The sequence below is a fragment of the Rhizobium hidalgonense genome (assembly GCF_002914525.1).
GTDB classification, from domain to species: Bacteria; Pseudomonadota; Alphaproteobacteria; order Rhizobiales; family Rhizobiaceae; genus Rhizobium; species Rhizobium hidalgonense.
The window spans coordinates 169157-226827 of sequence record NZ_LODW01000116.1; the positions used below are offsets into that span (position 1 = coordinate 169157).

Here is a 57671-nt window from a genome sequence, read left to right on the forward strand (position 1 = left end):
GTGCACCAGGCGGCAAGGAAGGCATCCCGCGGCTGCGGAAAGATCGCCGAATCATAACGCTGCAGGCCTTCGAGACGCGAATCCATCACCGGCTGCGCGGCAAGCGCCGAGACCGGCGAACTGGTGGCGACGCCGCCATAGCGAATGGTGGAATAGGCGGGTTCGAAGCCGGCCTTGCGGTAGTTGTCCTGTTGTGCGGCCACGCCGTCGAGACCGATCGTGCGCACCCCCGCGCTGGCAATGCCCGTCTCCCAGATCGCCTTGCCGTATCCCTTGCCCCGGAAATCGGGATGGACGATGTAGAGGCCGAGGAAGGCGAAACTCTCGCCGTATTTGACGACCGAGATCGAACCGACCGGGACTTCACCGATGGCGCCGACGAAAAATCCCGACGGATCAGCCTCGATGAATGCGAGCGAATCGTCGAGGCCCGGGTTCCAGCCCTCCTGACGCGCCCATTCGAGCACGAGCTCGAGTTCGCCGGGCCGCATTGAACGAACGGCAAATTCCGAATTCATGCGACTTTCCCAGATTGAATGTCCCGCAAGTCCATCCCGGCAACGGCAAAGCAATTGTCAGGTCCCCAGTTCCCCGATTGCACCTGCGAATGATGGAGAGCCGCGCTCATGATCTTGATCACGCGTATAATCATTTTTCGATGCAATGCAGAAAGCTTCGTTTCCGCATTAGCATGAAACAATGCCGATGCAAGCTCAAGAAAATTACTTGCGCGCCATTTATCTTCCCTCGGCCGCGAAAGTGCGGCGGCGGGCTCCCGCTGACGGCTCACCGGGCCTTTCCGCTCATCGCGGCCTTCTGCCTTTCGGCCCCGCCCACGGGTGAGAAAAGACGAGCCGTCTCGGCCGCCGGTGCAGGATAACCAAATGCGTAACCCTGCAGGCCATCACAGCCGAGTTCCGCCAGCACGACGGCATGCGCCTCGGTCTCGATGCCCTCGGCGATCACCTCGACATCGAGCGCCTTGGCGATTTCCACGATCGAACCGACCACGCGCCGCTGCTCGGCGGAACTGACGACTTCGGCGATGAGCTGCCGGTCGATCTTCAGCCGCTTCGGCCTGAGCTTGACGAGACCGATGAGCGAGGCATGGCCGGATCCGAAATCATCGATCTCGATGTCGATGCCCATCTGTTTGATATCGCCGATATGATCGAGCAGTTTTTCGTCGCTGTCGTCGAGGAAAATCGTCTCGACCAGTTCGAAGACGATCACGCCGGGCGGAATGTCGAGTTTCCTCAGCTTGCCGAGCAACGTCGGATCGGCAAGGCGCGACGCCGAGATATTGACGGCGATGCGCGGAACCGCAAGACCGCGCAACAGCCAGAACAGCCGGTCTTGAAGAACACGTTTGAGGATCGCCGCATCGATCTCCGCTGCAAGCCCGTGCTCGTCGGCGATCTTCAAGAATATCCCCGGGGGGAGCACGCCCTTCTCCGGATGCTTCCAGCGCGCCAGGGCCTCGAAGCCGATAACTTCCCGCGTCCGGGCGTCGAGCTGCACCTGATAATAGGGAACGATCTCGCCGCGCTCCAGCCCGAGCTTCAGCTCTTCGGCGAGGCGACGCTGGGCGCGCAGATCCTCCTGCAGTTGCCGCGTGAAGAATTCGACGCGGTTGCGCCCGAGCTTTTTGGCCTGATAGAGCGCCAGATCGGATTCGGCAAGCAGGTTGCGCGCCCGCCGGTCGCCGCTCCAGGAAACGCCGATCGAGGCGCCGGATTGTAGCATCTCCTGACCGAAGCGGATCTTCTTCCGCAGCCGGCGCTGAAGGTCGTCGGTAATCAGTTGCAATTCGGCGAGATCGCTGAAATTGACCAGCACGATGACGAACTCGTCGCCGCCTACGCGCGCGACCATGCCATTTGCGGGAATGGCGGCGGTAATGCGAAGGGCCGACGCCCTGAGAACCGCGTCGCCTGCGGCATGGCCGTGACTGTCGTTGATCGGCTTGAACTGGTCGAGATCGAGATGCAGGACGCCAAGCGTCGTGATACTCCTGTCGGCCGGCAGTTCCGCGAGCCGCTTGTCCAGCAAACGCCGGTTCGGCAGGCCGGTGAGATAGTCGTGATCGGCGACATGTTCGATGCGCGCATTGCTTTCCTCGAGCGCCAGCGCCCGCGCCTCAGCGACCATCTTCTGCCCTGCGAGTTCAGCGTTGAGCAAGACATCGGCAGTGACATCCCATTCGGCGCCGATGAAGGAAGGCAGCCCCTCCGCATCCACGTAGAAATGTGCGCGCGAACGCAGATGGCGGATTTCGCCGCTCGGCAGCACGATCCGAAATTGCGAATTATAGGCGCCCCGGGTCGCAATCGCCTCATCGAAGTCGCGTTCGGCCCGCTCGCGATCGTCGGGATGGATGGCGTTCGACCAAAGCAATGCCGGCACCCGGCGGCAGGTCTCGCCGGTCTCGTAAAGACGATGCATCTGCGCGTCCCACAAGATCCCGTCCTGCTCGATGCTGTGCTCCCAGACACCGATCTGGGATGCGTCGAGAGCGAGTTCGAGCCGGCGCAGAAGATCCTGAAACTCTCGTTCGGAGCGTGTGGCTTTGTTCTCTGGCAACGCGGTCTCGGCCTTAGAAGCTTTTCATAACGGCAATATGGTCTCAAGCCGGCATTAATGAAGCCTTCTCCCAATGACCGAATTAGTGACTAGGTGAACCGTTCGTTACGACTTCCTCTTTTGGATCAAGGGGCTCGCAGTTTCCAGCACGTCAGGATTAGTGGTTGTGCCGCGGCGGGTTTTTCGCGATCCGGCGGAATTCCGTCGCCCCCTCCAGGACCGCGCCGTCCGACAGTTGCGCCACCGAGCGGCGGTAGATCTGCTGCCACGGTGTCGCGTCCGCCGGCACCGGCGGAATACCCTCGCCCTTGCGCCGTTCGATCTCGGTCTTGTCAACCAGCATGTCGCAGCGCCCGTGATTGAAGTCGATACGGATGACATCGCCGGTGCGAAGCCAGGCAAGGCCGCCGCCGGCAGCGCTTTCTGGCGAAGCGTTGAGGATCGACGGGCTGTCCGCCGTGCCCGATTGACGGCCATCGCCGATCGTCGGCAGGCTGCTGATGCCGCGCTTCAGCAGATGATCGGGCGGCTGCATGTTGACGACCTCCGCTGAGCCCGGCCAACCGAGCGGCCCGGCGCCGCGAATGACCAGGATGGTATTCTCGTCGATGCCGAGTTCGGGATCGTTGATGCGCTTGTGATAATCCTCCGATCCGTCGAAAACCACCGCCCTGCCCTCGAAGACACCTTCTCGCCCAGGCTCCTGAAGGTAGCGCCGGCGGAAATCCTCCGATACAACGCTCATCTTCATGATTGCGAAATCAAAAAGATTGCCCTTGAGAACAAGGAAGCCGGCCCGCTCCTTCAGCGGCATCTGGAATGGCCGGATAACCTCGCGGTCGCGGGCTTCCTTGCCCTGCAGGTTCTCGGCCATCGTCCTGCCCGTCACCGTGGGACAGTCGCCATCGAGCTTTCCGGCCTGCAGCAGTTCCCACATGATCGCCGGCGTGCCGCCGGCGCGATGAAAGCGCTCGCCGAGATAGGCGCCTGCCGGTTGGACATTGGCTAGCAGCGGAATGTCGAAGCCGTGCACCTGCCAGTCATCGGGATGAAGTTCGACGCCGGCGTGCTTGGCCATCGCAGCCAGATGCGGCTGTGCGTTGGTGGAACCGCCGATCGCTGAATTGGTGCGGATGGCATTGAGGAATGCCTCGCGGGTCAGGATATCCGAAGGCTTCAGATCTTCGAAGACGATCTCGACGGCGCGCCGCCCGGTGCGATAGGCCATCTGGCCACGTTCGCGGTAAGCGGCCGGAATGGCGCCGCAGCCCGTTAGAGACAGGCCGAGCGCTTCCGCGAGCGCATTCATCGTCGAAGCCGTGCCCATCGTATTGCAGTGGCCGACTGATGGAGCCGAGTCGAGCGCTGCCTGCAGGAATTCTTCCCGGTCGATCTCGCCAGCCGCATATTTTCGCCGCATCCGCCAGATCACGGTGCCGGAGCCTGCCAGTTCCCCCTCGTGCCAGCCGTCGAGCATCGGGCCGCCGGAGAGCACGATCGCCGGAATATCGACCGTCGACGCCGCCATGATCGCCGAAGGCGTGGTCTTATCGCAGCCGGTCGTCAGCACGACACCGTCGAGCGGATAGCCGTAGAGGATTTCAACGAGGCCGAGATAAGCGAGATTGCGGTCGAGTGCCGCCGTCGGACGTTTGCAGTTCTCGAAGATCGGATGTGTCGGAAATTCGATTGGAATGCCGCCGGCGTCGCGAATGCCGTCGCGCACGCGCTTGGCAAGCTCGACATGCACCCTGTTGCATGGCGTGAGATCGCTGCCGCTCTGGGCTATCCCGATGATCGGCTTGCCGGAGCGCAGTTCCTCCGGGGTGATGCCGTAATTCATGAAACGCTCGAGATAGAGCGCGGCCATGTCGATATGGTCGGGATTGTCGAACCAATCCTGCGAACGCAGGCGCCGCTTCGGTGAATGGCTGTCGGTCACCTCTTACCTCCGGGCAAAGCATTCTTCTCCTCGAGATGCAGGAGCAGGCCACTATGATCCTTTTCGCCATGGCCGTTTGCGACGAATTCGCTGAATTCGGCGTGCACCGCCGCAGTCAGCGGCAGCGTCAGCGATAGGGCGTTGGCGGTCTCCATGGCCGCGTTCAAATCCTTCAGCTGGTTGCTGGACGAACCGCCTGGCGTAAACTGCCGCTCGACCATGCGTTTACCGTGCAGATCGAGGATACGGCTCTCGGCAAAACCGCCGCGAATGGCGTCGCGGAAGGCTGCCGGCGAGCCGCCGCCGGCCGTAATCAGCATCATCGCTTCGGCGACGGCGCCGATCGTCACCGCAACGATCTGTTGGTTGGCAAGCTTGGCCAACTGGCCCGCCCCGCTTGGGCCGACGCGGGTCACGCGCCCCATTGGCGCAAAGACATCGGCAAGCTTCTCGATCACCTCCTGGTCACCGCCCGCCATGATCGCCAGCGTACCGGCATCAGCCCCGACGACACCCCCGGAAACCGGCGCATCGACATGAGCAATGCCGCGCTCGGCGAGCCTGGCAGAATGGTCGCGGGCAAAATGCGGGGCGATCGAACTCATGTCGATAACGGTGGCGTCCGCCGACATCGCGTCGGCCACCCCGCGGTCGAACAGTACGGTTCCGACCGCGTCGGCATTGGTCAGCATGGTGATGACGACGTCGGCGCCCGCAACGGCATCCATGGGTGTTTCCGCAAGGACCGCGCCATCCCCCGCCAGCGCCTCGGCCTTGCTGGGATCGCGATTCCAGACGATGACGGCAAAGCCCGCGCCCAGCAGCCGGCGAGCCATCGGCGCCCCCATCAAGCCGGTGCCGAGAAAGGCGATCCGCCTGCCGTGCTGACCTCTGCTCGAACCTGTCATTCAGTCCTCCCAACTGTTGTCCGTCTTTGATAGTCCCCTCGTCCACCGATGCAAATCGTTTTAATCGGCAGAACGCATTTTGTCGGGTACCGAAGCATGCGCGAAACGATACGGGCGAGAACCGAAGTTCCCGCCCGATTTACTCGACAAAGGAAGGTTGAAATCCGTTTATTCCGCTGCGAGCCGGATGACTTCCGCCTCTTCTTCCTTGTGTTCGTCCGGCTTGTGCTGGACGAGCGGACGGTTGCCCGTCAGCCGCCGCAGCAGCACGTAGAACACAGGCGTCATGAAGATGCCGAAGAAGGTCACCCCGATCATACCCGAGAAGACTGCGACACCCATGGCCGCGCGCATCTCTGCGCCAGCGCCGGTGGAGAGCACGAGCGGCACCACACCCATGATGAAGGCGAGCGAGGTCATCAGGATCGGGCGAAGACGAAGGCGGCTGGCCTCGACCGCGGCCTCCCGCGGCGTCCTGCCCTCGAACTCCAGTTCGCGGGCAAATTCCACGATCAGGATCGCGTTCTTCGCCGATAGACCGACGAGCACCACAAGACCGATCTGGGTGAAGATATTATTGTCTCCACCGGTGAGCCAGACACCCGTCAGCGCGGCCAGCACACCCATCGGCACGATCATGATGATTGCAAGCGGCAGCGTCAGGCTTTCATACTGGGCGGCCAGCACCAGGAAGACGAGCAGCAAGGCCAGAGGGAAGACCACGATGCTCGAATTGCCGGCAAGGATCTGCTGATAGGTCAGATCCGTCCATTCGAAGTCGATGCCTGCGGGCAGGGTCTCATGAAGGATCTTCGTGATAGCCGCCTGCGCCTGGCCAGACGAGAAACCCGGTGCCGGACCGCCGTTGATATCGGCAGCGAGGAAGCCGTTATAGCGGTTCGCGCGCTCCGGGCCGGTGCTCGGCTCCACCTTAAGGAGAGCCGAAAGCGGAATCATCTCGCCCGATGCCGAACGGACCTTCAACTGGCCGATATCTTCTGGCTGGGCGCGGAATTTCGCGTCGGCCTGCACCCGGACGCTGTAGGTGCGGCCGAAGGCGTTGAAGTCGTTGACATAGAGCGAACCGAGATAGATCTGCAGCGTCTGGAAGACGTCGGTGACGGAAACCCCAAGCTGCTCGGCCTTGGCGCGGTCGAGATCGGCATAGAGCTGCGGCACGTTGATCTGGAAGCTGGAGAACAGCCCGGCCAGTTCCGGCGTCTGGTAGGCCTTGGCAAGCACCGCCTTGGTGGCCTCATCGAGCGCCTGGTTGCCAAGGCCGGCGCGATCCTCGATCTGCAGCTTGAAGCCGCCCGTCGTGCCAAGACCGTTGACCGGCGGCGGCGGGAACATGGCGATGAAGGCATCCTGGATGGCACCGAATTTCTGGTTCAGCGCCATCGCGATTGCTCCGCCTGCGAGATCCGGCGTCTTGCGCTCCTCGAAGTCCTTCAGCGTCACGAAGACGATGCCGGCATTGGACGAGTTGGTGAAGCCGTTGATCGACAGGCCCGGGAAGGCGATCGCATTGGCAACGCCCGGCTGGGCGAGTGCGATGTCGGTCATCCGCTTGATCACATCTTCCGTGCGGTCGAGGCTGGCAGCATCCGGCAACTGGGCGAAGCCGATCAGATACTGCTTGTCCTGAGACGGCACGAAGCCACCGGGAACCGTCGTGAACAGGCAGTAGGTCGCACCGACCAGCGCCAGATAGATCACCATGACGATGCTCTTGCGCGACAGCAAGCCGCCCACGCCCTTGCCGTAGGCATTCGAGCCCGCGCCGAAGACACGGTTGAAGCCACGGAAGAACCAGCCGAAGATGGCGTCCATGAACCGCGTCAGCCAGTCCTTCGGCTCATGATGGCCTTTCAGCAGAAGGGCTGCCAGCGCCGGTGACAGCGTCAGCGAGTTGAAGGCCGAAATGACGGTCGAGATCGCGATCGTCAGCGCGAACTGGCGATAGAACTGGCCGGACAGGCCGGAGATGAAGGCGAGTGGCACGAAGACCGCGACGAGAACCAGTGCGATCGCGACGATCGGTCCGGAGACCTCCCTCATCGCCTTGTAGGTCGCAGCCCGCGGCGACAGCCCCTGTTCGATATTGCGCTCGACGTTTTCAACCACCACAATCGCATCGTCGACGACGATACCGATCGCCAGCACCAGCCCGAATAGACTGAGCGCGTTGATCGAGAAGCCGAAGACATACATGACCGCGAAGGTGCCGATGATCGATACGGGAACTGCGATCAGCGGGATGATAGAGGCGCGCCATGTCTGCAGGAACAGGATGACGACAAGAACAACAAGCGCGATGGCTTCGAGCAGCGTGTCGATGACCTTCTCGATCGAGGCGCGCACGAATTTCGTCGTATCGTAGACGATCTCGTATTTGACGCCCTCAGGCATGCCTAGCTGCAGCTGATCCATCGTGGCGCGCACATTGTCGGCGATTTCGATGGCGTTCGAGCCAGGCGCCTGAAGCACGGCAACGGCAACCGCCGGCTTGCCGTCAAGCAGCGAACGCAGCGTGTAGTCCGCGGCGCCGAGCTCGATGCGGGCGACATCGCGAAGGCGGGTGATCTCGCCACTGGCGCCCGTTTTGACGATGATGCTGCCGAACTCCTCGGGCGTGCGCAGGCGGCCCTGGGCATTCACGTTGAGCTGCAGATCCACACCCGGCTGGCTAGGCGACGCGCCGATAATGCCGGCGGCGGCCTGGACGTTCTGGGAGCTGATGGCGCTGCTGATGTCGCTGGCGGCGAGATTATGCTCGGCCGCCTTCTGCGGGTCGATCCAGACGCGCATCGAATAATCGCCGGCGCCGAAGACCTGCACCTGACCGACGCCTGCGATGCGGGCGAGCCGGTCCTTGATATTCAGGGTCGCGTAGTTGCGAAGATAGGTGATGTCGTGATTATCGCCGTCGGAGACGAGGTTGACGACCATGATGAAGTTGGGCGAACTCTTGACCGTCGTAATGCCGAGCGAACGGACTTCCGCCGGCAGGCGCGGCTCGGCTTGGCTGACTCGGTTCTGCACGAGCTGCTGCGCCTTGTCGGGGTCAGTGCCGAGCTGGAAGGTGACGGTCACGTTGAGGACGCCATCGGATGTCGCCTGGCTGGACATGTAGAGCATGCCCTCGACGCCGTTGATCTGCTCTTCGAGCGGCGTCGCCACCGTTTCGGCGATGACCGACGGGTTGGCGCCGGGATAGGTGGCGCGCACGACGATCGACGGCGGCACGACCTCCGGATATTCGGAAATCGGCAGCGCCCGCAGGCCGATCAGGCCGGCTACCACGATGAGGACCGAAAGAACGCCGGCAAAGACCGGGCGGTCGACAAAGAATCTGGAGATGTTCATATCAAAGCCCTCTCCGGGGTGAACATGGATGCAACGTCCCTCTCCGGCGGTTTGGAAGCCGCCGGCGGGTCATATCATTTCGGCTATTGGCCCTCCCCCGCGGGGGAGAGCGAAGTCTTATTGAGCGGTCGCGACCTTCTCTTCCATCTGCGGTATGACGACCGCGCCTGGACGAATGCGCTGCAGACCGTTGACAACGATCTTTTCGCCCGCATTCAGGCCGCTTTCGACCACCCGCTGACCGTCGGCCAGTGTGCCGAGCTGGACCTGCCGGTAGGAGACCTTGTTCTCGCCGTCAACGACGAAGACGAATTTCTTGTCCTGGTCGGTGCCGACGGCGCGGTCGCTGATGACGATCTTGTTCTCGGCCTTCGGCTGGCCCATGCGCACCCGCACGAACTGGCCGGGGATGAGACGCCCGCCCGGATTGTCGAACACGGCGCGTACGGCGATCGTGCCGCTTGATGCATCGACCTCATTGTCGATCAGTTGCAGCTTGCCCTTGATCGGCGTGCCGCTGTCGGCCAGCGTGCCGACCTCGACCGGGATCTCTTCGACGGCAGGCAGGGCGCTGTCCGTCTCAGGAAGCTGGGCAAGAGCGCGCGTCACCATCTCTTCGCTGGCATTGAAGCTCGCATAGATCGGATCGACCGAAACGAGCGTCGTCAGTTCAGGCGAGGCGGAGCCGGCGGCAACAAGGTTACCGGCGGTCACCTCGATCTTGCCGATGCGGCCGGACACCGGCGCCCGCACCTGCGTATAATCGAGGTCGAGCTGCGCCGACTGCAGTGCGGCCTGCGCCGAACGCAGCCCCGCCTGCGCCTCGGCCAACGTGCTCTGGCGCTGATCGAGATCGCTCTGGGAGATGGTGCGGCTGTCGGAAAGCCTGCGGCCGCGATCGAGCTCGGTCTGCGCCAGGCTGACCTTGGCATCGGCCGAAGCGACTTGGCCCTGCGCCTGCGCCACGCTCGCCTGATAGGGAGCCGGGTCGATGGTGAAGAGCAGGTCGCCCTGCTTGACCAGCGCCCCTTCGCGGAAGGCCACCGACAGGATAGCGCCGGCAACGCGCGACCGAACTTGCACACGGTCGACGGCTTCGAGACGGCCGGAAAAACTCTCCCAGGCTGTTACGTCACGCGCCGTGACGACGGCAACCGTCACCGGCACAGCGGGAGGCTGCGCGGGGGCGGAAGCGGCCGTAGCGGTCGTGCTCATCGGCAATTCGAAAAACAATGCGGCGCCGGAAACGGACGCAACAAGGCCTAAGCCGGCGCCCACCAGGGCCCAGCGCTTACTTCTGGACGTCATCAGTGCTCTCCTTGCGGCCCCCTGGGCCGCCGAAATATTAGATCTTCTTCAATGCAATTGCGGTTGGACGCTTAAATCTCGAAGGAAGCTTCCGAAATGGCGGCTGACGTTTTCCTGCCAGTCGGGCGCTCCGTCGGATTTCCCACCATAAATCGAGGGCCAGCCTGTCCCGGCGGGAAAGACATGCTGGCGCACACCGACGCCGGCCTTTGTCAGGCGAGCACCGTAACCAATTGTTTCGTCGTGCAGCGGATCGTCTTCCGCTGTGAATATCAGCGCCGGCGCGACGCCGGAAATACGCGAACAGAGGCAAGGCGCCGCGTAGGGGTGACAACCGCCGCCGCTCAAGTAATGGCTCCAGCCTTCCGTCCAGCGCCGACGCATGCCGATGGCATCCGCCTTGCGGATCGACGACGTGCCCATGAACGGATCGAGCAGCGGCGAAATCAGCACCTGACCGTCGAGCGCATCCGGCATCTGATCGCGTGCCTTCAGCGCCACGCCGGCGGCAACATTGCCGCCTGCTTCTTCGCCGGCGACGAAGAGCAACGACTTGCGGTCGCCAAGACCGGCCCGCTTGTTGGCGAGATAGGTGAAAACCGAAAAGGAGACTTCCAGCGCCTGCGGAAATAGATTGCCGGAAAGGCTGCTGTAATCGGCGGCGACGACGATGGCGCCAGCCTTGGCCAAGCTCATCGCCACCGGCCGGTCGACGTTCGTCTCGCTATCGAGAAAAGCGCCGCCATGCAGGTAAAGCACGATGGGCGGACCCTTGCCGTAATCGGCGCCCTGGTAGATGCGTGCGGAAACGGGGCCGATGGCCACCTTATCCAGCATCATATCTTTCCATGCCACCGTCATGCTTCCGGTCTCTTTCGCGTCTCACAAACAGACAACGCCTGCCGCTTGCATTTTGCACAAAAAACATATTGTTATTCCAACCAGGGAATAAGAAGCGATATCGCGATTACACTGTTCCAGATCTCGAACAATGGTGCAACGCAAACTGCGGACTTCAACCGATGGATCAGCTCTCGGCAATGCGCGTCTTCATCCGGGTGGTGGAGACGGGCAATTTCACCCGCGCCGCCGACATGCTCGCCATGCCCAAGGCGACGGTAACCAATCTCATCCAGGGCCTGGAGGCGCATCTGCGCACCAAGCTGTTGAATCGGACGACGCGCCGGGTCATGGTGACCACGGATGGCGCGCTTTATTACGAACGCGCCGCCCAGATCATTTCTGAACTGGAGGAACTCGACGGCAGCCTCTCCAATTCGCAGAGCCTGCCGAGCGGGCGACTGCGTGTCGAAATGGCCGGTGCTTTCGCCGATTGGATCGTCGTTCCCGCACTCTGCGATTTTTACCAGCGTTATCCCGATATCCGCATCGACCTCGGCGTCGGCGACCGCACGGTCGATTATCTTGCGGAAAATGTCGACTGCGCGCTGCGGGGCGGCACGCCGGCCGACCAGTCGCTGATCGCGCGCCGTGTCTCCGAGGTCGAGATGCTTACCTGTGCCTCACCGAGCTATATCCAGAAATTCGGCATGCCCGAGCGGCCGGAGGATCTGGAGGCCGATCATTACTCCGTCAACTATTTCCGCGCCCAGAACAACCGAACGCTGCCTTTCGAATTTCGCCGGAACAACGAGGTGATCGAGACCAGTCCGCGTTACATCGCTTCGGTCAACGATAGCCGTACCTATCTGACGGCTGCGCTCACAGGTCTTGGTATCGCGCAGGTGCCGATCTTCATGGCGCGTGAGCCGATGGCAAAGGGTGAACTCGTCCGCGTGCTCCCGGACTGGCGCCGCGATCCGCTGCCGCTCTACGTCGTCTACCCCCCGAACCGCCACCTCAGCAACAAGGTCCGCGTCTTTGTCGACTGGCTGGTGAAGCTTCTGGTGGAGGCCAGACTGAACGACTTCTGAGCGCAAAAAATACGGCCCGGAGGCAGGAAACCTTCAACGGACCGTAATATGTGCAACTTTGAACATCAAGCCTGTCGCACCGCAGGAAGGGCGCGGCAGGCTCTGGAGGTTCGGAAAAGAGCGGCAGGGAATTCCACTCTCTCGCGATAGAACAGATATACGGACTCTCCGCAGGATTGTAAGCGGAAATGCCGCAAGCCCGTTCACATAATTGCGATCGCGCCGCCTGCGTCAGACCACGCCGCCATTGGCGCGCAGCGCCTGACCATTGATCCAGCCGCCGTCGGGGCCGGCGAGAAAGGCCACCGCGGCGGCGATGTCCTCGGGCTTTCCGAGGCGCTCCAGCGGGTTCATCTTCGCCATGCGAGCGACGAGTTCCTCCGACTTGCCATTGAGGAAAAGATCGGTGGCGACGGGACCGGGCGCGATGGCGTTGACGGTGATATTGCGGCCGCGCATCTCCTTGGCCATGATCGCCGTCAACGTTTCGACTGCGGCCTTGGTAGCGGCATAGACACCATAGGTTTCGAGCTTCAACCCGACGACCGAGGTCGAGAAATTGATGATCCGGCCGCCGTCGCGCAGGCGCTTGGCGGCCTCGCGCAACGTATTGAAGGTGCCCTTGAGGTTGACGGCAATCTGGCGGTCGAAATTGGCATCATCGGCGTCGGCGAGAGAGGAGAGCATCATGATGCCGGCATTGTTGACGAGAACGTCGACCCCGCCGAAAACGGCTTCCGCGGCATCGAACATGCGGCGAACAGCTTGTGGATCGCTGACATCAGCTTTCTCAGTCAGCGCCTTGCCGCCGGCCTGCTCGATCTCCCTGGCGAGTTCCTCGGCGGGCGCCGCATTGCCGGAATAATTGATGACGACGGCAAAACCATCCCTGGCGAGACGTTGGGCGACGGCCGCGCCGATGCCGCGGGAAGCGCCGGTGACCAACGCGACCTTGCCGTTTTGTCTGGAAGCCATTGTCTTTCTCCTTTCATCGCGTTTCGATGAGAGGAAGATAAGCCCTTTCCTTCCACGAATAATCCGCCATCTTACGCCATCACTATCCGGGGACGACGAACAAACAGATGGACAGATTCGATGCCATGCGGGTGTTTTGCCGCATCATGGAACGCCGCAGCTTCACGCTTGCCGCCGAAGACACCGGCCTGCCGCGATCAACCGTCACCGATGCGGTGAAGCAGCTGGAGGCTCGCCTCGGCGTGCGCCTGCTCCAGCGCACCACACGCCATGTCAGCCCGACGCTCGACGGCGAAGCCTATTACCAGCGCTGCCTGTCCATCCTCGCCGATATCGAAGATGCCGAGGGCGCCTTTGCCGGCGCCAAGCCGAGGGGGATGCTGCGGGTCGACGTGCATGGCACCCTTGCCCGCCATTTCGTGCTGCCGAGCCTGCCATCCTTCCTGGAGACTTATCCCGACATCGAATTCTACATGAGCGAGGGCGACCGACTGGTCGACCTGGTGCGCGAAGGCATCGATTGCGTGCTGCGCGTCGGCACGCCCGGGGATAGCGACATGATCATCAGGCGCGTTGCCATGCTGGATGAGATTACCCTCGCCTCGCCTGATTATATCGCCAGCCACGGCCTACCGCAGCATCCGGACCGGCTTGCCGGCCACCGCATGGTCGGTTTCCGCTCCAACGGCACCGGCAGCCCGCTGCCGCTCGAATTCATCGTCGACGGCGTGGTTCGCGAGATCACCATTCCCGCCACCGTCACTGTCAACGCCGCCGAAACTTATATTTCGGCGGCGAGAATAGGCCTCGGCCTGATCCAGATCCCGCGGTATCACGCCGAAAAAGATCTTGCCGAGGCAACGCTGATCCATGTGCTTGAGGATTTTCCGCTGACCCCGACGCCGGTTTCCCTGCTCTATCCGCGCAACCGCCAGCTTTCGCCGCGCGTGCGGGTCTTCATCGACTGGCTGGTGAAGGTCTTCGCTCGACAAAAGTCGGAAAACGCGCTTTGCTAATATGAGCGCTTGGGGGAACGGCCATGGCACTCAACGATATCACCGTCTACCAGACTGAAGACGGCTTCGTCGTCGAGTTCGGCGGCGAAGGCGTGGACAGCATTGCCGTGACGCTGCGAAGCACGCCGGAATTGACGCCGGAAAACGCCGTTTCGCGGGCCAAAGCCCTGCTTGCGGCGGCGATCGAACCCGCCCATGGCGACGGCGCGCGCGGCAAGGACCCCGCTCTTCTCGAAGAGGAACTGGAGGAAGGCCTGGAAGACTCCTTCCCAGCGAGCGACCCGGTCTCGGTCACATCGTCCTCGATCCCGATGCGCGATCCGAATGCCGGCCGTTAATGCCATGGCGCCAAAGCATGAAGCGGTTTCGGGATGACGGCGGGTGCACCGGATGTTATCTGCATCGGCCATGATCGATGGTGGAACGATATCGGGCGCGATCGGCACCGGCGCGCTGACCGGCGAAAGCCTCAAGGCGTTCTTCGAGCGCGACGCTATCGCCGTTGCCCGGGATCTGCTCGGCTGCCATCTCACAGTCGATGGCTCCGGCGGCCGCATCACCGAGACGGAAGCCTATTTCCCCGATGACGAGGCCTCCCACAGTTTTCGCGGTCCGTCCAAGCGAAACGGCGCCATGTTCGGCCGGCCCGGCAATGTCTATATCTACCGCATCTACGGCATGTACTGGTGCCTGAATTTCGTCTGCCATCCGGGCTCGGCCGTGCTGATCCGCGCGCTCGAGCCGGAAACGGGAATCCCTTTGATGATGGAGCGGCGCGGCAGCGATATACTGACCGCGCTCTGCAGCGGCCCCGGCAAACTCTGCCAGGCGCTCGGCATCGATATCAACCTCAACGACCGGCCGCTCGACCGCCCGCCTTACGCGCTCACGCCCTCCGCGCCTGTGCCCGTCGTCTCGGGAAAACGCATCGGCATCACGAAAAATGCCGAAGCACCTTGGCGCTTCGGCATTCAGGGGTCGCGTTTTCTTAGCAAGCCTTTTCGCTGATTATTCCACGACCGCGCTGTGGTCGACAGCAGGTGCCGCCTTCGGCTTGCGCAGCAGCAGCACCAGCGGAATGACCGCGAGCGACATCAGCATCAGCAGCTTGAAATCGTCCATATAAGCGATGATCGTCGATTGCAGCGTGATGATCTCGTTGAGCGAAGCGCGTCCGGCCGCCGTCAGCGGGCTGAGCCCCTGCGCCGCGACAGCGTTGAAGGCATGGTTGAACGGCGTCACATAGGATGCGATCGATTCATGATTGCTCTGCGTATTCTCGACGATCAGCGCTGAGACGATCGAAATGCCGACCGCTGAACCGATGTTTCGCGACAGATTGTAGAGGCCGGTGCCGTCGCCGCGCATATGAGCGGGCAGCGTGGCGAAAGCGATTGTCGTCAGCGGCACGAAGAGGAAACCGAGGCCGGCGCCCTGGATGAAGCCGACCGAGATGATCGTCCATTGCGAGACATCGGGCGTCCAGCCGGTCATGTCGTACATCGCCCAGGCGGTCAGGCCGAGACCGAGCACCAGCAGCAAGCGCGTATCGACCTTGCCGATCAGCCGTCCGACGATGAACATGCAGAGCATGGTGCCAAGTCCGCGCGGCCCCATGACGATGCCGGCTGTGATGACCGGATAACCCATCAGCGTCTGCAGATAGGGCGTCATCAACGCCAGCGACGCGAGATAGGTGACGCCGACCACGAAGATAAAAATCATGCTGACCGAGAAGTTCTGGTCGAGGAACAGCTTCGGATTGACGAAGGATTTCTCTGCCGTCAGCGTGTGCACCAGAAGCAGATAGAATGCGGCGGCGCAGATGATCGCTTCGAGCATGATCTCACCCGAGGAGAACCAATCGAGTTGCTCACCGCGGTCGAGGAAGAGTTGCAGTGCGGCGATGAACAAGCTCATCATTCCGAAGCCGAACCAGTCAAGTTTGGCGAGCGCATCCCGCTTCGTTTCCGAAACGAAGATGACGATACCGGCAAAAGCCAGCGCGCCGATCGGCACGTTGATGTAGAACACCCAGCGCCAGCTGATATTGTCGGTCAGCCAGCCGCCGATGACCGGCCCGAGGACCGGCCCGACCATCACCGAGACGCCGAAAAGCGCCATGGCCGAACCGCGCTCCTCCACCGTATAGATATCGAGAAGAATACCCTGGGAAAGCGGCACCAGCGATGCGCCGAACAAGCCCTGCAGCAGGCGGAAGGCGACGATCTGGTTCAGCGATTGCGCCAGGCCGCAGAGCACCGAAGCAACCACGAAACCGGCGATGGCGACGAGCAGCACACGCTTGCGGCCGAACTTGGCGGCGAGGAAACCCGAGGGCGGCGTCATGATCGCCGCCGCGACGATATAGGATGTCAGGACCCAGTTGATCTGGTCGGCCGACGCCGACACGCTGCCTTGGATATAAGGCAGCGCCACGTTGGCGATCGTCGTATCCAGCGCCTGCATGATGACAGCAAGGATGACGCAGGCCGTGATCGCGCCGCGATTGGCGACCGAGGTCGCCGGAGATGTAGCAACGTTACTCATGGTCCTTGCCCTGAGGCCGGCCCAGAAGCTTGTTGACGAAGTCGGGCAGGCCGCGGGCATGGCCGGTATCGACATCGACGACCGTGCTCATGCCGACGCGAAGCGGCGGCTTGCCTTCGGCATCCTCGATGCTGACGCGCATCGGAATGCGCTGCACGACCTTCACCCAATTGCCCGTGGTGTTCTGCGCCGGCAGCAGCGAGAAGCTGGAGCCGGAGGCCGGGCTGATGCTCTCGACCTTGCCCTTCCACATCACGCCGGGATAGGTGTCGACGTAGATCTCGGCCGTCTGGCCGGGCTTGACATAGGTCAGCTCGGTTTCCTTCGGGCTGGCGGCGATCCAGAGGTGATCGGTGGCGACAAGCGAGAAGGCCTGCTGCGACGCCTGCAGGTAGGAGCCGACCTGCAGCGCATTGACATTGGTGACGATGCCGTCGAACGGCGCCTTGACGATGCTATGGTCGAGTTCACGCTGGGCGTTGTCGACCTGCGATTTGGCCTGCAGATAGAGCGGGTTTTCCTCGATCGGCTGGTCGGCCGAACCGCCGAGCTGGGCAAGCGTCGTTGCCGCTTCCGCCTTGGCGACTGTCACCTTCTGTTGCGCCGCCTCGAGATTGTGCTTGGCCTCGTCATAGGCCGATTGCGTCGCACTGCCATTATTGACGAGGTTCTGCTGCCGGTCGAACTGATCCTGGTAATAAGGCAGATCGGCTTGCGCCTGCGTGATCTCGGCGAGTGATTGCTGGTAGCTCGCCTTGAGGTTCATGATCTGATTGCGCTGCGCGCCGAGTTGCGCCTTGGCGCCATCGAGCGCGATCTTGAAGGAATCGGCTCTCAGGCTGAAGAGCACCTGTCCCGCCTTGACCGCCTCGTTCTCATGCACGTCGATCTTCTCGACGATGCCCGAGACATCGGTGGTAAGCCCGACCATATCGGCCTGGAGATAGGCGTTGTCGGTCGACATCACCTGGCCGCCATTGACGTAATAGTAGCCGCCGACGACGAGCGACACCGGCAAGAGGGCGAACAGGATCGGCCGCGTGAGACTGCGCCGGCGGCGGACCTTGTTGCCGCCAGGCGCAGCCACGGCGGCAGCCGGCGCTGAATTGGATGAAGGCGCTTCGGCTACCGTTTCCTGCAGTTTGGCTTGGTTTTCTTCGACAGATGTCTTGGCGTCGGCAACGACGCGGAGGGAGGGTTGATCAGCCATCGTTCGTCTCATTCTCTTCGACCGGTGTTCGGCAAGCCTGCACCAGGTTCGTCTTCATTACGGATAGGGTTTGGTAAAGCTGCTCGCGCTGCTCGGCCGAGACGCCGTCCAGCGCTTCTGCACGGGTTACATCGCCGAGATCGCGCATTTCGGCGAGCAGCGGATGGGCCTCCTCGCGCATGTAGAGCAGCCAGATGCGCCGGTCGGTCGGGTGCTGGCGGCGCTCGATCAACCCGCGTTCGGCGAGCTTGTCGAGGATGCGCACGAGCGTGATCGGCTCGACTTCGAGTATTTCCGCAAGCCCGCTCTGGTGGATGCCCTCGTTGTTCGAGAGGTAGGCCAGCGTCTGCCACTGCGAACGGGTCAGTCCAAGGCATTTCGCGCGTTGTTCGAACCGCTTGCGCAGCAGCCGTGCAACGTCGTGGAGAAGGAAGCCGAGGGTCGGCGTGGCACTCATGAAAACCTGCGATCGTTAATTTATAAGCATACTTATGATATCGGTAGATATATTGAGCATGCCGGCCACGCAAGGGCACGGCCGAAGGATTTCGCAGACGCCGCCAAAATGCCGCAGGTGCGGCCAGGAGGCTCGCAATCGTCGTGTCTTGCCGTGATGCAAGACTTCCGTCCGGTGGTCACAGCCCAGCTTCAGCCCTAATTTCAAGTAGAGATCGCCTCCGCCGGAGGTGGCAGGAGGGCTCGATGGCGTTCTTCGAAAGCATGCTGACGCTGCTTCTGGTGGCGATCGTCTTCCTGCAGTTTTCCAGGAAATTCCGCATTCCTTATCCAACCATGCTGGCGATCGCCGGGATCATCGTCGCCGCCGTTCCCTGGGCGCCCGAGGTCGCGATCGATCCCGAGCTGGCGCTGGCGCTGCTGATCGCGCCGGTGCTTTTCGACGCCGCCTATGATCTGCCGCCGCGGACGTTGCGACGCAACTGGCTGCCGCTGTTCTCGCTCGCCGCTATCGCCGTTATCCTGACGGCCGCAGCCGTCGCCGCCGTCGGCGTGACCATGGCCGGCCTGCCGCTTGCCGCAGCCGTGGCACTCGGCGCCATCGTCGCGCCGCCGGATGCCGCGGCTGCAACCGCCATGCTCGACCGCTTCGATCTACCCCGTCAGACCTATGTGATCCTGAAGGGCGAAAGCCTGTTGAACGATGCCGTGGCGCTCCTGATCTTCAGCGCCGCGGTGGCCGCCGCCGCAAGCCGCGCCTTCTTTACCGGCGTCCTGGCAAAACTGGCGCTGGCGGTGCCGGGCGGCCTCGTCCTCGGTTACCTCCTCGGCCGTCTCTATATGGTCGTCGGGTTGAAGCTCGCCGGCACGCTCGGCGGCACCCTGCTTGAATTTGTCGCCACCTTCGGCACGTGGATCATCGCCGAACGGCTGCACCTTTCGGCCATTCTGGCGATCGTCGTCTATGCGATGGTGATCGCCCGCTACATGCCCGAGCGCCAGACGGCCCGCCACCGCATTCATTCCTATTCGGTCTGGGAGGCCGCAGTCTTCCTGCTCAACGTGCTCGCTTTCCTGCTGATGGGCTTGCAGGTCCGCCAGATCGTCCTCGACCTCGATCCCGGCCGGCTGAGTTTTGCGATCACCTTGGCCGCTGCGGTCTTCATCACCGTCATCGTCACCCGCCTGGCCTGGGTGCTGTTCTATAACCGCGTCATCACCGTCCTCGCCAAGCGCGGCTATACCAAGCAAGCCGTTCCCACCTTCGCGACCAGCCTGCTTGCCGGCTGGTGCGGCATGCGCGGCCTCGTCACGCTGGCGACCGCGCTCGCTCTGCCGATCGACTTCCGCGATCGCGACATCATCCTGCTCAGTGCGCTTGCCGTTGTTCTCGGCACCCTCATCGTCCAGGGCCTGACGCTCGGACCACTGATCCGCTTGCTGAAATTCGAACCGGATACCTCACTCGACCGCGACCTCACCAGAGCCCGGGTCGCATTGATCGATGCGGCACTTGCCGAACTTGCCGGCGGCGAGGACAAATCCGCCCGCATCCTGCGCGACGTCTACACCTCCGAGCGCGAGATCGCCGCCGACGGCAAACACCCGCGCGAAGTCAGCAGGCTCGACAAGCGGCGTCGTAGCGTCATCGCCGCCAAACGTCGCAAACTGGCGGCAATGCGTCGTGCCGACGAGATCGACGACGATGTCTTCCACATGTTGGAACAGGAGCTCGATTGGGCCGAACTTGCCGTCCTGCCGCCCGGCCGCGACGAGATCGTCGAAAGCTGACACCATCCATGAAGTTTTGATGGATTTTGCAACCGCAGCCAATTGGCATTTGCTATTTTTCGCCGCTGCCGTTTATATCCGGTTCCATAGCGTTACGATTTTTCCGATGTTGCATTGCGTGCCGGCCTTCCTTTCCAAAGGATTGGACACCGGGGGAAATCGCGGGGGCCGAGGCCTTCGTTCTAAGCAAAGACCTGAATAGCATCACTTCATCTTAGCTTCGTCGGCAGTTGATCGGCCGTCGAGATTGGAGGACCGGTATGACTTACGTGCTTCGACAGATGTTGGCGCTTGGCTGCATCGCCACGTTCATGCCTCTGGCCGCGATGGCGCAGGGCGCACCGGCTGCTCCCCCTCCCGTCACCGTCGCAAAACCGGTGGTTCGCGATGTCGTCGATAATGACGAATTCATCGGCCGTTTCCAGCCGGTCGACGAAGTCTCCGTCCGCTCGCGCGTCGGCGGATACCTGCAGGAAGTCCATTTCGAGGACGGGGCCCTGGTCAAGCAAGGCGACCTCCTGTTCGTCATCGACCAGCGGCCGTTCATCACCGCGCTCAACCAGGCAAAGGCCGCGCTAGAAGCGTCGCAGTCGACCCTTGTCTTTGCCGATGCTCAGTACAAGCGCGCCCAGTCGCTCGCTTCGAGCGGCAGCCAATCCGCGCAGACGCTGGACGATCGCCGCCGCGACTTCGATTCTGCTGAGGCCAATGTCCGCGGCGCTCAGGCCGCGGCCGATCGCGCTTCCCTCGATATGGAATATACCGAGATCAAAGCGCCGCTCAGCGGCCGCATCGACCGCCGCCTGCTCTCGACCGGCAATCTCGTTCAGGCCGACCAGACGGTGCTCACGACGATCGTCTCCCTCGATCCGATCGATTTCTATTTCGACGTCGACGAGCGCCGCCTGCTGAATTTCGCCGACACCGCGCGCAAACAGGGCAAAGACCTGCAGCTTGGCGGCGGCGGCGTCGACGTATCGGTCACGATCTCCGACCCCACCGCCAAGCCTTTCATGGGCAAACTCGATTTCGCCGAGAACCGGGTCGACAATGAGAGCGGCACGATCCGCATTCGCGCCCGGCTTGCAAATCCCGATCTCGTCCTGCAGCCGGGCCTGTTCGGTCGTGTGCAAGTCGCAGCCTCCAATACCTACAAGGCTATTCTCGTCCCGGACGAGGCGATCGGCTCGGATCAGAATGAACGCGTCGTTTATGTCGTCGACGCGCAAGGCAAGGTTTCGACCAAGCCCGTGCGGCCCGGACCACGGCTCTACGGCTATCGCGTCATCCGTGAAGGCCTCGACGGCACGGAGACGATCATTGTCAACGGCCTGATGCGCGCCCGGCCGGGTTCGACGATCACGCCGCAGATGAGCGAACTGCCCCAAGAGCGGCAGGACACTCCGCCCGAATCCGCAAACGCGGAGAGCGGACAATGAGATTCGCCCATTTCTTCGTGGACCGGCCGATCTTTGCGGCCGTCATCTCGATCTTCTTTCTCGTGGTCGGTGGCATCGCCTATACGCAATTGCCGGTCTCCCAATATCCGGAGATCGCGCCGCCCACCATCGTCGTGCGCACCTCCTATCCCGGCGCCGACCCGCAGACCATCGCCGACACCGTTTCGACCCCGCTCGAGCAACAGATCAACGGCGTCGAAGACATGCTTTATATGTCTTCCTACTCCAGCGCCGACGGCGCCATGTCGCTGACGATCACCTTCAAGCTCGGCACCGACCTCGACAAGGTCCAGGTGCTGGTCCAGAACCGCGTTTCGATCGCCCTCCCCCGTCTTCCCGAGGAAGTCCAGCGGCTCGGCGTGACCACCGACAAGAGTTCGCCCGACCTGATGATGGTGGTGCACCTCCTGTCGCCCTCGCACCGCTATGACCAGCTTTATGTCTCGAACTATGCCCGCAACCGCATCCGCGACGTTCTTGTGCGCCTTGACGGCGTCGGCGACGTGCAGGTCTTCGGCGAACGCCAGTATTCGATGCGCATCTGGCTCGATCCGGAAAAGCTCTCGGCCTATGGCATGACGTCGGACGACGTCGTCTCAGCCCTGAGGGACCAGAACGTCCAAGTCTCCGGCGGCAAGATTGGGGCGCCCCCCGTCACCGGCAAGAACGCCTTCGAATATACGGTGCGAACGGACGGGCGTTTCTCCGATGTGCGCGAGTTCCGCTATGTCATCGTCAAATCGACGGGGGCGGGCCGGCTTGTGCAGTTGCAGGATGTCGCCCGCATCGAGCTCGGCGCACAGGATTACGTCACCAACAGTTACCTCAACAACGACCCTGCCGTCGCTCTCGGGATTTTCGCCCGGCCGGGAACCAATGCTCTCGATACGGCTCACCAGATCCAGACGCTGATGAAGGATATCTCCCAGACTTTCCCCGAGGGCCTGGAATATCGCATCGTCTATGACACGACCGAGTTCATCTCGGATTCGATCGACGAGGTTTACCGAACCATTGCCGAAGCGGCCATCCTGGTGGCCATCGTCGTTCTTGTCTTCCTGCAATCCTGGCGGACCGCGATCATCCCGATCGTCGCCATTCCCGTCTCGCTGATCGGCACCTTCGCCGTTTTGCTCGCCTTCGGCTTTTCGCTCAATATGCTGACGCTGTTCGGCCTCGTGCTGGCCATCGGCATCGTCGTCGACGACGCGATCGTGGTGGTGGAAAACGTCGAGCGCAATCTGGCGCGCGGTATGACGCCGAAGCAGGCGTCTCACGTCACGATGGACGAAGTTGGAACCGCTGTTGTGGCGATCTCGCTGGTGCTGATCGCGGTGTTCGTGCCGACGGCCTTCATCCCCGGCATATCGGGCCAGTTCTACAGGCAGTTCGCGGTGACGATCTCGGTCACAACGGCGATATCGGCATTGAACTCCCTCACGCTCTCGCCGGCGCTTGCAGGCATATTGTTGAAAGCCCATGATCACGAGACCAAGCGCAAGAGCATCGCCTCACGCTTTGGAAGCGGCCTGGCAAACGGCTTCAATCGCGGCTTCGACCGGATGAGCTCGGGCTATTCGTGGACCGTCCGGCACCTGGTCGGCAGCTGGGTAGGCTTGACCTGCTCGATGCTCGCTTTCGTCGGCCTTCTCGGCGCGACATGGTACATGACCACCCGGGTGCCCTCGGGTTTCATCCCGACCATGGACCAGGGTTACGCGATCGTCGTCGTGCAGCTTCCCGACGGCGCCTCGCTTGCGCGGACCGATGCCGTCGTCAAACAGGTGGGCGACATTGCCCGAACCGTGCCCGGCGTCGGCAATGCCGTGCAATTTGCCGGCTTCAGCGGCGCGACCTTCACCAATGCCTCGAATGCGGGCGTGGTCTTCGTTCCGTTCAAATCCTTTGCCGAACGCGAGGAAGGCGGAGAAAACGCCAACAAGATCATCGGCGAGCTCTTCGGCAAGCTGCAGAGCATCCAGGAAGCCTTCATCATCGCCATCCCGCCGCCATCCGTGCGTGGCGTCGGCAATTCCGGCGGCTTCAAGATGCAGATCTCCGATCTCGAAAACCCCGACATGACCCGCGTGCTCGGCCTTGCCCGCCAGATGATGGGGGCGGCGGCAACGACGGAAGGGCTGACCGGCGTCTTTACGACATTCTCCGATGCCAGCCCGCAATATTTTCTGTCGATCGACCGCGACAAGGCGCGCTTCCTGAACGTGCCGATCCCCAATATCTTCAATGCGCTTTCGATCAATCTCGGCGTCGCCTACGTGAACGATTTCAATGCGTTCGGCCGCGTTTACCAGGTTCGCGCCCAGGCCGACCGGCAATACCGCATGGACAGGGAGGATATTCTCGCCCTGAAGGTAAGATCGGCGACCGGCGCACTGGTGCCTCTCGGAACCCTGATGGATATTCAGGACTCCAGCGGCCCGGCGCTCGTTCAGCGCTACAACATGTATGTCTCGGTGCCGCTTCAGGGCAATCCGACGCCCGGCACCTCGACGGGCGATGCGCTGAAGAAGATGGAGGAACTGGCGGCCAAGATCCTTCCGCCCGGGACGACCTTCGAATGGACGGAGCTTGCCTATCAGGAAACCCATACCGGCAACACCGCCGTCTACATCTTCGCCCTGTCCGTCATTTTCGTCTTCCTGGCGCTGGCGGCCCAATATGAAAGCTGGGTTCTGCCGCTCGCGATCATCCTCATCGTCCCGCTTGCCGTGCTCGCCGCACTGATCGGGGTCTCGCTGAGGGGAATGGACAACAACGTCCTGACGCAGATCGGCCTCATCGTCCTGATCGGCCTTGCGGCCAAGAACGCCATCCTGATCGTCGAGTTTGCCAGGCAGGCGGAAGACGAGGGCAAGTCGCCGGTGGAGGCGGCCATCGAGGCCAGCCATCTTCGCCTGCGCCCGATCCTGATGACGGCATTCGCCTTCATCTTCGGCGTTCTGCCGCTTGCCATCGCCACCGGCCCCGGCGCCGAAATGCGCCAGTCGCTCGGCACGGCCGTCTTTTCGGGCATGCTTGGCGTGACGATCTTCGGCCTGTTCCTGACGCCGGTCTTCTACGTCGTGTTGCGCGGCTGGCGCCGTAGCCGGCCGGCGGAGAAACCGGTCGAGACCGCCCCGGTTGAAACCGAGACGGTCTGACGCGCTTCGGCACGCGGCCGATGAGGGAGGAAGTCAGGTGGAAAAAAGATGCACCTGACCCTGCCACAGGCGGGCGACGGTCAGCTTGCCGCTGCGATAGGCGCGCGTATCGAGATTGAGCCGTCTCGACCGTATTTCGGGCGTGTCGTTCGGCGTATGACCGTGAACGACGAGCTTCGGCAACGGCACCCGGCTTTCGAGAAACCGCTGACGGATCATGACGAGATCCTCGTCCGTCTGCTCGCTGAGCGGCAGTTTCGGATTGATGCCGGCATGCACGAAAATCACGCTTGGAGTCTCCAGCATGACGGGCAGCGCCCGCATGAAATCGATATGTGTGTGCGGCAGCGACTGGCGGAGGAAGGAATCGAGCTTTGCGCCGGACGGAAAGACCAGCGGCAAATGCTCCGGATCGAGTCCATAGGATTTGAGCGATTCTGCCGACCCCATCCGCATCCACTCGTCATAGGAAATCCAGCCATCGATATAGTCGAGCATGGCGATTTCATGATTGCCGGCAAGGCAGATACGGTCGAAATCATCCGGCGGTGGCGCCATGAGGTGAGCGATGACCTGAGCCGATGCCGGTCCACGATCGATATAGTCGCCAAGCGTCACGATCAGCTTACGCCCCGGCAGCCGCGCGGCATCGCGCAGGATGGCCTCCTCGGCCTTCGCAAGCAGATCGTACCGCCCATGAATGTCGCCGATCGCATAGGTAGGGATCGCGGCAATATCCAGCGTCAGACGTGGTCTCGACTGGCGTGCCATTTTCGAAACCTCGCCGTTGCGAGCAAGAGTATCGCTCATCATGTTTCTCGATCAAGGAAGCCCCACTTGGCAGTAAGTAGAGTGGAGCACAAGGCAATCAAGCTGGTAAGAAAATTCAAAGCCTTGGGCTTTTGTAGAAAAACCGGCCTTATCATTCGAGGGCCGATCGCTCACTCCTGTATCCCTGCCATCGGCCCGACAATGGGAGCGATTTTTGGAAGGCACGAGGCGCCGGGTCGACGTGTTGCAGCCTTCTTTGTGCGCCCGAAACGCGCAGAGCGCTGTAGGAAAGAGTGACCGATGGGAACGGTATCGCAGTTTCAGGACAGAAAGCGGCCTCCCGCGCATCGCATCGAAAGTGAAGAGGAGGCGATAACCACCGCCCGCGACCTTGCCGCCGCATTCCGGCATCAGGCGAGCGAACGCGACATCAACCGCGTGCTGCCCTTTGCCGAATTCGACGCGCTGTCGGTATCGGGACTGACGGCAATCACTGTTCCGCCCGAGCATGAAGGGCTCGACGTATCGAACGCACTGCTCGCCGAAATCGTCGCAATCATTGCCGAGGGCGATGCCTCGATAGGCGAGGCGCTGGAAAACCATTTTTGCGTGCTGGAAATGCTGCGCACCCAGGCGACGGAGGATCTGCAGGCGTCGCTGTTTGCCCGCGTGCTGCTCGGTGACCGCTTTGCGAGGGCCACCTTCATCGAAGGAGCCGAGCTTACGGCCGAAGGCCCGGGTTATCGCCTGAGCGGGCGCACAGGGCAGGCATCCGGTATCTTGTTCGCCGACTGGATCGCCGCTGCCGCCACCGCCCCAGCCAGCCGTCCAGTGACCCTCTACCTTGCAGGCGACGACGAAGGCCTACAGGTGGTCGACGATTGGGACGGCTTCGGCCAGCGCACCAATGGATCGGCAACCGCGATCGTCGGCACACTTCACGTCAATGCCGATGCGATTGCGCCTGCCCCCGCCTCCGACCTTTCCACCGGCATCTCGCTCAGCCTCTTGCTCAAGGCAAGCGTCAGCCTGGGTATCGCCCGGGCCGCTTGGCGCGACCTGATGGCGGCAATTGGCGATCGCCGCACGGCCGTTCTTCCCCACATCGGCGAACGCGCCATCCGCATCGAAGCAACCGCGGCAGCCCTGGAAAGGGCTGGCCGTAAACTCGACATTGCCCAGGTCAATCCCGTAGAGGTCGCGATGGCGGACGCGCATTTCTCCGCCTCGGCGGCCGCGATCCTGGCTGGGGAAACGGCACTCGACACCGCAAACGCGCTGTTCGAACTGGCAGGGGGAATATCGGCCGGCATCGGGCTCAATCTCGACCGCCATTGGCGCAACGCCCGCATCCATGCGCTGTCGCTGCCGCGGGATAGGCTGCTGCAGAGTGCAGGCGAACATATGTCGAAGCACGGTGAGGCCTGACGCGGCCCGCCGTTCGCGCCGGACTTGTTAGAGTATGGTCAGCTGGCGGCGGAGATCGGCAATTCTTCCTTGGGGCCGTCGATGCGGCCGCCGGCGGCGACGAATTGCTCGAGGCTCATATTGTCGAGAATGGCGGCGATCGCGTCACGAACATCGGTCATCGAGCGCCGCACCTGACAGGTCTCCGGATCGGCACAGTCGTCGCAGGCCTCGTAAGCCGTACGGCTGGCACAGCGGATCGGCGCCAACGGCCCGTCGAGCGTGCGGATGACATGGCCGATACGGATTTCCGAGGCCGGCCGCGACAGGGAATAGCCGCCGCCCGGCCCCTTCTTCGAGCGCAGGATGCCGACGTTACGCAGTTCGAGCAGGATCGTATCGAGAAACTTCTTCGGGATATTGTTGCGGCTCGCGATATCATTGATGAAGGCGGTCTCGCCGGGCGCCAGCCGCGCCAGGTCGACCAGCGCCTTCAGCCCATATTTTCCCTTTTTCGTCAGCATCGTCGTGGCCCTGTAGAAAACGCAGTATTTATCCTGCCAATAGCAGGCAAATAGCGTCAAAAGCGTGAACATACAACAAAATAGCTATTATTTATAGCTTATCTCGGCAACGTCCACAGCCCACCCGGCAGTCTTGCACAGAACCGCCTTGCCGAGCAGCACAGACAGCCGGTCAGATCGTCTTCAGCATGCCGCCATCGACGAAATAGGTCGAGCCGATGCAGTAGCTCGCCCGTTCCGAACTCAGGAAGACGAAGACGTTTGCCAGTTCCTCCGGGGTGCCGAAGCGTTTGGAGGCGGCGTGTTCATTGGCAACACCCTGTAGGTAACCCTCCCAGTTCCCGCCGGTTTCGGCCGTCAGCTGCTTGGCGGTTTTGATCCAGTCGGGGGTCAGGATCAGGCCGGCATTGACGCAGTTGACGCGGATATTGTCCTTGATGAGCTCGGTCGAGAGCGTCTTAGAAAACATCATCAGCGCCGACTTGCTGACATTGTAGATCGGTTCGTACCAGAGCGGCTGGACCGCGCAGATCGAGGCATTGTGCAGGATCACGCCGCCGCCGCGTCCCTTCATCTGCGGTGCAATACCGCGCGCAAGCCGCACGGCGGCCATCACATGCAGCTCCCAATAGGCCTGCCACTTCTCGTCTGGAGCTTCCATCACCGTCTCGTTCGAGCCGGTGCCGGCATTGTTGATGAGGATATCGGCGCCGCCTTTTTCGGCCGCCGCCGCGATGATCGCCTCGGTTCCGGCAACCGTCGCCACATCGGCGACAATAGCGGCGGCGCTGACGCCGTATTTCTCGGCGATGCGGGCGGCTTCCGCCTCGAGCCGCTCACCGCCGCGGGCCGCCAGCACGAGATTGGAGCCCTCAGCCGCCAGCCCTTCGGCGACCGCCAAGCCAATGCCGACAGACGCGCCTGTGATCACTGCGGTCTTCCCCTTCAGTCCCAGATCCATATTTTCCTCCGCGCCAGCGGCCGCGATTCCGGCCTGATGTGCCGAGTGTTCCGCCAATGAAACCAGGCGTCAAGCACTCTGACGCCTCTTGCGGCCGCCACCGATCTGTCGCAGCCTGATCCACAATTGCGAGGGAGTGGTCATGCGACGTTATTCAGCCTGCATAGAGTGGCTGTTTGCCGAAGAAGGCGATTGCTTTCCCGATCGCATCCGCCGCGCCCAGGCCGGCGGTCTGACGGCGATCGAATTCTGGCGCTGGACCGACAAGAATCTGGACGCGGTCGAGGCGGCGTTGAAGGAAACCGGCCTTGCCGTCACCAGCCTCGTCGCCGAACCGATGATCGCGCTGACCGACGCCGGCAACCGGCAGACATGGCTGAAGGGCCTTGCCGGATCCATCGCAGCCGCAAAGCGCCTCGGCGCGCCGGTACTGATTGCCCAGGCCGGCGACGATCTTCCGGGCGTGCCCCGCGAGGAGCAGCGTCGGGCGCTCACAGAAACGCTGAAATCAGGCGCCGATATCCTTGCAGGCAGCGGTGTGCGCCTTGGGGTCGAGCCGCTCAACATCCGCATCGACCATATCGGCTATTTCCTCGATTCAACCCGCGAAGGCCTCGACATCATCGATGACGTCGCCCGCCCCGAGATCGGCATCGTCTACGACATCTACCATTCCGCCGTGATGGACGAACGCACGGAAGAGGTGCTGGAGGGCCGTCTCGACCGCGTCTTCCATGTTCATGTCGCCGATCATCCCGGTCGCAACGAACCGGGCTCCGGCGGCATCGATCTTGCCGACCGCCTCGGCTGGATCTTCGCCAACGGCTATGACGGCGCCGTCGGCCTGGAATATCGGCCGATCAGACCCGGCGCGGACGCAGTCAGGGCCGCGATCGCCTCGCTGGACGGTTAGGTCGGGTTTGCCCCTTCCGCAAAGGCTTCAAGCTCAGGGTCGAAATCGACCTCGACGACATTGTTGAAGACGGCGGTAGCCAGCATGATGCCGGCAAAGGCGACGAGATCGACCAGCACCTTGGTCTCGTAGCGCTCTTTCAGCTTCGCCCAGAGTTCGGGAGGAATTGCATTGGAATCGGCGACGATCGCCTTGCCGAAGGCGGCAAGCAGTGCTTCCTCCTCGGAAAGTTTCAGCACGTCGGGATTGAAACCCTTGTTGATCAGCGCCCGGCGAAAGAAGGTGATGGCGATCTTCGATTTCGCCGCCTTCGAGATCGCATGCGAAAAGATCCAGATCGCCCGGTCGCTGACGACGGGATCGAGCTCGGCCCGCAGCGTGAACCATTCGGCATAGATGCGATGGGCGACCGGCGAATGCAGCAGCGTCCGCTTCATATTGGTCATGCGTCCGCGCAGCCTGACTTCCTCGTCATGTGCCGCCCGAACCTCTTGCGAAGCCGTGTCGTAATCGATCTGCGGGAGGTGGCTCATCGGGTCCCTCTTTCTGATGCAAGAAGATAAATCCGCTTGGCCGCCGCGCCGCGCCCACCTAAATTGCTTAGATCGAAGGTGGAGACAAGGCATGAGCGACGATCACGAGCATCACCCCATCGACTGGCGGGAGCATGGCGTCAAGGTCATTCCCGCCAATTCGCTCGACCCGAACACCGCGCAGACGCCGGGCATGAACCGCGCGACAGCAATCAACAATGCGCGCGCCGGCGCCGAGAAGATCTGGGCGGGAACGGTGACGATCCATGCTAACGCCAAGACCGGCGCCCATCATCATGGCGATCTCGAAAGCATCATCTACGTGGTCAAGGGCAAGGCCCGCATGCGCTGGGGCGAGCATCTGGAATATACCGCCGAAGCCGGCCCCGGCGACTTCATCTACGTCCCGCCCTATGTGCCGCATCAGGAGATCAATGCCAGCCGCGACGAGACGCTGGAATGCGTGCTCGTGCGCTCAGGCCAGGAACCTGTTGTGGTCAATCTCGATATCGAGCCGGTCGAAAAGCCGGAAGACGTGCCCTGGATCGACCCGATCCATCGCTGATCCATGGCGACGCCCGTCAGGCGTGGACTGTATCCGCACCGCTCATGGCAGGGTTTTCGATGATCCGGCCGGTATCGGCGGCATAGAGGTGGATCGCATTATAATCGATCGCGATGCCGACCGGATCGCCCGACTTCACCTTCACCGCCTCGGTCAGCGCCACGGCAAAAGGCAGCCCGTCGAAATCGGCGTGAACGACGCGGCTCGCACCAAGCTCCTCGATGAAATCGGCCGTCGCCACCAGAGCGCCAGGCGCATCCGGCGCCACCAGACGGGCGGCCTCGGCGCGCACGCCGAGCACGACACGTTTGCCTTTCAGCGGCGCTGAGCGCTCGCGCGGCAGCACGATCCTGCGGCTCTGGTCGTAAACGAAGACGCCCTCGTCATTGATCGTGCCTTCGAGCAGGTTCATCGCCGGCGTACCGACGAAGCCGGCGACGAAACGCGAGACCGGATGATGATAGACCTCTTCCGGCGTGCCGACCTGCTCCACTTTGCCGCCGTTCATCACCACCAAACGGTCGGCCAGTGTCATCGCCTCGGTCTGGTCATGGGTGACGAAGATCGAGGTAGCGCCCAGGCGGCGGTGCAGGCGGCGGATTTCGGCGCGCATGGCGATGCGCAGCTTGGCGTCGAGGTTCGACAGCGGCTCATCGAAGAGAAACACCTTCGGTTCGCGGATCATCGCGCGGCCCATGGCGACGCGCTGGCGCTGGCCGCCGGAAAGGGCGGCCGGCCGGCGATCCAGGAAGGGTTCGAGGCTGAGCGCCTTGGCGACTTCGGCGACGCGCCGGCTGCGCTCGGCCTTCGGGACGCCGGCCACCTTCAGGGCATAACCGATATTCTCGGCGACGCTCATATGCGGATAGAGCGCATAGTTCTGAAACACCATGGCGCAGCCGCGTTCGCGCGGCTCCATCTGGTTGACGACGCGCCCGTCGATAGCGATTTCGCCGCCGCTGATTTCCTCGAGCCCGGCGATCATCCGCAACAGCGTGGACTTGCCGCAGCCTGACGGACCGAGAATGACGATGAATTCGCCGGACTGAATCTCCAGGTCGACGCCGTGAACGACGGGATTCTTGCCGTAGCTCTTTTTCACATCACGGATTGAGATCGGTGCCACAGGGCTATTCCTTCACTTCTCGGTGGAGATAAGGCCGCGCACGAACCAGCGCTGCATCAGGATGACGAGCACCAGCGGCGGCGACATGATGATAAGTGTGCCTGCCATGGCGACGTTCCAGTCGGGCAGGCCGAATTCGGACGGGATGAGGGTCTTGAGCTGCGTTACAGCAATGCCGAAATTCGGATCGGTGGTAATCAGCAGTGGCCAAAGATACTGGTTCCAGGCCCAGACGAACATGATCGTGAACAGTGCGATCATGTTCGGGCGCGACAGCGGCAGCAGAATGTCCCAGAAAAACCGGACCGGACCCGATCCGTCCATCTTCGAGGCCTCGGCAAGTTCGTCCGGAACCGTCAGATAAAACTGCCGGTACAGGAACGTGCCGGTCGCGGTTGCGACCAGCGGCAGAACGAGACCGGGATAGGAATTCAGCAGGCCCCATTCGAGCTTGATCCGGATGCCGGTAATCTGCGCAACGAGCCAGCTTAAGCCGGTCGCATCAAGAATTGTCTGGAAAGGCTGCAGCGCATTGGCCGCGATCGAATAGGTCGGCACGATGCGGACTTCGAGCGGCAGCATCAGCGTGATGAAGATGATCCAGAAAATCACATACCGGCCGCGGAAGCGGAAGTAGACGATCGAGAAGGCCGCCATGGCCGAAAGGATGACCTTGCCGGCGGCGACCGACGTGGCGAAGATGATGCTGTGGAGCAGCTTGTTGCCGAGATCGGCGCGCACCCAGGCTTCGTGTGCGTTTTCCCAGAAATGCGAGCTCGGCATCAGCGGCAACGGCACGCGATTGACCGTCTCCAGATCGAGTGTCGATGCGATGATGACGATGGCGAAAGGCAAAAGCGCGATCACCATGCCGAGCGCCAGAAGCGTATAGCAGATGAAGTTGAATATCGGCGTGCGTTCGATCATGTCCTCGACCTCACTTGTAATGCACGCGCCGCTCGATGAAGCGGAACTGGAAGATGGTGAGTAGGACGACGAGCACCATCAGGATGATCGACTGCGCGGCGGCGCCCGAATAATCGAGCCCCCTGAAGCCGTCGAAATAGATCTTGTAGACCATCAGTTCCGTCGCGCGGGCCGGCCCGCCCTGCGTCATGACGTCGACGATGCCGAAGGAATCCTGGAAGCTTTCGGTGATGTTGATGACAAGCAGGAAAAACAATGTCGGCGTCAGCAGCGGCAACTGGAGATCCCACATGCGCCGCAGCGGCCCGGAGCCGTCCATGGCCGCGGCCTCGATCAGCGAACGCGGAATGCCCTGAAGCGCCGAAAGGAAGAAAATGAAATTATAGCCGATATATTTCCACGAGAAGGCGACGATGACCGCAATCATTGCGTCCTTGCCGTCGAGCGCCGGGTTCCACAGGCCAGGCCAGACATGGTTGATGACCGAGAGAAGGCCGGCCTCCGGCGCCAGGATGAAGCGGAAGGCAAGGCCGAGAGCCGGAGCGGCAATCGCGTAAGGCCAGATGAACACCGACCGGTAGATTTTGTGGCCGCGCAGTTCACGATCCGTCAAGAGCGCCAGGATGAGCGCCATCCCCATGGCGATCGCCGTCGAGCTGAAGCCGAAGATCATGCTGCGGGTGATCGACTCCCAATAGATCGGATCACTAAGCAATTGCTTGAAATTGTCGAAACCGACCCAGACATTGCCGCCACCCCATGGCTGCTCGAGCGTGAACGCCCAATAGAGCGCCTGCGCACTCGGCCAATAGAAGAAGACGAAGATCAGCAGCAGCATCGGACATGCGAAGAGCAGTCCGATCGTCGTCGAGGAGAAAGTGACGCGCTTTTCCATGAGTGGTCGTTTTCGCCATGATTTGGTCTACAGCGCCGCGCGTCTTTCAGACGCGCAAAGGACGCTGTAGCACTTTGAGCTGTAGCGCCGCGGCAGTTCGCATCCGCGACTGATTAAGAGTGAGCTTACAAAGACGCACCCGGCGCGCGCAAGGCGACCGGGTGCGGCTCAAATCAGCAATCAGGGGAGCTGAATGTTCTTGTAGGTCTGCTGGAAGCGGCGCAGCAGTTGGTTGCCGCGTTCGGCAGCGCCGTCGAGAGAAGCCTGGACGTCGGCATTGTTGACGAAGATCGCCTGCAGGCTGTTGGCAATTTCGGTGCGGACCTGCAGCAGGCCGCCGAGGCGGATGCCGTGCGGAGCCTTGTCGTCGGCAGGCGATGCGGTCAGGCTCTGAATGGCGAGTTCACGGCCGGCGTAAGGAGCCTTATCGTAAAAGCCCTGCTTCTTCAGATATTCGAAGCCCGAGTTACGAACCGGGATATAGCCGGTCACGGTCGACCAGGTCAGAGCTTCTTCCGGCTTGGCAATGAAGTTGAAGAAGGCAGCGGCAGCCTTGTATTCGGCGTCGGAGTGACCCTTCAGAACCCAGAGCGAAGCGCCGCCAACATAGGAGCTGTGGCGGGTTGCGTTGCCATAGGTCGGGAGCATGGCAACGCCCCAGTTCATGCCCTGCTTGGCGGTGCGGCCGATATTGCCGTGGTCGCCGACCGAGGTGAGGATGACCTGGCAATCGCCGGCGGCGAAGGCTTCGACGAAGGTCTGGCCGACGGCCTTGTTCTTGATGAAGGCAAGCTTGTTGTCGTACCAGGACTTGAGATCCTTGATGTAGCTGACGAGCAGCGGGTTCTTGTTGTAGGTCAGCTCGGCGTCGAGGCCTTCAAAGCCGTTCTTCTTGGTGGCAATCGCTTCACCGTTAACGGCTTCGAACTGCTCGACGTATTGCCAGACTTCGTTGCTGGAGATGTCAAAGGCGAGCGGGCAAGCATAACCTGCATCCTTCAGAGCCTTGAAATCTTCGCCGGCTTCCTGCCAGGTGGCCGGCGCATGGTCTTTGCCGATCTTGGCGAAGGCGTCCTTGTTCCAGTAGAGCAGAGCGGTTGAGGAGTTGAAGGGGAAGGAATACATCTCGCCCTTCGACGTCGCATAATAGTTTGCGATACCGGAGAAATAATCCTTCCAGTCGACGGTATAGCCCATGTCGGTCATCAGCTGGTTGGCCGGGTAGTAGGCGCCGGACAGCATGATGTCGAGCGTGCCGGCGTCGGAGACCTGAGCGATGGTCGGCTGCTTGCCGGCGCGGAAGGCTGCAATGGTGTTCTGCAGGGAAGCGTCGTAGCTGCCCTGGCTGGTGCAGACAACTTCGTAATCGGCCTGCGACTGGTTGAACCGATCGCACTGTTCCTGGACACGCTTTGCAATGTCACCGGAATTGCCGAACCAGAAGTCAATCTTAGTCTTATCGGCGGCGGCAGCGGGAGCGGCAAGAAACGCTGTAGCGAGAAGGGCGCCAACGGCGCCGAGAAGCTTGGCTTGCATGAGAACCTCGAACGTAAAAGGGACGCGCACTTTCGGCGCACGCCCTATTAGCTGGTTCAAATTACCGCGGCCAATGAATATTACATGACATGAAACGATCGAAATCGCGCCGTCACAAAACCTTCATTCGGATGTTATTTGCCGCAGCCGAGGCTATATTTAGAGAAGCCTCGCCAGCCTCCCCCAGCGCACTGCCGAACAGACATATTTGTATTCGAATAATTATAATTTTCAAGGGGTTTCAATATTTGCCTCTATTGCGATGCAGCATCTCTATTCGGAGATATGGTCGCATGAAAACTTCCAAACCCGGCTATCTCTACGCCATTGCACTGCTGTGCAATGCCCGGTTTCAGCCTCTGATTCAGAGGGAATCCTTCAAAATTGCAGCGAAATGCGGATCGAATGCACGGTTGATCGGCCCGGCGGCAGCCCCGAGCGCCACCGACCAGGGATCGGCCATGCCGGGCTGCAGGCGCGGCAGCATGCGGCCAGGTCGTTCGGCGATCGAAGGCAGTAGCGGGCCGATGGCCACGATCAACCTGTTGACCAGCGCTTCCGGGGCACTACCGCAGAGGATCACCGTCTGCGGATCGAAGACCGTTTCGATCAGATGGATGCTCCAGCGCAGTTCCACGGCCGCCGTTTCGATCCAGGTCTCGATGCTTTGATCGCCCCTTGAGGCAAGATCGTTGATGCATGTATGCAGGTCGGGATCGGCGGGATCGGCCGAGAGATGCTGATAGAGCGAGGCGAGCGAAGCGCGATGTTCGAGCGGCGTCGTTTTACCGTCTGCAAACAGCAGCGCCATGCCAATCTCGCCGGCATTGCCATTGGCGCCGCGGTAGAGTTCGCCATTCAGGATAAGGCCGGCGCCGATGCCGTAGCCGACGAAGAGGCAGACTGCATGGTCGAGACCATGGGCGGCTCCCACCATGCGTTCGGCAGTCGCCGCCGCCGCCGCATCGTTCTGTAGGCCGACATCGAGCCCGGTACCGGCGGTCAGCGTTTCCAACAGCGGAAACTTCTGCCAGGCCTCCATCATCCACGGATCGTCGCCGCTGCCGGCGACCCCGAAGGGCCCGGGCATGGCGACACCGAGGCCGACCATTCGCTTTTCCGACTGCTGAACGATCCCGGCAAGCTTGGAACGCACTTCGGCGACGAGATCGAGGATAACCTTTGCTCCCGTCGATGGACCTCCTGTGGGAAGGCCGGCTTCTGCGCGCACCAGAACACTGCCGATCAGATCGACGGCGACCGCCCGCGTCACATGCCGATCGATCTGCAGGCCGATCGCGAAGGCGCCTTCAGGCACGAGCCGGTAGGGCGTCGAGGGCTGCCCCCTGCCCTTTCGCACCGGCTCCTGCGAACGGACGAGGCCATCGCGCTCGAGTTCCTCGATGATATTGGACACCGTCTGCTTGGTCAGCCATGTCGCCCGCGCCAGATCGGCGCGTGAAAGCTCACCGTTGATCCTCAGGGCATCGATTATCACGCGTCGGTTATGCGCGCTGGTGCCTTCGTGGTTAGTGCCGCTCTTGGCCCGGATCGGCCTGACGTCATTCATGCGCAATTGCCTCTTGACTCCAATAGAATGTTGAAGAACTAATAAGTCAAGACAATTGACTTAATAAGGGACCGAAGAGTTCCAGGGAACGCAGGACGCCAACAAGGCTCCGACGACGCCCCCGAGACGACTTTTCGAACACCGACGGCGGAAGGCCGCCCTCGACAATGCGTAAATGTCACAAAACTGGAGGCTGTAATGCTGAAATCCCTTACCAAGACGCTTCTGGGTGCGGCCTTGATCGGCGCATCTCTTGCGCCGCATGCTTTCGCCGAAACGACACTGAACGCGCTTTTCATGGCGCAGGCCGCTTACAGCGAAGCCGATGTGCGCGCCATGACCGATGCCTTCGCCAAGGCGAACCCCGACATCAAGGTCAATCTCGAATTCGTTCCCTATGAAGGCCTGCACGACAAGACGGTGCTGGCGCAGGGTTCTGGCGGCGGTTACGACGTCGTGCTCTTCGATGTCATCTGGCCGGCCGAATACGCCACCAACAAGGTTCTGGTCGACGTCTCTTCGCGCATCACCGACGAGATGAAGAAAGGCGTACTGCCAGGCGCCTGGACCACGGTGCAATATGACGGCAAATATTACGGCATGCCGTGGATCCTCGATACCAAATACCTGTTCTACAATAAGGAGATCCTCGAAAAGGCCGGCATCAAGGCGCCGCCGAAGACCTGGGACGAGCTGGCCGACCAGGCAAAAGCGATCAAGGACAAGGGCTTGCTCGCCACGCCGATCGCCTGGAGCTGGTCACAGGCCGAAGCCGCCGTCTGCGATTACACCACGCTTGTCAGCGCCTACGGCGGCGACTTCCTGAAGGACGGCAAGCCGGCCTTCCAGACCGGCGGCGGCCTCGACGCGCTGAAATACATGGTCTCCAGCTATTCCTCCGGCCTGACCAACCCGAATTCCAAGGAATTCCTCGAAGAGGACGTCCGCAAGGTCTTCGAAAACGGCGATGCCGCTTTCGCGCTGAACTGGACCTACATGTACAACATGGCCAACGACCCGAAGGACAGCAAAGTCGCGGGCAAGGTCGGCGTCGTGCCAGCGCCGGGTGTCGCCGGCAAGAGCCAGGCTTCGGCCGTCAACGGCTCGATGGGCCTCGGCATCACCTCCGCCAGCCAGCACCCCGACGAGGCCTGGAAATACATCACCTTCATGACCTCGCAGGCCACGCAGAACGCCTATGCCAAGCTCAGCCTTCCGATCTGGGCATCTTCCTATGAGGACCCTGGCGTCACCAAGGGCCAGGAAGAGCTGATCTCCGCCGCCAAGGTCGGCCTTGCCGCCATGTATCCGCGCCCGACGACGCCGAAATATCAGGAACTGTCGACCGCGCTGCAGCAGGCGATCCAGGAATCCCTGCTCGGCCAGTCCTCCCCCGAGGACGCGCTGAAGTCGGCCGCGGAAAACAGCGGCCTCTGAGCCCGGCATGAAACCCCGGGCGGCGTCCGCCGCTGCCCGGTCTTAGAATCTATGAATGAAAAGGGTCGCCTCGATGTCGGGCACTTGGCTGACAACCCGCGCGTGGCTTTTGATGCTGCCGCTTCTCGTGGTGATGATCTCGGTGATCGGCTGGCCTCTGGTCGATACCGTCGGCCTCTCCTTCACCGATGCCAAGCTCGTCGGCACCGAGGGCAGCTTCGTCGGCATCGACAATTATGCCAAGATGCTCTCAGGCTCGAATTTCCAGCGCACGCTGATCACCACCGCATGGTTCGCGATCGTCTCGGTCGCCGCCGAAATGGTGATCGGCGTTCTTGCCGCTCTCCTGCTGAACCAGCAATTCCGCGGCCGCACCGCGCTGCGCGCCCTGATGATCCTGCCCTGGGCGCTGCCGACCGTTGTCAACGCCACGCTCTGGCGGTTGATCTACAATCCGGAATACGGCGCATTGAATGCCGCGCTGACCCAGCTCGGCTTGCTCGACGCCTATCGCTCCTGGCTCGGCGAGCCGGGCACGGCGCTCGCCGCCCTTATCGTCGCCGACTGCTGGAAGAATTTCCCATTGGTGGCGTTGATCGCGCTCGCCGCACTCCAGGCCGTGCCGCGCGACATCACCACCGCCTCGCTCGTCGACGGCGCCGGCGCTTTCGCCCGCTTCCGCTTCGTCATCCTGCCCTATCTCGCTGGCCCGCTGATGGTGGCCCTAGTGCTGCGCACGATCGAAGCCTTCAAGGTGTTCGATATCATCTGGGTCATGACCCGCGGCGGTCCGGCCAACAGCACCCGCACGCTGTCGATCCTGGTCTATCAAGAGGCCTTCTCCTTCCAGCGGGCAGGCTCGGGCGCTTCGCTGGCCTTGATCGTCACCCTGCTGGTGACCCTGCTCGCCGCCGGCTACGCGGCGCTCGTGCGCAAGACCGCCGGGAGCGCCGCCTAATGGAACGCCGGAGCCCGCTCTTCTCAGCTTTCATTCACCTCTCGGCGATGCTGCTTGCCGCGGTCATCCTGGCGCCGATCTTGTGGCTCTTCATCATGAGCATCTCGCCGGCCGCCGATCTCGCGGCAAAACCGCTGCGCTGGTGGCCGCAGTCCGTCGATTTCTCGCGATACCAGGTACTGCTGTCGACGCTCGAAAACAGCGCTGGCGCCGCGTTCACCTCGTCGCTGCGCAACAGCATCGAGGTGGCCGGCATGGCGACGATCGCCGCCATAGCGCTCGCCATTCCGGCCGGCTGGGCCGTGTCGCGCACGCCTTCTGTCGGCTGGTCGCTGTCGATGGTGATCGCCACCTATATGCTGCCGCCGGTGGCGCTCGCCGTGCCGCTCTATATGGGCCTCTCCCATCTCGGCATGCTGAACAACGTCTTCGGCCTCGCCCTCGTCTATTTGACGATCCTGGCGCCCTTCACCACCTGGCTGATGAAGTCGGGCTTCGATTCCATTCCGCGCGAGATCGAATCCGCCGCGATGATCGACGGCGCCGGCCTGTTCCAGACACTCCGGATCATCACGCTGCCGCTCGCCGCTCCCGTGGTCGCGACATCGAGCCTCTTTGCCTTCCTGTTGGCCTGGGATGAATTCTTTTATGCGCTGCTCTTCACCTCAGACCAGCGCGCCAAGACGCTGACCGTCGCCATTGCCGATCTCGCCGGCGGCCGCGTTTCCGACTACGGACTGATCGCCACGGCAGGCGTGCTCGCCGCCCTGCCCCCGGTACTGATCGGTCTCGTCATGCAACGCGCCCTGATTTCGGGGCTGACCAGCGGCGGCGTCAAGGGATGAACATGGCAGAAGAAAGAACCCGCCCGGCCGGACTTGCCGCGATCGATCGCGAAATGGCGCGCCAGCACGCCGATGCAATCGCCTCCTATGAAGCTGCGACGCCAATGGCGGCGAAGGCCGCCGCCTCGTTGAAGAAGACCGGCCGCCTGCTGCTCATCGGCATGGGCGGTTCGCATGCGGTCAACCGCGCCGTCGAACCGCTCTACCGCGCGCACGGCATCGATGCCGTCGCCTTGCCGCTGTCCGAACAGCTTGGCCAGCCGCTGCAGGTTGCCGGCAAAACAATCTTCGTCACCTCGCAATCCGGCGAAAGCGCCGAGGTGGTGCGTTGGTTCGACGAGACCGGCGGCACGCAGGAGACCTTCGGTCTGACCCTCGAAAGCCGCTCCTTCCTCGCAAGAACCGCCCCGTCGCTGGTCGGCAGCGGCGGCACCGAACTTGCTTTTGCTGCCACCCGCAGCCTGACGGTGACCTTCGCCTTGCATCTGACAATCCTCACCGCCCTTGGCGAAGATCCCGCGGCGGCACTTGCCGCCCTCAGCGCGCCCGTAGACCATGACATCGCCGCCGCCCTCGCCGCATTCGAAAATGTCTCAACCATCGTCACCTCAGGCCGCCGGCTGCAGGGTGTCGCCGAGGCATTGGCGCTCGGATTGACGGAGCTATCGCGCCGTCCGTGTTTCTCGCTCGAAGGCGGCCAACTCCGCCATGGACCGATGGAAATGCTGGGGCCAGAAATCGGTGTCGTGCTGTTCCGCGGCCTGGACGAGACGGCCAGCCTGGTGACGGCGATGGCGGTCTCTGTCGTCGAGACCGGCGCCCCGGTCATCCTGTTCGACGCATCCGGGCAGGCGCCGGTCACTGGCGCAGTGACGATCCGCTTTGCCCCTGCAACGGGCCTTGCTGCAATCTTCGCCATGCTGCCGATCGCCCAGCGACTGATGATCGCCTTTGCCGACGCCCGCGTGGAAAATGCCGGGACGCCGGTCCGTTCCACCAAGATTACCCGGAGTGAATGAATGCGGCCGCTTGCAGTCATCGGCAACGTCAATGTCGACCTCATCCTTGGACCGGCCGCCCCCTGGCCGAAAGCCGGCACGGAAATCATCGTCGATCATGACGAACTCAGGGTCGGTGGCTCCGCCGGCAACAGCGCGCTCGCCTGGCAGGCGCTCGGCATCGAATTCGTGATCGCCGCCAATATCGGCAGCGACCAGTTCGGCCGCTGGCTTGCCGAAGCCTTCGGCCATCGGTCTGAGAACTGGCCGGTGCGCCCCGAGAGAACGACGCTTTCCGTCGGCATCACCCATCCTGACGGCGAGCGCACCTTCTTCACCACGACGGGCCATCTGCCGCGCTTCAGCCTTGCCGATGTCTTCGCCGTCATCGACGGTCCAAGGCTGCGCGGCGGTTACGCGCTTCTCTGCGGCGCCTTCCTGACCGACGATCTGGCAAAGGAATATGGTGCTTTCTTCGACTGGGCCGGCAGCCACGATATCACCGTCGCGCTCGACACCGGCTGGCCGCTCAACGGCTGGACGGAAGAGAATTGTGAGAAGACGCGCGCATGGCTCTCCCGCAGCGGCGTAGCGCTGCTGAACGAGGTCGAGACGACGACGCTTGCCGGCATTGCCGATCCGGTCGAGGCTGCGCGCGAGATCAGGTCGCACATGCCGGACGGCGCGATCGTCGTCGTCAAACGCGGCCCGGAGGGCGCCATCGCCATCGGCCCGGACGGCCTGCTGGTGTCGGTGGAGGCACCCCTCGTCGAAGTCGTCGATACGATCGGCGCCGGCGATGTCTTCAACGCCGCCTTCCTCGCCGCGCTCGCAAGGGATGAACCGCTAGTGTCCTGCCTGAAGGCGGGAACCGAGGTCGCCTCGCGCGCCATCTCTACCCTGCCCCGCAGCTATGGTGATCCCTCGTCCATCGAGGAGCCCGTGTCATGAGCGCGCTCGACATCCAGAATATCCGCAAGACCTATGGCGACGTCGAGACCCTGAAAGGCATCGACATATCGCTGGAGAGCGGCGAATTCCTCGTGCTGCTCGGCTCGTCCGGATGCGGCAAGTCCACACTCCTGAATATCATCGCCGGCCTCGCCGAGGCAACGAGCGGCGACATCAGGATCGCCGGGCGCTCGGTACTCGCGGTCCATCCGAAAGACCGTGACATCGCCATGGTCTTTCAGTCCTACGCCCTCTACCCCAATCTGACGGTGCACCGGAACATCGGCTTCGGCCTGGAAATGCGTAAAGTTCCGGCGGGCGAGCGCGACAGGGCGGTTCGCGATGCGGCGAAACTGCTGCAGATCGAAAACCTGCTCGACCGCAAGCCGAGCCAGCTTTCCGGCGGCCAGCGCCAGCGCGTCGCGATCGGCCGCGCGCTGGTGCGCAAGCCCGAGGTGTTCCTCTTCGACGAACCGCTCTCAAATCTCGACGCCAAGCTGCGCATGGAGATGCGCACCGAAATCAAGCGACTGCACCAGATGCTGAAGACGACGGTCGTCTATGTCACCCATGACCAGATCGAGGCGATGACCCTGGCAAGCCGTATTGCCGTCATGCGCGACGGCCGCATCGAGCAGCTGGGCACGCCGGAAGAGATCTACAACCATCCGGCAACGCTCTATGTCGCCACCTTCGTCGGCGCGCCGCCGATGAACCTGTTGCAGGCAACGGTACGTGACGGCCGGCTGGCGCTTTCTGGCTTCGAAACCAGCCTGCCCCTGCCCGCCCGTTTCCGCGATGCGGCCGGCAATGGCCGCGACCTCGTCCTCGGCATCCGGCCCGAGGCGCTTCGCACCGACGGTTCCGGCCCGTCGATCGAGGCAACCCTGGAGGTCGCCGAGCTGACCGGCCCGGAACTCGTCGTCACCGCCCTTGCCGGACATCAGCGGCTGATGGCCTGCCTGCCGCCGCGCACGCCGATCCGCGACAACGAAAAACTCACCCTCTTCTTCGATGAGGAGGCAATGCATCTCTTCGATCCGCAGACCGGTCTCAGCTGTCTCCACCAGCAGTGAAACAGCAATCCGGCCGATCGTGCTGATTGTTCAATTCGCGGCGTCGACAGGCTTCCGCTTGTAGACGTGAATATAGTCGACGAGCAGGATGGAAGGGTTCGGCGTTTCATCGATCGGCCAACCCGATCCGAGCGCCAGGTTCACCAGCGGATAAAACGGCATCTGGAACTCCTTCGGCGTGTCGAAGCTCCAAAGGAACTGACGGTCGAAGTAGAAGCTCGTCTTGTCAGCCTGGATATCGACGCCATAGGTGTGATAGTCGCTGTTCAAAATTCCGTCCTGGACCTTATTCCAATAGCCGCCGGTGGTATTCTGCCCGCCCTGGCTCTGACGCCAGATATGGAAGCCCATGCTGAATTCGTAGGGCGCGCGGCCGTAATATTCCAGCACGTCGATCTCGGCGGTGTATTTCGACCGGTCGAGGCCGATAAGCCAGAAGGCCGGCCAGACACCCTTGCCCGGCGGCAGCTTCATTCGTGCTTCGAAATAGCCGAACTGCTGCGAAAAGCCTTCACCCCTAGGGTTCGCCGACGACAGCAGGCCCGAGCGCCATGTGCCATCGGCCTCTTTGCGCGCTTCGATCTTCAGGATTCCCTGATCGGTGGTAAACGGAAAACCGGGGGCCGGATCGGTGAAACGGGCATCACCGAAATCGCCGTTCCAGGGCGTATGGGCGATCCAGCGGGAGCTTTTCTCTCCCCAGGCCGAAACGTCGAGACTATCGAAACTCTCCTCGAACGTCAGCTGGTATGCATTGATATTGAGCGGTTCCTGGGCGACGCTGGGCCGGCCGGGAAGCGCCCCCAGACCGAGAACGACGAGCAGACCCAAAGCCTTAGAAGATATCCCGTAACGCATTCCGCTTCTCCAAAAACGCCAGACCAACTCGTTTGGACTGCACTTGTCTCAATCACGAGGTGAGAACCCCGTTTCGTCGCGGCATGAGCCGTTGAACAACGATGGTCTCGATGCCGCCGGGCCTTCCCAGAATCTGCCAGAGCAGCAGCGCGAAGGCCCAGAAGATTGTGGCTGCCGCCCCGCCGCAAGATGCCAGCGCGACGATAAGATTGAGGCCGAGAGGCATGGCAACGAGCGTAGGCTGCACCCAAAGCAGGAAAGCAATCATCGGCAAGCTTGCGACCAGGGGCCGGAAAAAGGAATTCAGCTGCGAGGCAAAGGTCGCGCCGATCAGCCGCCGCGTGATGACGAGCGATGCGGCATAGGCGACAAGCACCGCAACAACACGCGCGCCCAGCGCCCCCGCCACCTGAAAATAAGCGATGCCCAGAATGGTGACCGGAGCCCTGACGGCGAACTCGACGAACATCCGGAGAGCGACATAACGGGTATTGTTCATGACCATGGCCAATGGCGGCATCATGTTCGTGGGAAGACCGAGCAGGCTGACAAGGCACAGCCATTGCAAGATCGGTGCGGACGATGCCCATTTCTCTCCGACGAGGATACGCACGGTCGGCTCGGCGAGGAAGGCAAGCGCGATGAGCACGGGTGCCGCGACGAAGGTGATCGCATTCGTCGCTTTGAGATAGGCGGCGACCAGGTTGCGGCGGTCTTCGACAGTGGCGAATGCCGCCATCAGCGGGCGCAGCAACGGCCCGACGAAGGTCTGGTACGGAATAGCCGCGATATTGTCGGCGACGCTGAAGGCGCCGAACGTCGACAAGCCGGTAAAACGCGGCAGCAGCAGCCGGTCTAGCTGCCAATTGATCGAATTCAGCACCTGCGACACGGTATTCCAGCTGATCATGTCCTGAAAATGCGTCCATTCGGAAAGGCTGAACGTCGGTCGCATCGGCGCAAAGACATAGGACATGATCATCGCCGCAGTCGGGCCGGCGACCGCGCCGATCGCCAGCCCCCAATAGCTGCCTGTTGCCACAGCTACCCCTACCCCGAACAGCAATGTCGACCCTTTGGCGATCAGATCGAGCGCGAACTCGCGTTTGAAATCGAACCGCTGCATGAAAAGAACCATGCGCGGACTGATCGTGCTGCGCATGGCAGGCGCGATCGAGAGAACGGCGACAAGGGCGAAAAGCCGTGAATCGTCGTAGATCAGCGCCATCGGCCAGGAGATGAGCATCATCAGCAGGCTGATGGCCAGTCCTCTCAGCAGGCTGAGGGTGAAGGCCGTGGCGAACATCTCGTCCGACGGTGAGGATTGACGCATCAGCGCCTGCGTCAACGGCAGGTCCAGGATCGACTCGACGATGACCAGCACCGATGTCGCGATGGCGACCAGGCCGAAATCCGCGGGGCTCAAAAGCCTTGCCAGGACAAGCAGGCTGACGAAATCCAGCACCCGCGCCAGGAATTTTCCGCTGATGGTCCAGATGCTCGCCGTCGCCGTCCTCTGAGCTACGCTTGACATGATCTATTTATCTATTCCTCGTCGAGGGTTTGAGACGCTTCGGGTCACGGCGGCAAGGCAGGTAACGGCGTTCCTTCCCGTCAAGCGGACCGTCGTCTGAAGGTGTCGGCGGATCGGTCGTCATGGCTGGACAGCTGTTGCTCGATGAGGCTGGACAGACGATCGCGGAAGACGGCGGAGGAGAATTTCAGCGAATGCGCGCGGATTGCCTGCGGATCGATATCGTCCTCGACCTCTTCGAATGCTGCCATCGTTTCCAAAAGAGCTTCTGTCGTCTGCTCGGCGAAGCGGAAGCCGACCTGCGGCGCGGATACGGTCTCCCGGGCGCCGCCCGCATCGAAGGCCAGGACCGGCCGCCCCGATGCCATGGCTTCCACCGGCAGGATGCCAAAATCCTCCGTGCCCGGAAACAACAGGGCGCGGCATCGCGACAGGTGATCGCGCAGCACGTTGAAGGGCTGATGGCCGAGAAACTCGACGGTCGGCCCGGCGATCGACTTCAGATAAGGGAGTTGTTCGCCCTCGCCGATCACCACCAGTTTCCGCCCGGCCTCGGTGCAGGCGCGCACAGCGATATCCGGCCGCTTATAGGTGGTCAGCTGTCCCGCATAGAGGTAGAACTCGCCCTTCCCTTTGCCCACTGCAAAATCATCGGTCGCAACCGGCGGATGAATGACAATGGATTCCCGGTCGTAGAAGCGGCGGATGCGGCTTGCGACATAGTCGGAGTTGGCGACGAACAGATCCACCCGCGAGGCGGTCGTCACGTCCCAGGCGCGCAGCATCGGCGCGGTGATCGACATCAGGGCGCGGCCCACCCAGGGAAGCCCATGGCGGTAGACATGGAACTGATCCCAGATATAGCGCATCGGCGAATGGCAGTAGCAGACATGCAGAGCGTCGGCGCGCGTGATGATGCCCTTGGCAGGCCCGGATTCGCTCGACAGCACCAGATCATAGTCCTGCAGATCGAACTGCTCGAGCGCAAAGGGCATCAGCGGCAGCATCTTGGTGTAATGCCGTTGCGCGCCGGGGATCTTCTGCAGGAAGGATGTGCGGATGTTGCGCGTCTTCAGAAAATCGCTGATGCGATCGCGGTTGCAGACGAGGGTGAAGATGTCTGCCTGCGGAAACATGCGGCATAGTTCTTCGACGACCTTTTCACCCCCGCGCATCGAAACGAGCCAGTAATGCACAATGGCGACACGAAGCTGCTTGGCGTCGCTTGCGCTTCCGGCCTCGGCGACACGTCGTTTCGCCATGACGGGCGCATCGGCGAGAAACGCCCTCGCATCGGGAAGGGAGGTTGTTGCTTTCAGGGTCAACGGAATACTCCTTGTGTCGCCATGCCGTCTACCGGCTCGAAAACCGCATTCGTCGAAAGCAGGCCGTGATATTCGGCAAGAAGCGCGTCGCGCCATTCCTCGTGTGTCGAGGCGAGATCCGGCGACATCTGGAAAGCCCGCTCGCTCATGGCGCGGACCTCATGCATCGGCATCTGGCTGTATCTCGTCAAAATATCGGCAAAGGCGCATTCGTCGGCCGTATCGCAGGCAAGTGCCATGCCGGCTCTTTCCATTTCCTCGGCGAGAAAGGCGCCGCGCGACATGATGACGGGCAGCCCGCTCCTGGCCGCTTCGATCGCGACGAGACCGAACGGCTCGGGATAGCGAGAGGGCATCAACAACGCACGCGCCTCGCGGATGGTCGGGCCGATCTCCGCATGCGACAGCCAGCCGACGGCTCTGACGTGATCTCCCGATGCTCTGACCAACGGCATCAGCGGCCCGTCCCCGATCACGCAGAGCCTGACGCCGGCTCTGCGCGTGGCAGCTATGGCGTCCTCAACGCCTTTCTCCTCGTCCAGCCGCCCGATGAACACGAACTCGTCGTTGGCCTCTGCTTCGATGCGGTTGATCGAGAGTGGCGCGACGGGATTGCGGATCGTCGTTAGCCGTTCGGGTCGATAACCGGCGCCGACGAGAAAACTCGCCATCTTCTCGTGCAGCAGGATGATCCGGCCGAAATCGGTCTGCCCCTTCAAGAGCCGGAGGATATTGGAGCCGCGGGCGACCCGCCACAATTTGTGCGAATAACTTCTCTTGTCGCAAGCTGTCGCAATGCAGCCTCCGCCAAGCGGGCGTCGCTGGCAGATCTCCTGCGCCTGGTAGTCGAAGAAGGCGCCGTTGGGGCAGGCCGTGAAGAAATCATGCGCGTGAACCACGCATCGTCCGGCGACCGGCAACAGCGCCCGGAAAATCGCGGGAGACAGGATCTGGTGCCAGCCATGCACATGGTAGACGGTGTTGGCGGTATCTTTTTCGGCAATCCAGTTCGCCACCATGCGGACGGCGGCGCGATTGTGAATGCCGGTGACCAATACCTTCGCGCGATCGGCGCTGAGCAGGTCGCGGCTGTTCAGCCCGACCATTGAGACCCCGAGTGCGGCAAGCTCCGTATTGGCGGCGGCATCCCCGCTAATATAGGTTACGGGGATGCCAAGCCCGCGAAAAAGCTTGGCAGACAGCACCGCCAGGCCTGTCGCGCCGCCTCTGGCCACCGAATAGTCGTCGATGACGACCACCCGATCGATCGTCGTTGCGCGGGGGCCGGAAAACCGGCCGAAGCTTGCGGTGAATCGGATGCGCTCGGAAAACGACGGGCGCATTACTTCACCGAAACCGCGCCGTTGGCACAGGCCTCCAGCGCCTTGCGGTTGAGAATGCGGATCTTGCCCTGCCCCCCGTCGATAATCTTGCCTTCCCGCAGGCGCCGAAGGCATTGATTGACCTTTTCGCGCGACGCCGGCAGCGTCGCTGCCAAGTCATTTTGCGAAATGATCAGTTCGTCCCCGCTATTTGCCGCGTCTTTTCCATAAACAGCCGAAAGCCGCAGCAGCGTGCTGGCCAGTCTCGACTGCAGGGTCGACGCCGCATTCGCAATGATCCGGAGTTCAAGCTCCGAAATACGCGCCAGCGCTCTGGAGAAGACCTTCTCCCGAAAGCTCGGATCGCTGGCATACATGTCGCGCAGCAGGCGCCCTTCGAAGAAATGCAGCTCGCAGTTGGAGCTGGCTCGATATTCAAGGCTCAACGTCTGCCTGCGCAGAACCTCAAGTTCGCCGATCAGGCCTGATTTCGGAATGATCTCGACGATAAATTCCCTGCCGTCGGGCAGCATCGTGCTTGCGCTGACCACGCCCGAATGCACGCGGGCGAACATATCGATCAGGACGCCGGCGCCGGCGATGACCTCGCCGCGCCGGAAACGCCGGACGCTCGACCGGCAGGAAAGGAATTCATCGTCGTGCACTATCCGGCTGCCGAGATGAATGCCGCCGCCAGTCGATATCGCCCCCCTGCCGATGCCGGCCTTACGATCTGATGCGTGTGTCGCTCCATCCATGCGCATAACTCCGAGTACTAGAATGATCATAGAAAATGCTGCACTGCATCATTTATATTGCCTTAATAGGCAAGTCAAATAACATCACCGATAATTAGCGTAAAGATAAAGTTTATATCCAGTTGAAAAACAGAAAATACATCACATACCGAAATCAAAATTCGATTCGTCCGCACAACTGTCGCATAATTGGAGAGTCGTTCTTGCAAAGAGTCTTAGAGACTAAAAATTGTCATGGCATCAAAAATATAAATGAATCTCCGTGAGTTAATCACCAGTAGGTAGCTTCGGCGGTGATTTAGAATGAAAATAAATAGAACAAGGTACAGTGACAATTCTCTTCCGCCATTTGGTAGCATAAAGAAATAATTAAGGATTATGACCTTGGTAACAGACAATCAGGGTGCGGCGCAGCAAAGTTTGAACGGTTCTTAATCGGAAAGTTTTGGAGACCACCGATGGCACGGCAAGCACATAGTTTCGAGGCATGGTCGCGTGTCGGACAGTCTGCGAAAGACGGCGACCTCCATGCGTCCCAGCCTCGTGCAGCAGGCAGATCGTCCAAGCGCGCGCTCGACATTCTGTTGGCAATCACCGCCCTGATCCTGCTTTCCCCGCTTCTGCTGCTCGTCGCGATGATCGTGAAATTCTCCGACCGCGGTCCTATCTTCTATTCCCACACGCGCATCGGCTTCGGCGGAGCGCCGTTCGGATGCCTCAAGTTTCGCACGATGAAGACCGATGCGAGCGCTCAACTCGCCGAATTGCTGCAAAACAGTCCCGCTGCGCGCAGCGAATGGGAAACGACCCGCAAATTGAAGGATGATCCGAGGATCACGGTCGTCGGCGATATCCTGAGGCGGTCGAGCATCGACGAACTCCCCCAGCTGTTCAATGTTCTTCGTGGCGAGATGAGCCTGGTCGGTCCCCGGCCGATCACCGCCGAGGAATTGCCGCGCTACGGCGAGCATATATGGGCCTACATGGCCGTCCGTCCTGGATTGACCGGTCATTGGCAGACCAGCGGGCGCAACGATGTCAGCTACGAGCACCGGGTTTCCCTCGACGTTCACTACCTCAATAACTGGTCGCTTGGCCGGGACTTTATCATCATTGCCAAGACCATTCCCGCTCTGTTTTCGCAGCGTGGCTCGTACTGAGCATTAAAGGGGAGAGCTGCCGATCGTGGCCGATGTCGGAAGGCACGCTAGTCCCCCGTCCCCTCCAAACTGCCAGTATCTCGTTACTCCGTAATCTCGCCATTTGGATTAGGACGACATGACCTCAAGCACGATCTTCAGCGGTGTTTCCCCGATATCCCTGCCTGCCTCCGCAGCCACCGGCGGGAACTCACCGCTGACCCTGCGGGACATGCTCTTTTTTCTCAGAATGCGCTGGCTTTGGATCGTGGCTACGATCTTTGCCTTTCTTGCGATGGCCGGCAGCTATCTTCTCACCGCCGAGCCGACTTACGTTGCCAGCACGCAACTTGTGATCTTCCCGCAGGTGAACAGCACCGAAGCTCAAAGAGCCTTCGCGGAAGACGCATTCATAGAAGGGCAGTTGGAGATCGCCAGATCGAGCGATGTCATCGGCGGGACGGTAAGAGCGCTCGATCTTGATAGCGATCCCGACTTTGTCGATTGGAAACCCTCGCTGCTCGACAAGGCGAAGGACTGGCTTCTTTCTGCTCAGACGGACACGCAGGACGCGGCAGGCGTGGGAACGGGTGAAACGCCACCCAGACCCCGGACCGAGGAGGAACGGCTCCACGACCTGGCAATCGCCACGCTGCAGAGCATGATGGACATACGCCGGATCGGGAGTTCGACGATCATCGAGATATCAGCTGCAGCGTCGAGCCCTCAGAAGGCCGTCGCCATCGCCGATACGCTCGCCAGGCAATATATCCAGAAGAATATCGCAATGAAGGCCGATGCTTCCCGGCAATACAGCGACTGGCTAGAAAAATTCCTGAGGGAGCAGCAGCGCGGGCTGGCCGATGCCTCCAGCGCCTTGAACACCTTCAACAGCAATCCGCGCGACCAGTTCAAGCTTGCGGAGCTGCAGAGCGCGACGGATGCCCGCCGCACCCTTTATGAAAGCACGCTGACCCAGCTTACCGAAGCCAAGCAGCGCATCACCTATCCCGTGTCCGACGCCACGATCGTCTCGCGGGCCACGCTGCCTCTTTCGAAGGCGAGGCCGCGCAGCACGCTCATCACAGCCTTTGCCGGGGCGGTCGGCCTCGGCGTCGGCTTGGCGCTTGCTATGATAAGGCACGCCAGCGACCGCCGGATCGTTCGTCCTCAGCAGATCGCGGACGCCGGCGGAGTGTCCATCGTCACCTTGCTGGCAAGATCGAAGCAGAACCGGGATGGGCATCCTGCGCGCTTCCTCGGCGCCGGTACAGCCAGCAGCAATACGGCCGCCTATCCTGTTATTCCCGGCATGGCGGAATTGAGCGCAACTATCGTCGGTCTTCGGCGCAAACGCCGCGTCATCATTGGAATCGTCGCGGTCGATCCCGGCAGCGGGGCATCGACCATTGCCTGCGAACTGGCGGTGCTGTCGTCGATTTCGGGGGCGGACACGCTGCTGATCGATGCGGCTGCGCAGAAATCCTCCCTGAGCAAAGCGATCGCGCCCCATAGTTCCACAGGTCTCATCGATGTGCTCGACAACGGCGAACTGATCCAGACGGCGGCGTTACCCCTCACCCCAACCCTGAAATTCCTTCCGCTCGGCAAGGTGGAAGCAGTGACGCCGGCCGTTCGTCTAAGCTCCCGCCGCACGCAGCTGAGCTTCGCCGAGCTGAAAAAGGAATTCGACGCCATATTCGTCGATATTTCCGCATTCTCGACCTCCCCCGATGCCAATGCGATCGCGCCGGAGCTGGATGGCGTCCTCGTGGTCACCTCGCATGGGCGCACCTCGATCGACGATACCGTGCGCGTCATCGACACCATGCGCAATGTCGGCGCCGAGATCCTCGGTGTGATCATCAACCATGCACCGAAGAGAATAGAGTCATGATCTCACCTTCGGCAGGAGCAGCAAGACGGGACCGCCCATTGCGAATTGCCCTGGGGATCGCCTCGGCCGGGCGCCCTTCGATATTGCGGGAGACGATCGATTATCTCACCGGCCTGCCGGATCAAGCCGAACGGCTGATCGTCTGCGTGCCCGTCATCGAGGATGCGGCCGGGCTCGCCGGCCGCAGTGACGTGGAAGTCATCGTCGGCAGCCGCGGCCTGACCGTCCAGCGCAACAGGATCATCCAGGCCGCATCAGCCGATGCGGACGTGCTGATCTTTCTCGACGACGACTTCATTCCCGCCGCGACTTTCCTGTCGCGCATGGCGGCCGTCTTTGCAGCAAAGCCGGACGTGGCAATCGCCACCGGCGAGGTACTCGCTGACGGGGTCCTCGACGGGGGCCTCAGCATGACGAAGGCCCTGGAGGTTCTCGAAACGGCAGGCGAAGGCGCCGAGCATGTCGCGGATGTCTACAACGCCTATGGATGCAACATGGCGGTCCGCCTTGCGCCCGTTGTCGAGCACGCCCTGACCTTCGACGAGCAGCTGCCGCTTTACGGCTGGCTCGAGGATGTCGATTTCAGCAGGTCCATCGCCCGCCACGGCCGGTCCGTCTACGTCGAAGGCGCCCGCGGTGTGCATCTCGGCGTCAGATCCGGACGCCAGCCCGGCCGAAGGCTCGGTTATTCACAGATCGCCAATCCTGTCTACCTGATCCGCAAGGGCACGATGTCGAAAGGCCGTGCAATCGCGCAGATCGGCCGCAACATCCTGGCAAATATGTCGGGCGCCCTGCTGAAGGACCGCCTGATCGACCGGTGGGGACGTTTGAACGGCAATGTGCTGGCGCTAGCCGATCTTCTTGTCGGTCGTGCCTCTCCGTCCCGCATTCTCGAACTCGGCACTCCGTCGCCGCGCGAGATGCCTTCACCGTCGACCGCAACGAAACGGAGATAGACCAATGCAGCCTACATCCTTGTTCGATCGCCTCGTTTCCGTGGCACTCGCCTTGCTGGCGTTCGCCTGCCTGACCGGTTGGAGCGTCGCCCATGCGCAAACATTCACCCTCGTGCCGGAAGACAAGGTCAGACTACGCGTCGTCGAATGGCGCTCGTCGGATTCCCGCTATGCCAGCTGGGAGGCTCTCGACGGCGTCTATACCATCGATGATGCCGGCAATCTGTCGATCCCGATCGCTGGCCACCTGCAGGCGAATGGGAAGACGACCGAGCAGCTTGCCGATGCCATTGCCGGCGCGCTGGCCGAAAAATCGGCACTTCCGGGAAAGCCGTATATCGCCCTGGAGATTGCCGAACATGCACCGATTTTCGTGACCGGAACCGTGCAGACCCCCGGCCGCTATCCTTTTGAACCCAACATGACGGTGATGAAGGCCGTCAGCATCGCCGGCGGTTTCCTGCGGGAACGTGAAGACAACACCTATTTCGAGCGCGACCGGATCCAGGCTGCCGGCGCCTACCGGACGGCCGTTCTCAACCGGCGCGATCTGTTGATGCGGCAGGCGCGGCTGCGTGCCGAGATCGCCGGCGAGCAGAGTTTCGAAATCCCCGCCGAACTCTTGGGAACACCCGACGTCGACAAGCTCAAGGCCCAGGAACTGAACCTGATGCGGCTGCGGCGCGTCGACATCGCCAGCCAGATCGAAGCGGCGAACGACCTTACCCGCCTCTATGGGCAGCAGGCCGAGTCACTGGAGGCCAAGATCAGTTCGCAAAAGCGGCAGATCGACCTTGCCCAGAAGGAGCTGGACAATGTCAACAGCCTGGTCAGCAAAGGCTTGGTCAGCAATTCCCGCCAGGTCTCGGTCGACCGCTGGGTTGCGGATGCGCAAGGCACCCTGATCGATCTCGAAGTCGCCCTGACCACGGCTCGCCAGGGCCTCAGCGAGGCCGACCGTTCCAAGACCAACATCGTCAACAGGCGGAACAGCGAAAATCAGGACCTGCTGAACCAGGTTAATCTCGCGATCGGCAGGGCGGCGATCGATATTCAGGTCGCCCAGCTCCTCGGCGAGCAGGCTGGCTACGACGCTCAACTCGCCCAGATCAATACAGATGCGCCGGGTCTCGGCAGGGCACAGAAAAACTACAGGATCGTGCGTCGCAACGACGACGGAACCTCCCGTAGCATCGTGGCGGACGAGCAAACCGCATTGCTGCCGCACGATCTCGTCGAGGTCGGCTTGGACACGAACCTTCAGGCGCCATCTCCGTCGCCGCATACCGTTCCGCAGAAACAGAGTTCGATGGTCCCGTCATCCGATGTGGCCGGAGACAATCGCTCCGCTGCCGGCTGGATTTCCCAGACCGGATCGAATTAGGAGTCGGTCGTGATCATCGACGCCTCGCCCATTCCGCCGAAAGGTGGATGCCGCCTTTCCGCCAAAGCGAGGCCTCGGCCGCTCGCTCTCCTGCTCGGGATCTGAAGCATGTCGATAGAGCCGATCGGTTTCATGGTTCTGCTGCTTGGCGTGCTCAGCATGCTGAACGGCGCGCGCTTTGCCATCACCGCGCTATGCCTTTCAACACTGCTCGGAGCAGCAGCGGCTCTGCAGCTGCCGGCGCTCGGCGGCAGCAGCATCCAGCCGAGCCATCTTCTGGTGCTCTTTCTCGTCATGGCCGCCTTGCTGCGCCCGGTTCAGATGCAGGCGACGCTCGCCAGCATCGCCTATCCGGGACCGGGCTTCTGGTTTGCCTGCTATATCCTGTTTTCCGTGGTGTCGTCCTTCTTCCTGCCCCGTATCTTTGCCGGTGCGACCCTCGTTTACTCCTCCGCGAGAGACCCCTCGGGCATGATGTCGACGGTAGCGGCGCCGCTGGCTCCGGGTTCGTCCAATCTCAGCCAGTCCGTCTATCTGCTCGGCGACCTCGCCTGCTTCGCCGTCGTCGCCGGACTTGCCCGGCTCGGATATGGCCGTTTCATCGCGCAGCAGCTGATCGTCGCGTCGATAGCGTGTTTTGCCTTCGCGCTGATCGACCTCGCAACGTTCCAGATCGGCCAGGCCCAGCTGCTCGATATCATCAGAAATGCGAATTATACGATGCATACGGCCGAGACCATCCACGGCTTCAAGCGCATCGTCGGCCCCTTTCCCGAAGCAAGCGCTTACGGCGCCGTCGCATTGGCTTATTTCGGCTTTACGCTCATGCTTTGGCTGGAGCGCGTCCAAAGCCGTATGGCTGGATTGGCAACGCTTCTGATCGGCCCGACCATCGTGCTTTGCACCTCGACAACCGCCTATGTCGCGGGCGTCTTCGTTCTCTGCATGTTCGTGCTGTTCTGCCTGAAACGACTGATCGGCGGTCCCGCCACGACAGCGCACATGATGTTCCTGGCGATCACGCTGTTCTTCATCCCCTGCGCCATCACCGCGCTCAGCCTTGTTCCCGATGCATGGAATTCCATCGCCGGCCTCCTGACCACCACCGTATCGGACAAGCTGCAATCGCAGTCCGGCGAGGAGCGCACCGCCTGGAACACCCTGGCATTGATCGCATTCGTCGATACCGCCACTTTCGGCGCCGGACTGGGCACCGTTCGAGCTTCCAGTTTCATCGCCGCATTGCTGTCCAATGTCGGATTGACCGGCACCGCCCTGTTCGCCGTCTTCGTGTACAGCCTGGTGAGGGCAGTCGGGCGGTATAAATCCGGCGATCGGGAGACCCACGCGATCGGAACCGCCGCCGTGATGGCATCCATCGCACAGATCGGCTCCGCAGCAATATCGGGCAGCGGCACGGATCTCGGCTTGCTGTTCAGCACCTCGGCGGGGCTGGCCGCGGGCTGCCTGGCCGGAGCTTATGTGCCGCGGCATCGGGCGGCCCCATCGCCCGCGAGGCGGCACCCCTTGGAGGCATCGGCATCTCCTGTGAGAGCGCCGATGTTTTCAACGCAATGACGCCCGCTCGGAACTTTCGTAATGGCGCCGAATGGCCGCCGGGCGCCGCCGGACACGGGCGAACGCGGGTGTGCGGCCGCTCGGCCGCACCGCATCCGCCAGGGATTGTCCGTGAAATCAGGCTGCCGGTCGAAAATGATCCCAAACCGCGATCCGGCGAAGGATATGCGGCAGCTTGCGTCTCAATGTCAGCCCTTCTGACGCTCGCTGGCGGCAGAGACACTGTCTGCAGAATTGCTCGCCCGCAGTCTGGCATTGCGCCGCAGGAGACCCGACAGGAATACACTCGTCAGATAGCCGATCTCCATCAGCACGAGGATCGCGATACCGGATCCGATCGCCGCAACCGCGGAAGACCCGTCCACAAAAACCACGCCGCCGAAGCCGATTGCCACAATGAATGCAAAGATTGCGAAAGCCCAGGCGCGGATGCAAGCACCGGCAGCTATCGAAACCACGGCGGCGATAAGCGCGGTGATCAGCATCCAAATACCTCTTCTCGCTGCAACCCGACATGCACCCCGGTAGCCATCGTCGTGCCGGGGAAGAAGATCTCGAAACGCCGCCTTGTCGCATGCAGGGCATTCTTCATGGTGAATATCTCGACAATGAAACACACGAAAACCGCCGGCAGCCGGACGCCGATCAGCCAACGACCGAGACTGCATCTCGGCAATATATACCCGACTGGGCTCTCATATGACAGGCCCCTCGGCTCAATCAACAACGGTTCCCTCGACTTGGAAAGCGACAGCGATTCATTCCTGTTGTGGGAAATCGGAAAGGTGAGGACATGAACAATCAGTGCGTCGTCTACGTCACCGATGTCGAATATTCATTTCCGACTATTCTCTCGGCGCTTCAGGCTCGCAAATTCGCAAGCCCGGCGACCGATGTCTGTGTTCTCATGTCGGAACGTCTCGATAGTTTCGAAGAACTGAAAGCTCTGCTCGCAACGAGCGGGGTCGACTTGATCGACGCGACCGAAGCGCTGCAGGATTCGCTCGGCAAGCTCGACGGATCGCATTTCCAGGGACGCATCAGCGTCAGCACGATGGCCAAGCTGGTTCTTTGCGAGATCCTGCCTGCCAACTATAGCCAGATCATCTACCTTGACGGGGATACGCAGATCGTCAGCGATCTCGGCAGGCTCGAAAGTGCCTTTGTGCCCGAGGGCAGGTTTTTCGCGGCGCGCGATTACACGGCGATCCATGACTTCCTCGACACCGGAAAGAACAGCCATTATTTCAACGCGGGGGTTTTGAAATTCCACCGCAACGGCTGGATCGGACAGGAGGCGCTCGAGCTTTTTGCTAGAAATCCCGAGGCCTGCGAGGGCAAACATGATCAGGGCGCATTAAATTATGTCTGCGGGTCATCGCTCATCCTCGTATCGAACCGCTGGAATTTTCCCAAACAGTTCCTTCACCTGGTGAACATGTCCTCCTTGTCGATCGTCCATTATATGGCGCATCCGAAGCCCTGGCATGGCACCTTCTTTCCCTGGACGGACAGGGAAAGCCAAGTCTATGTCGACCTGCGCAAAGCACATCCGATTTACAACTCGCTGTATCGCGGAATAAGCCTCGATCGTAAGGTCCTCTATAAGTACCGGTCGATGCGGGCGCGCATCAAACACGCAATCGAAACGGACGGACCCAGTCCGCGGGTTCAGAGCCTGCTGGTTGGCGATTACGCCGTGTGACGCATGGTGGTCCGCCTGAGGATGAATATCCGCGTGACTGATCTCGGCATCGCGGTCGACCCTTGGATTGCAGGCGGAAGCGCAACTATTCATTCCAGGCTGGATAATGTTCAGGACAGAATATGAGTTATAGGGCCTCCGCCGCCAGTATCTCGCATTACGCAAAAGCTCGCCTGCGCCGCTCGCTCAAGGCTCGGCAGCTTCGCTACGACCTGCTGCGCAACGGGCTCAAGCAGGCGCGTCACGTTGTCATCTGCGTCATCCGCGACGAGGGGCACCGGCTGGCATTCTTCCTGCAGTATTATCGCGATCTCGGCTTCGAGCACTTCATTTGCATCGACAACGGCTCGACCGATGGCACGGCCGAGTTGCTATCCGGCTTCGACGATGTCTCCGTTCTTTCCGCCCACGGATCCTACAAGGCGGCGAGATTCGGAAACGACTGGATCAACGAAATCATCAACCGGCACTGCCAGGAGAAATGGGTTCTCTACGTCGACGCCGACGAGTTCCTGGTCTATCCGCATTGCGACACACGGCCGATCGATCAACTGAC

Annotated in this window: 50 protein-coding genes (2 of these 50 running past the window's edge); 23 read left to right on the forward strand and 27 right to left on the reverse strand. The window is 61.7% G+C overall.

Annotation, left to right across the window (positions count from 1 at the left end):
• The 8 genes from ATY29_RS32760 to ATY29_RS32790 all read right to left on the reverse strand — a co-directional run.
• On the reverse strand, nucleotides 1-518 hold the 5' portion of the coding sequence (locus ATY29_RS32760) for a GNAT family N-acetyltransferase (RefSeq protein WP_003566049.1). It extends 331 nt beyond the left edge of the window; 518 of the gene's 849 nt are visible here — the first part of the coding sequence; its start codon is at nucleotides 516-518; its stop codon lies beyond the left edge, outside the window.
• Nucleotides 515-790, reverse strand: coding sequence for a hypothetical protein (locus ATY29_RS36595; RefSeq protein WP_128398122.1), 276 nt, complete (start codon nucleotides 788-790; stop codon nucleotides 515-517). Before ATY29_RS36595 ends, ATY29_RS32760 begins: the two co-directional genes overlap by 4 nt.
• Complete coding sequence (locus ATY29_RS32765; RefSeq protein WP_097533943.1) at nucleotides 787-2583, reverse strand: putative bifunctional diguanylate cyclase/phosphodiesterase; 1797 nt, start codon at nucleotides 2581-2583, stop codon at nucleotides 787-789. Before ATY29_RS32765 ends, ATY29_RS36595 begins: the two co-directional genes overlap by 4 nt.
• A 157-nt stretch (nucleotides 2584-2740) precedes the next feature.
• On the reverse strand, nucleotides 2741-4525 hold the full coding sequence (locus tag ATY29_RS32770; RefSeq protein ID WP_097533945.1) for an IlvD/Edd family dehydratase: 1785 nt from the start codon (nucleotides 4523-4525) through the stop codon (nucleotides 2741-2743).
• Nucleotides 4522-5433, reverse strand: coding sequence for an NAD(P)-dependent oxidoreductase (locus ATY29_RS32775; RefSeq protein ID WP_097533947.1), 912 nt, complete (start codon nucleotides 5431-5433; stop codon nucleotides 4522-4524). The genes ATY29_RS32770 and ATY29_RS32775 overlap by 4 nt, the downstream gene beginning before the upstream one ends.
• A 168-nt stretch (nucleotides 5434-5601) precedes the next feature.
• The gene (locus ATY29_RS32780) at nucleotides 5602-8802 is read right to left on the reverse strand and encodes an efflux RND transporter permease subunit (RefSeq protein WP_097533949.1); all 3201 of its coding nucleotides are present in this window, start codon (nucleotides 8800-8802) and stop codon (nucleotides 5602-5604) included.
• A gap of 117 nt (nucleotides 8803-8919) precedes the next feature.
• Entirely contained in the window at nucleotides 8920-10110 is a 1191-nt protein-coding gene (locus ATY29_RS32785; RefSeq protein WP_097533951.1) for an efflux RND transporter periplasmic adaptor subunit, read from the reverse strand.
• A gap of 48 nt (nucleotides 10111-10158) precedes the next feature.
• Nucleotides 10159-10971 carry an alpha/beta hydrolase fold domain-containing protein gene (locus tag ATY29_RS32790; RefSeq protein ID WP_003566060.1) on the reverse strand — a complete coding sequence of 271 codons (813 nt, stop codon included), beginning with the start codon at nucleotides 10969-10971 and terminating at the stop codon, nucleotides 10159-10161.
• A 161-nt stretch (nucleotides 10972-11132) separates the two neighbouring features.
• Here ATY29_RS32790 and ATY29_RS32795 point away from each other — a divergent pair, with 161 nt between their 5' ends.
• Entirely contained in the window at nucleotides 11133-12044 is a 912-nt protein-coding gene (locus tag ATY29_RS32795; protein WP_003566062.1) for a LysR family transcriptional regulator, read from the forward strand.
• A gap of 231 nt (nucleotides 12045-12275) precedes the next feature.
• On the opposite strand, the gene ATY29_RS32800 is transcribed toward ATY29_RS32795, so the two are convergent.
• Complete coding sequence (locus tag ATY29_RS32800) at nucleotides 12276-13019, reverse strand: SDR family oxidoreductase (protein WP_003566064.1); 744 nt, start codon at nucleotides 13017-13019, stop codon at nucleotides 12276-12278.
• Nucleotides 13020-13126: 107 nt separating this feature from the next.
• On the opposite strand from ATY29_RS32800, the gene ATY29_RS32805 reads away from it, so the two are divergent.
• The 3 genes from ATY29_RS32805 to ATY29_RS32815 are packed head-to-tail and all read left to right on the forward strand — an operon-like array spanning nucleotide 13127 to nucleotide 15043.
• Nucleotides 13127-14035: a LysR family transcriptional regulator gene (locus ATY29_RS32805; RefSeq protein WP_097533953.1), complete on the forward strand. Its 909-nt coding sequence runs from the start codon at nucleotides 13127-13129 to the stop codon at nucleotides 14033-14035.
• 23 nt (nucleotides 14036-14058) lie between these two features.
• Complete coding sequence (locus ATY29_RS32810; protein WP_003566069.1) at nucleotides 14059-14373, forward strand: hypothetical protein; 315 nt, start codon at nucleotides 14059-14061, stop codon at nucleotides 14371-14373.
• A gap of 52 nt (nucleotides 14374-14425) precedes the next feature.
• Complete coding sequence (locus ATY29_RS32815; protein ID WP_003566071.1) at nucleotides 14426-15043, forward strand: DNA-3-methyladenine glycosylase; 618 nt, start codon at nucleotides 14426-14428, stop codon at nucleotides 15041-15043.
• Here the strand turns inward: ATY29_RS32815 and ATY29_RS32820 are convergent, their stop codons facing one another.
• The 3 genes from ATY29_RS32820 to ATY29_RS32830 are packed head-to-tail and all read right to left on the reverse strand — an operon-like array spanning nucleotide 15044 to nucleotide 18252.
• Complete coding sequence (locus ATY29_RS32820; RefSeq protein ID WP_003566073.1) at nucleotides 15044-16585, reverse strand: DHA2 family efflux MFS transporter permease subunit; 1542 nt, start codon at nucleotides 16583-16585, stop codon at nucleotides 15044-15046.
• On the reverse strand, nucleotides 16578-17795 hold the full coding sequence (locus tag ATY29_RS32825) for an HlyD family secretion protein (RefSeq protein ID WP_003566075.1): 1218 nt from the start codon (nucleotides 17793-17795) through the stop codon (nucleotides 16578-16580). The genes ATY29_RS32820 and ATY29_RS32825 overlap by 8 nt, the downstream gene beginning before the upstream one ends.
• Nucleotides 17788-18252: a MarR family winged helix-turn-helix transcriptional regulator gene (locus ATY29_RS32830; RefSeq protein ID WP_097533956.1), complete on the reverse strand. Its 465-nt coding sequence runs from the start codon at nucleotides 18250-18252 to the stop codon at nucleotides 17788-17790. Before ATY29_RS32830 ends, ATY29_RS32825 begins: the two co-directional genes overlap by 8 nt.
• A gap of 245 nt (nucleotides 18253-18497) precedes the next feature.
• Between ATY29_RS32830 and ATY29_RS32835 the strand changes: the two genes are divergently transcribed.
• The 3 genes from ATY29_RS32835 to ATY29_RS32845 all read left to right on the forward strand — a co-directional run bounded on the left by ATY29_RS32835 (nucleotide 18498) and on the right by ATY29_RS32845 (nucleotide 24663).
• Nucleotides 18498-20042, forward strand: coding sequence for a cation:proton antiporter (locus tag ATY29_RS32835; protein ID WP_097533958.1), 1545 nt, complete (start codon nucleotides 18498-18500; stop codon nucleotides 20040-20042).
• Between the two features lie 260 nt (nucleotides 20043-20302).
• Complete coding sequence (locus ATY29_RS32840) at nucleotides 20303-21481, forward strand: efflux RND transporter periplasmic adaptor subunit (RefSeq protein ID WP_025416910.1); 1179 nt, start codon at nucleotides 20303-20305, stop codon at nucleotides 21479-21481.
• Nucleotides 21478-24663 carry an efflux RND transporter permease subunit gene (locus tag ATY29_RS32845; RefSeq protein WP_097533960.1) on the forward strand — a complete coding sequence of 1062 codons (3186 nt, stop codon included), beginning with the start codon at nucleotides 21478-21480 and terminating at the stop codon, nucleotides 24661-24663. The genes ATY29_RS32840 and ATY29_RS32845 overlap by 4 nt, the downstream gene beginning before the upstream one ends.
• Nucleotides 24664-24696: 33 nt before the next feature.
• Here the strand turns inward: ATY29_RS32845 and ATY29_RS32850 are convergent, their stop codons facing one another.
• Entirely contained in the window at nucleotides 24697-25473 is a 777-nt protein-coding gene (locus tag ATY29_RS32850) for a metallophosphoesterase family protein (protein ID WP_193550383.1), read from the reverse strand.
• 261 nt (nucleotides 25474-25734) lie between these two features.
• On the opposite strand from ATY29_RS32850, the gene ATY29_RS32855 reads away from it, so the two are divergent.
• On the forward strand, nucleotides 25735-26862 hold the full coding sequence (locus ATY29_RS32855) for an acyl-CoA dehydrogenase family protein (protein WP_025416913.1): 1128 nt from the start codon (nucleotides 25735-25737) through the stop codon (nucleotides 26860-26862).
• Between the two features lie 38 nt (nucleotides 26863-26900).
• Here the strand turns inward: ATY29_RS32855 and ATY29_RS32860 are convergent, their stop codons facing one another.
• Together ATY29_RS32860 and ATY29_RS32865 are read right to left on the reverse strand one after the other, a co-directional pair.
• Nucleotides 26901-27365, reverse strand: coding sequence for an RrF2 family transcriptional regulator (locus ATY29_RS32860; protein WP_025416914.1), 465 nt, complete (start codon nucleotides 27363-27365; stop codon nucleotides 26901-26903).
• A 172-nt stretch (nucleotides 27366-27537) separates the two neighbouring features.
• A complete protein-coding gene (locus ATY29_RS32865) occupies nucleotides 27538-28326 on the reverse strand; it encodes an SDR family NAD(P)-dependent oxidoreductase (protein WP_003566090.1) in 789 nt (262 codons plus the stop codon).
• A gap of 142 nt (nucleotides 28327-28468) precedes the next feature.
• On the opposite strand from ATY29_RS32865, the gene ATY29_RS32870 reads away from it, so the two are divergent.
• Nucleotides 28469-29239 carry a TIM barrel protein gene (locus ATY29_RS32870; RefSeq protein ID WP_097533962.1) on the forward strand — a complete coding sequence of 257 codons (771 nt, stop codon included), beginning with the start codon at nucleotides 28469-28471 and terminating at the stop codon, nucleotides 29237-29239.
• On the opposite strand, the gene ATY29_RS32875 is transcribed toward ATY29_RS32870, so the two are convergent.
• Nucleotides 29236-29772, reverse strand: a complete 537-nt coding sequence (locus ATY29_RS32875; protein WP_003566092.1) for a carboxymuconolactone decarboxylase family protein — start codon at nucleotides 29770-29772, stop codon at nucleotides 29236-29238. The two genes, ATY29_RS32870 and ATY29_RS32875, sit on opposite strands and share 4 nt — an antisense overlap.
• A gap of 91 nt (nucleotides 29773-29863) precedes the next feature.
• Here ATY29_RS32875 and ATY29_RS32880 point away from each other — a divergent pair, with 91 nt between their 5' ends.
• Nucleotides 29864-30337 (forward strand): cupin domain-containing protein, encoded by a 474-nt coding sequence (locus ATY29_RS32880; RefSeq protein WP_003566093.1) that lies wholly within the window; start codon nucleotides 29864-29866, stop codon nucleotides 30335-30337.
• 16 nt (nucleotides 30338-30353) lie between these two features.
• On the opposite strand, the gene ATY29_RS32885 is transcribed toward ATY29_RS32880, so the two are convergent.
• The 5 genes from ATY29_RS32885 to ATY29_RS32905 all read right to left on the reverse strand — a co-directional run bounded on the left by ATY29_RS32885 (nucleotide 30354) and on the right by ATY29_RS32905 (nucleotide 36391).
• Complete coding sequence (locus ATY29_RS32885; RefSeq protein ID WP_097533964.1) at nucleotides 30354-31463, reverse strand: sn-glycerol-3-phosphate import ATP-binding protein UgpC; 1110 nt, start codon at nucleotides 31461-31463, stop codon at nucleotides 30354-30356.
• 12 nt (nucleotides 31464-31475) lie between these two features.
• Complete coding sequence (locus ATY29_RS32890) at nucleotides 31476-32390, reverse strand: ABC transporter permease subunit (RefSeq protein ID WP_003566095.1); 915 nt, start codon at nucleotides 32388-32390, stop codon at nucleotides 31476-31478.
• Nucleotides 32391-32400: 10 nt separating this feature from the next.
• Nucleotides 32401-33285: a carbohydrate ABC transporter permease gene (locus ATY29_RS32895; protein WP_003566096.1), complete on the reverse strand. Its 885-nt coding sequence runs from the start codon at nucleotides 33283-33285 to the stop codon at nucleotides 32401-32403.
• Nucleotides 33286-33465: 180 nt separating this feature from the next.
• Nucleotides 33466-34821, reverse strand: a complete 1356-nt coding sequence (locus tag ATY29_RS32900) for an extracellular solute-binding protein (protein WP_097533966.1) — start codon at nucleotides 34819-34821, stop codon at nucleotides 33466-33468.
• Nucleotides 34822-35185: 364 nt separating this feature from the next.
• Nucleotides 35186-36391 (reverse strand): ROK family transcriptional regulator, encoded by a 1206-nt coding sequence (locus ATY29_RS32905; RefSeq protein WP_003566100.1) that lies wholly within the window; start codon nucleotides 36389-36391, stop codon nucleotides 35186-35188.
• A gap of 198 nt (nucleotides 36392-36589) precedes the next feature.
• Here ATY29_RS32905 and ATY29_RS32910 point away from each other — a divergent pair, with 198 nt between their 5' ends.
• The 6 genes from ATY29_RS32910 (at nucleotide 36590) to ATY29_RS32935 (ending at nucleotide 42656) form a co-directional block, all read left to right on the forward strand.
• Nucleotides 36590-37828 (forward strand): extracellular solute-binding protein, encoded by a 1239-nt coding sequence (locus tag ATY29_RS32910; RefSeq protein ID WP_003566102.1) that lies wholly within the window; start codon nucleotides 36590-36592, stop codon nucleotides 37826-37828.
• A 73-nt stretch (nucleotides 37829-37901) separates the two neighbouring features.
• A complete protein-coding gene (locus tag ATY29_RS32915; RefSeq protein ID WP_097533968.1) occupies nucleotides 37902-38786 on the forward strand; it encodes a carbohydrate ABC transporter permease in 885 nt (294 codons plus the stop codon).
• The gene (locus ATY29_RS32920; protein ID WP_003566106.1) at nucleotides 38786-39631 is read left to right on the forward strand and encodes a carbohydrate ABC transporter permease; all 846 of its coding nucleotides are present in this window, start codon (nucleotides 38786-38788) and stop codon (nucleotides 39629-39631) included. The genes ATY29_RS32915 and ATY29_RS32920 overlap by 1 nt, the downstream gene beginning before the upstream one ends.
• Entirely contained in the window at nucleotides 39628-40650 is a 1023-nt protein-coding gene (locus ATY29_RS32925) for an SIS domain-containing protein (protein ID WP_097533970.1), read from the forward strand. The genes ATY29_RS32920 and ATY29_RS32925 overlap by 4 nt, the downstream gene beginning before the upstream one ends.
• Nucleotides 40651-41580, forward strand: coding sequence for a PfkB family carbohydrate kinase (locus tag ATY29_RS32930; RefSeq protein WP_003566110.1), 930 nt, complete (start codon nucleotides 40651-40653; stop codon nucleotides 41578-41580).
• Nucleotides 41577-42656, forward strand: a complete 1080-nt coding sequence (locus ATY29_RS32935) for an ABC transporter ATP-binding protein (protein ID WP_097533972.1) — start codon at nucleotides 41577-41579, stop codon at nucleotides 42654-42656. The genes ATY29_RS32930 and ATY29_RS32935 overlap by 4 nt, the downstream gene beginning before the upstream one ends.
• 30 nt (nucleotides 42657-42686) lie before the next feature.
• Here the strand turns inward: ATY29_RS32935 and ATY29_RS32940 are convergent, their stop codons facing one another.
• From ATY29_RS32940 to ATY29_RS32960, 5 genes are all read right to left on the reverse strand, one after another.
• Nucleotides 42687-43514 (reverse strand): glycoside hydrolase family 16 protein, encoded by an 828-nt coding sequence (locus ATY29_RS32940; protein WP_097533974.1) that lies wholly within the window; start codon nucleotides 43512-43514, stop codon nucleotides 42687-42689.
• 52 nt (nucleotides 43515-43566) lie between these two features.
• Nucleotides 43567-45048, reverse strand: coding sequence for a lipopolysaccharide biosynthesis protein (locus ATY29_RS32945; RefSeq protein ID WP_097533975.1), 1482 nt, complete (start codon nucleotides 45046-45048; stop codon nucleotides 43567-43569).
• Between the two features lie 80 nt (nucleotides 45049-45128).
• Nucleotides 45129-46373 (reverse strand): glycosyltransferase family 4 protein, encoded by a 1245-nt coding sequence (locus ATY29_RS32950; RefSeq protein ID WP_003566115.1) that lies wholly within the window; start codon nucleotides 46371-46373, stop codon nucleotides 45129-45131.
• Nucleotides 46370-47716 (reverse strand): glycosyltransferase family 4 protein, encoded by a 1347-nt coding sequence (locus ATY29_RS32955; protein ID WP_097533976.1) that lies wholly within the window; start codon nucleotides 47714-47716, stop codon nucleotides 46370-46372. The genes ATY29_RS32950 and ATY29_RS32955 overlap by 4 nt, the downstream gene beginning before the upstream one ends.
• The gene (locus ATY29_RS32960; RefSeq protein ID WP_097533977.1) at nucleotides 47716-48453 is read right to left on the reverse strand and encodes a Crp/Fnr family transcriptional regulator; all 738 of its coding nucleotides are present in this window, start codon (nucleotides 48451-48453) and stop codon (nucleotides 47716-47718) included. Before ATY29_RS32960 ends, ATY29_RS32955 begins: the two co-directional genes overlap by 1 nt.
• A gap of 458 nt (nucleotides 48454-48911) precedes the next feature.
• Here ATY29_RS32960 and ATY29_RS32965 point away from each other — a divergent pair, with 458 nt between their 5' ends.
• The 5 genes from ATY29_RS32965 (at nucleotide 48912) to ATY29_RS32985 (ending at nucleotide 55410) form a co-directional block, all read left to right on the forward strand.
• Complete coding sequence (locus ATY29_RS32965) at nucleotides 48912-49613, forward strand: sugar transferase (RefSeq protein ID WP_097533978.1); 702 nt, start codon at nucleotides 48912-48914, stop codon at nucleotides 49611-49613.
• Between the two features lie 211 nt (nucleotides 49614-49824).
• Nucleotides 49825-51489, forward strand: a complete 1665-nt coding sequence (locus ATY29_RS32970) for a GumC family protein (RefSeq protein WP_244597490.1) — start codon at nucleotides 49825-49827, stop codon at nucleotides 51487-51489.
• The gene (locus tag ATY29_RS32975; RefSeq protein WP_097533979.1) at nucleotides 51486-52448 is read left to right on the forward strand and encodes a glycosyltransferase family 2 protein; all 963 of its coding nucleotides are present in this window, start codon (nucleotides 51486-51488) and stop codon (nucleotides 52446-52448) included. Before ATY29_RS32970 ends, ATY29_RS32975 begins: the two co-directional genes overlap by 4 nt.
• A 4-nt stretch (nucleotides 52449-52452) precedes the next feature.
• The gene (locus ATY29_RS32980) at nucleotides 52453-53832 is read left to right on the forward strand and encodes a polysaccharide biosynthesis/export family protein (RefSeq protein ID WP_097533980.1); all 1380 of its coding nucleotides are present in this window, start codon (nucleotides 52453-52455) and stop codon (nucleotides 53830-53832) included.
• Nucleotides 53833-53940: 108 nt separating this feature from the next.
• Entirely contained in the window at nucleotides 53941-55410 is a 1470-nt protein-coding gene (locus ATY29_RS32985) for a hypothetical protein (protein WP_097533981.1), read from the forward strand.
• Between the two features lie 188 nt (nucleotides 55411-55598).
• Here the strand turns inward: ATY29_RS32985 and ATY29_RS32990 are convergent, their stop codons facing one another.
• Nucleotides 55599-55895: a hypothetical protein gene (locus ATY29_RS32990; protein ID WP_003566123.1), complete on the reverse strand. Its 297-nt coding sequence runs from the start codon at nucleotides 55893-55895 to the stop codon at nucleotides 55599-55601.
• 308 nt (nucleotides 55896-56203) lie between these two features.
• Between ATY29_RS32990 and ATY29_RS33000 the strand changes: the two genes are divergently transcribed.
• Nucleotides 56204-57115 carry a glycosyltransferase family 8 protein gene (locus ATY29_RS33000; protein ID WP_097533983.1) on the forward strand — a complete coding sequence of 304 codons (912 nt, stop codon included), beginning with the start codon at nucleotides 56204-56206 and terminating at the stop codon, nucleotides 57113-57115.
• Between the two features lie 122 nt (nucleotides 57116-57237).
• Nucleotides 57238-57671 carry the start of a glycosyltransferase family 2 protein gene (locus tag ATY29_RS33005; protein WP_003566126.1) on the forward strand. The gene runs 589 nt beyond the window's last position, so the window shows 434 of its 1023 coding nt (coding positions 1-434); it begins with the start codon at nucleotides 57238-57240; the stop codon falls past the right edge of the window.

Coding starts and splice junctions, on each gene's coding strand:
- ATY29_RS32775 (WP_097533947.1), bottom strand. CDS start 5,433: ATGACAGGTTCGAGCAGAGGTCAGCACGGCAGGCGGATCGCCTTTCTC.
- ATY29_RS32780 (WP_097533949.1), bottom strand. CDS start 8,802: ATGAACATCTCCAGATTCTTTGTCGACCGCCCGGTCTTTGCCGGCGTT.
- ATY29_RS32785 (WP_097533951.1), bottom strand. CDS start 10,110: ATGACGTCCAGAAGTAAGCGCTGGGCCCTGGTGGGCGCCGGCTTAGGC.
- ATY29_RS32790 (WP_003566060.1), bottom strand. CDS start 10,971: ATGACGGTGGCATGGAAAGATATGATGCTGGATAAGGTGGCCATCGGC.
- ATY29_RS32795 (WP_003566062.1), top strand. CDS start 11,133: ATGGATCAGCTCTCGGCAATGCGCGTCTTCATCCGGGTGGTGGAGACG.
- ATY29_RS32800 (WP_003566064.1), bottom strand. CDS start 13,019: ATGGCTTCCAGACAAAACGGCAAGGTCGCGTTGGTCACCGGCGCTTCC.
- ATY29_RS32805 (WP_097533953.1), top strand. CDS start 13,127: ATGGACAGATTCGATGCCATGCGGGTGTTTTGCCGCATCATGGAACGC.
- ATY29_RS32810 (WP_003566069.1), top strand. CDS start 14,059: ATGGCACTCAACGATATCACCGTCTACCAGACTGAAGACGGCTTCGTC.
- ATY29_RS32815 (WP_003566071.1), top strand. CDS start 14,426: ATGTTATCTGCATCGGCCATGATCGATGGTGGAACGATATCGGGCGCG.
- ATY29_RS32820 (WP_003566073.1), bottom strand. CDS start 16,585: ATGAGTAACGTTGCTACATCTCCGGCGACCTCGGTCGCCAATCGCGGC.
- ATY29_RS32825 (WP_003566075.1), bottom strand. CDS start 17,795: ATGGCTGATCAACCCTCCCTCCGCGTCGTTGCCGACGCCAAGACATCT.
- ATY29_RS32830 (WP_097533956.1), bottom strand. CDS start 18,252: ATGAGTGCCACGCCGACCCTCGGCTTCCTTCTCCACGACGTTGCACGG.
- ATY29_RS32835 (WP_097533958.1), top strand. CDS start 18,498: ATGGCGTTCTTCGAAAGCATGCTGACGCTGCTTCTGGTGGCGATCGTC.
- ATY29_RS32840 (WP_025416910.1), top strand. CDS start 20,303: ATGACTTACGTGCTTCGACAGATGTTGGCGCTTGGCTGCATCGCCACG.
- ATY29_RS32845 (WP_097533960.1), top strand. CDS start 21,478: ATGAGATTCGCCCATTTCTTCGTGGACCGGCCGATCTTTGCGGCCGTC.
- ATY29_RS32850 (WP_193550383.1), bottom strand. CDS start 25,473: ATGAGCGATACTCTTGCTCGCAACGGCGAGGTTTCGAAAATGGCACGC.
- ATY29_RS32855 (WP_025416913.1), top strand. CDS start 25,735: ATGGGAACGGTATCGCAGTTTCAGGACAGAAAGCGGCCTCCCGCGCAT.
- ATY29_RS32860 (WP_025416914.1), bottom strand. CDS start 27,365: ATGCTGACGAAAAAGGGAAAATATGGGCTGAAGGCGCTGGTCGACCTG.
- ATY29_RS32865 (WP_003566090.1), bottom strand. CDS start 28,326: ATGGATCTGGGACTGAAGGGGAAGACCGCAGTGATCACAGGCGCGTCT.
- ATY29_RS32870 (WP_097533962.1), top strand. CDS start 28,469: ATGCGACGTTATTCAGCCTGCATAGAGTGGCTGTTTGCCGAAGAAGGC.
- ATY29_RS32875 (WP_003566092.1), bottom strand. CDS start 29,772: ATGAGCCACCTCCCGCAGATCGATTACGACACGGCTTCGCAAGAGGTT.
- ATY29_RS32880 (WP_003566093.1), top strand. CDS start 29,864: ATGAGCGACGATCACGAGCATCACCCCATCGACTGGCGGGAGCATGGC.
- ATY29_RS32890 (WP_003566095.1), bottom strand. CDS start 32,390: ATGATCGAACGCACGCCGATATTCAACTTCATCTGCTATACGCTTCTG.
- ATY29_RS32895 (WP_003566096.1), bottom strand. CDS start 33,285: ATGGAAAAGCGCGTCACTTTCTCCTCGACGACGATCGGACTGCTCTTC.
- ATY29_RS32900 (WP_097533966.1), bottom strand. CDS start 34,821: ATGCAAGCCAAGCTTCTCGGCGCCGTTGGCGCCCTTCTCGCTACAGCG.
- ATY29_RS32905 (WP_003566100.1), bottom strand. CDS start 36,391: ATGAATGACGTCAGGCCGATCCGGGCCAAGAGCGGCACTAACCACGAA.
- ATY29_RS32910 (WP_003566102.1), top strand. CDS start 36,590: ATGCTGAAATCCCTTACCAAGACGCTTCTGGGTGCGGCCTTGATCGGC.
- ATY29_RS32915 (WP_097533968.1), top strand. CDS start 37,902: ATGTCGGGCACTTGGCTGACAACCCGCGCGTGGCTTTTGATGCTGCCG.
- ATY29_RS32920 (WP_003566106.1), top strand. CDS start 38,786: ATGGAACGCCGGAGCCCGCTCTTCTCAGCTTTCATTCACCTCTCGGCG.
- ATY29_RS32925 (WP_097533970.1), top strand. CDS start 39,628: ATGAACATGGCAGAAGAAAGAACCCGCCCGGCCGGACTTGCCGCGATC.
- ATY29_RS32930 (WP_003566110.1), top strand. CDS start 40,651: ATGCGGCCGCTTGCAGTCATCGGCAACGTCAATGTCGACCTCATCCTT.
- ATY29_RS32935 (WP_097533972.1), top strand. CDS start 41,577: ATGAGCGCGCTCGACATCCAGAATATCCGCAAGACCTATGGCGACGTC.
- ATY29_RS32940 (WP_097533974.1), bottom strand. CDS start 43,514: ATGCGTTACGGGATATCTTCTAAGGCTTTGGGTCTGCTCGTCGTTCTC.
- ATY29_RS32945 (WP_097533975.1), bottom strand. CDS start 45,048: ATGTCAAGCGTAGCTCAGAGGACGGCGACGGCGAGCATCTGGACCATC.
- ATY29_RS32955 (WP_097533976.1), bottom strand. CDS start 47,716: ATGCGCCCGTCGTTTTCCGAGCGCATCCGATTCACCGCAAGCTTCGGC.
- ATY29_RS32960 (WP_097533977.1), bottom strand. CDS start 48,453: ATGGATGGAGCGACACACGCATCAGATCGTAAGGCCGGCATCGGCAGG.
- ATY29_RS32965 (WP_097533978.1), top strand. CDS start 48,912: ATGGCACGGCAAGCACATAGTTTCGAGGCATGGTCGCGTGTCGGACAG.
- ATY29_RS32970 (WP_244597490.1), top strand. CDS start 49,825: ATGCTCTTTTTTCTCAGAATGCGCTGGCTTTGGATCGTGGCTACGATC.
- ATY29_RS32975 (WP_097533979.1), top strand. CDS start 51,486: ATGATCTCACCTTCGGCAGGAGCAGCAAGACGGGACCGCCCATTGCGA.
- ATY29_RS32980 (WP_097533980.1), top strand. CDS start 52,453: ATGCAGCCTACATCCTTGTTCGATCGCCTCGTTTCCGTGGCACTCGCC.
- ATY29_RS32985 (WP_097533981.1), top strand. CDS start 53,941: ATGTCGATAGAGCCGATCGGTTTCATGGTTCTGCTGCTTGGCGTGCTC.
- ATY29_RS32990 (WP_003566123.1), bottom strand. CDS start 55,895: ATGCTGATCACCGCGCTTATCGCCGCCGTGGTTTCGATAGCTGCCGGT.
- ATY29_RS33000 (WP_097533983.1), top strand. CDS start 56,204: ATGAACAATCAGTGCGTCGTCTACGTCACCGATGTCGAATATTCATTT.